The organism is Staphylococcus sp. McC-251-APC-3A2 (assembly GCF_009695665.1).
In the GTDB taxonomy this organism is placed as follows: Bacteria; Bacillota; Bacilli; order Staphylococcales; family Staphylococcaceae; genus Staphylococcus; species Staphylococcus cohnii.
This window is the reverse complement of the sequence record NZ_VUNO01000005.1, coordinates 1-57,671: the sequence shown is the minus strand read 5'-3', so window position 1 is coordinate 57,671 and position 57,671 is coordinate 1. Positions and strand designations below refer to the sequence as shown.

The window sequence follows — 57,671 nt, the reverse complement described above, 5'->3', positions numbered from 1 at the left end:
CAATTAATTGCTTGAGACCCTGGTGAAAATATCCAATAATTCATTGATTCAACATCTTTATCTGCATCTGTTGTTTCAATTTTATTCTTTTTTTGTAAATTAATTTTTTCAGAATAAAGCCAAGCATCGTAACTCAATTCAATAAAGTTATCAATTAAAATTTCTTCATTTGAAAGATAATCTTGTATGTTATCAATTATTTCTATGTATTCTTCACCTGATAATTTGCCATTTATTCTAGGTAACCTATTTATTGTTTCACCAGTAATTTCACCAGATTCATATATATACCATCTAGAACGAGAATCGAGATTGACAAATTTTTCTGGAGCAATCCAGTATAAACCACTTGTCAATTTACTATTATGAATTCCTTTTTTGGACATAACTTTATCAAAATATTCTATGAATTTTTCTTGAGAAGTAGATGTAGGATCCTTAGCAAAATCTAATGCTGCCTTAAATAGCATCCAAAGTTCATCAATATCTTTTGCATTGCGATCACCTTCAAAATAATAAAATGTAGCTCCCATATTATTGATAGTTGGAATACTCTCAAAACTATTTGGTAATTCTGCCTTAATTTCGAAAAGTTCTGCTATTGCTTCCAATATTTTCACCTTATTTGCTAAAGTTAACCTGCTTTTATTAAATAAAGCAAACACTGTAAATGGATCAATATCTGTTAAATCATTATTTCTCTCTAAAGTTGGTAGTTTAATTTCAGTCATTTTATATATTTTTTTTACTTTTTCAATTAAATCCTTACGATTTTCATGATATTCCAATAGTTTTATAGCAAATTCTTTATAAAAATCAACCCATATTATATCTAATGCATTTTTCATTAAATCATCCCCCTATAAATACCATTACGATAACTTTTTATTTATATTTTATTAAATATAACATATGATTAGTATTGAAGTTCTTTAGCTTCTACCACATATTCTAAGCTTCCAACAATTAGTTTAATTCTATCTTCAAAATGAAATTAGAACATTAATCGATTTAATATCTGTTACTTTCATATTCTTTAATTTCATATTAACTTCCATAATTTTATCATGCTAATTACAACTTATTGTTTATTTTTATTTATGATATGCTTTTGCTCATCGGTTAATGATGTGGTTTTCAATTTATACAACGAATCACATACATAAGTTTGACCGTATCTTTAATGTGATCCACCCATTTATCACCTTTTTGTCATTGCAATTATTAAAAATTCAGCTATAAAATCTTTGATTTTCGCGTTCACTTTTGGTTTGAATAAATATATTTCCTCATCACTATTTTCAATCATTTAGTCATATCTTAAGATGCCCTTTAAAAACATTAGATCCAATCGAATTACTAATATAATGTAAAATAGTTCCTCTAACAACTATATACTAGAGGTACTATATATTTTTATGAATTTCTACCATTCCGATACAGATGAAAATAAGCATAATATACAAAGTCACTCACTTAAAAAATTTTGGGACAAATCTTTCATCAATTTTAGAATCTATTTATACTTTCGTTTGCAGTTTCCATAATTTATAATATTCACTTTGTCGATTTAAAAGCTCTTGATGTGTTCCAGATTCTATCACTTCACCATTTTTCAGAGTGTAGATCACATCCGCATTCATTACATTACTTAGTTTGTGTGTAATAACAATTACGGTTTTACCATTTTTCACTAAGTGATCAACATTATTCATAATTCGATTTTCCGTTGCACTATCTAAAGCACTCGTTGCTTCATCAAAAATATATAAATCAGGATCTTTTTTGTTAATTAATTATATAAATGTATGATTGGATGCTGTTAAATTATTTCAAATGACCTATTGTATTATTAAATATCTATCAAATAGCATCACTTGTGACACACTACTGGGTCTTCTTTGATCATGTGATTTTTATTCATTACTTTTTTATTTATCATTGGAATTTATTTTGTCATAAAGGGATATACAACATGTCCATCATCTTCAATGATAGGCATAGCTCCCCATTCTCCTAATTTATGCGATTTTAATTCAATGCCATTATTATTTAAAATAACATGTGTTACATTTTCATTATGTGCCTGTAGCCAATTACTAATAATCAAACGATGACATCTTGAAGGATGACGTTCAGCACATAACAATGCAACCACATTATTATCTTTTTCTTCCATCAATATATTGATACCTTCTTTAAAATCGTCGGTCAAAGTATAATCTGCATAATTGTGAAATGATTGATTTTTCCAACCAGCATTCAAATTTTCTCCAACTACGCCAGAACGTTTTCTTCTTCCGCCTAGTAATGAAATGTGTTTATATTTTATATTGTGCTCTTTTAGCCAATCCATGAAGTCATGTTGGTTATATTGTGGATGTTTTTTACTATTTGGAAATGAGCGAACATCTATAATTTTTGTTATCTTAGCTTTTTCTAGCATTTCAAGAAATGTTTCTAGATTATAATTATAATGACCTATTGTAAATATTGTCACTTCTTACCAATCCCTCCGTCATTTTTAAAGTATAAGTGATGTTATTACAATACCTAATTATCATTATTATTTCGCTTATTAAAGATAAGATAAATTATTACTATTGCTATAGGAATGAAAGCAGAAAAAATAGCTGAATAACTACCATTTTTAATTAAAAGCGGTAAGCAGACTGCCATAATTATTAAGCATATAGTTAACACTATAATGGCATAAACTTTACTTTTATTCATCCTGTAACTCTCCTTCAACTTATTATTTTCATAAATATTACAGATCTTCTTGTGTAAAAGGAGTTCTGTACGCTCCTCTCATTTTCTTAGCTGAAATAAAACATTCTGTATAGACTGGATAAAGTATTTCTAAATTTAACTTTGTATTCGAAATTCTGATACCCAGGTATAATCTAATCCATTCCTTAGAGCCATAAAAAATACTCCAGTTATCAAGGCTGCCCATATATTATTTTCCATCAATTCACTTCATACTATATTATACACAACCCCCTTTTTTTAGTTTTATTTGTGGTACTCTTCTGCTTATCGGTTGGTTATGCGGTATTCTAATTATACAACGGATTAATTATATATGTTTAAGCTTATCATTTATGTGATACTCACCTTTATCATTGCCATTATAATTAATTTACTATTAGTACATATTTATTATTTTAGTTAATTCAGCTTTAACAGCTTTTTTCAAACTAATAGGAGATTCTACTTTGACATTGGCACCACATGTGACTATTAATTTAGCTATAAAATCTATATCTTTCACGTTCACTTTCGATTTAAACAAATATGTCTCTTCGTTAATGTTTTCAATCATATAGTCACTCCACAGATATCCTTTCAAGATATTTAATCCAATGATATTGCTTCTAATTTGTATATTAATGGCATTTTCATTTTTAACCATGAACTGTTGAAAATTCTGCATAGTTATATCATTACAGTCTTGTGTTTCTCCCATTTCATATAATTCTTCTATTTTTGAAATATTTAATAGCTTCACTAATTTGAATGCTATATTAGCAACAACGAAGTACCATTGCTGATTTTTATACAAGATACCAATACCTTTATATTGTCCTTTAAAGTAATTTTGTGAATAACATATTTTAAAAGACTTATTACCAATTATTAATCTAATGATTTCATTAAATAATTTATAATTTTTGAGTTGATACGTGTCTTCATTAAAATATTGAAATACCCCATTATATTGGTTTATCAGTTCTTTTTTATTCGAATTATTATATAACTTTTTTAATATTTCTTGGTATTCTGTTTGAAAAGGTAACTTACTCACATTTGAGATACTTGAAAGCGTAAATACTAAAGCTTTCAATTCTTCGTCTGTGATTGCTATTTTCGTTTGGTTTCGATTACCTATAGTCGTATAGCCACCATTTTTCCCTGTACTACTATATAAAGGCATTCCCAATGCTTCAATTTCCTTTATATCCCTTAGAGCAGTACTACGAGAAATATTAAATTCTGACATTATATCTTTCAACTTGAAATTCCTATTTTCATTACAATATTCAATCATATGATATAACCTAATAGATTTTTTCATTATTATTCCCCTTTTGGTATCAATAGGTGAAACTATTAAAATGTATACTCTATTTATAACAAATCTAAGGAGGAAAAACTATGAAATTTCAAGTAAGTCCCTATTTTTTAATTACACAAAATGCAGATGGTTTAAAAAGGTTGTATGAAGAGCTATTTGGCGCTAAAACACTCTACATCCAACGTGTTGAGGATAGACCTAAAGATAAGCAACTTAATATCGATAAAAATGATTTAAATAAAATTGACCAATGTGTACTTCAATTTGGAGATATAAAAATTATGATTGCGGATGATACAGAAGGTTTACCTATAACCCAAGGTAATAATATATCGCTTTGTATCACTTTTGACCACGTAGAAGAAACTAAACGTGTTTATGACCAGTTAATCGAAAAAGGCAGTGAGGTATTAAAAGCATTTAGTCCAGAGTTCTATACTGAAGGTTATGGTTATGTAAGAGATCCTTATGGTATCTCTTTCCATTTATTTACAAAGAGAAAAGATTAAACTAAGTTTCTAGTGTTCTATTACAGATATTTCTTCAGTTATATAAAAAATCCACTTACGTATTTTATGCGTAAGTGGATTTTTTATACATAACTTATTTTTCTTTATTTATAATACAGTCAAAAATTTACCGGCTCTAATAATTCAATGATTTCACCATTAGGAAAAGAAATTTCACAAATTATAGAAAGTAAATTGGGTCAGCCAATAGAAATTAAAGAACAATAAAGACATAATATTTTTCAAAGACATATTGACTTAAAAAATATGTCTTTTTAATTATTCTAATAATACATATAGAAAAGCGTAACAAAATAGATTAATATAAAAATAGAATAGATACAGAATGGGGATAGTTATATGAAAAAATTATTAATGGTATTAACATCAATCGCTTTAATCGCAGTTATCGGAGCAGCAGGAGTATTTGGATATAGTAGTTTTAAAAGCTTAACAGATAATAAAGAGGATAAAAAAACTGAAGAAGTATCTAAAAAGAAAGAAAATAAAAATCAAGAAAGCGCTAATGAAAAAGTTACACAACAACAAGATCAAACTCAAGAAGTAAATAGTAATGAGCAACAGGAACAAGTTAATACAGAAAATGATAATGTGAACGCTCAACAAAGTCAACAACAAGAAACAGTGACTGAAGAAGAGACTCAAGTAACTGATAACGAAGGTAACAATATAAATGATATGGATTCAGAAGAATTTATTTCTAAATATACAGAAGGAATGGATGAAGAAGAAGCTCAAACAGTAAAAGATATGGCTGAAGAAGATTCAGGATATGAAGATTTCTTACGTGGACAAGTAGAAGCTAGACAAAACGACCAAGGTGGAAATTATTAATATAATAAATAAGAAGAGGAAATTGAAATGAAAAAATTATTAATGACATTAACGTCAATCGCTTTAATCGCAATTATCGGAGCAGCAGGTGTTTTTGGCTATAGTAGTATTAAAGATTTAATGGACAGTAAAGAAAATAATAAAAATGAAGTAAACAAGAAAGATGAGAAGAAAGATCAAAAAGAAGAATCAAATAGTGATGAAGAAGTTCAACAACAACAAGATCAAACTCAAGAAGTAAATAGTAATGAGCAACAAGAACAAGTTAATACAGAAGATCAAGAACTAAATCAAAACGAAGAAATAGCTAAAGCAGACAAAGATGGAGACGGAGTTGCTACGACAGATGAAATGACACCAGAATTAGAAGAATTAGCTAGACAAGGTAAATTCCAACCTACTTCACGTGAAATGTATTATCAAGATGAAGAGTTAGAAGAAGAACAACCTAAAGGTGATGTTGGAATGGATTTAGATGAACAACAAAGAAACATAGATGCAGCTAAAGCGGCCCAAGATAGTGAAGAATAGAGGAAAATAAAATGAAAAAATTATTAATAGCATTATCAATCTTAGCAGTAGTTGTAGTATTATTAGCCGCAGGCGTTTTTGGCTATTCAAAATATAAAGAAGTAGAAATGAAACAACAGAACTTAGAAACTCAGTTAGAAAATAAAAATGAAGAATCCTCAAATACATCAGTTTCTTCCGATGATCAAGCAACAGAAAGTACAGAAGAAACACAAACAAAAGAAGACAATTCAACTGAAACTAGTCAAGAAGAAAATAAAGATGAACAAAAAGTAACTAGGGATAATGTATTTGACTATGCTTTAGCTGCCATAAATGAAAATGGCGATGCTGACTTAATGAAATTCCAAGAACCATCTTATAGTGATGGAGTATGGACAATTGACGCTAATAATAAATCTGGTGTAGGATCTAACATGATAAAAGTTTATGATGATGGTTGGGTACAGATATATAATGGCGTTGGTGATGTGATTCAGGAAACACAAATTGAACTATAATTAAATTGAATAATTGCATAAATATGATTTAATATATAATTATTAAAAAATTGAATCCTGCTATTTTATAACCTTCCTCAAATCAAAAAAGAGATTAAACAACTTAATTTTGTTTAATCTCAAAGTTAAAAAATCGCATCACTTGTGATACGCTTCCCCTTATCAGTGATTTTGCTAAAATTTTTATATCGCTTAAAAAATAGGCAAGTTAGTATTTAAATAACTCGCCTATATGTTTGCAGAAATATCATTTAATTCAAAAATTATGTTATTTAAATTCTAAACTAATATTAAATGATAGGTTTCTGTTTACAATAGATTTATCAGCACCTTGTTTGGTTCCTCTATTTTTATGGGATGCTTTATATTCCTGAGACTCTTGCCAATGTTTGTAAGCTGCTTCGTCTTGCCAAAACGTAATGATAACATGATGTTCATGTGTACTATGTGGCTTTAGAAATAATAGATTTTCAAACCCTTCAGTATTCTCTAGATGTTTATCTCTATTTAAGAACACACGCTCGAAGTCTGCCTCTAAACCAGGATTAGCATATAAATGGTTTAAAACTGCATAACCATATTGTGGCAAATCATTAATTTGTTCTAATATTGTATAGTGATATGTCACATTAAATCTATTAATAGTTACCTCATTATTATTTTTGTCTAAATAAATACGATGTATTTCATTTTTCAACAAATGAATCACTCCTTTTTATTGGATGATATGTCAAAATTGCTTAAATTTATCCATAACATAATCTCTACTATTTTTATGATTCACGATAGTCTGTGGATAATCTTTTCCAATTTCAATATGATAAATTTCTTGTAACTTGTCTTTATATTTAGTTGGATCATGAATGTATTTACTGCTCACATCATTAAATATTTCTAGCTGTGTTTTAATAAAATACCCTTGCGCATCAAAACGCTCACTTTGACGTATAGGATTAAACATTCTGAAATAAGGCACTGCATCTGTTCCAGTTGATGCTGACCACTGCCATCCATGTACATTAGATGCATTATCATAATCTATCAAATACTGTCTAAAGTACTCCTCCCCCCAAGTCCAATCAATAAATAAATTTTTCGTTAAAAATTGTGATACGACCATTCGTAAGCGATTATGCATATATCCTGTACGATTCAGCTTCTTCATTGCAGCATCAACGATTGGGTAGCCAGTTTGACCTTTTTTCCATACTTCAAAATGTGTTTTATTATAAGACCATTGCATGTTTCGATATTTTTCAGAAAAAGATTTAGTTGCCGTTTCTGGATACTGTGTCATTAACACATAATAAAATTCACGGAATAGAACCTCTCTTATAAAAGCTTCATAATTTTTTTCATCGCTCTCATAATCTTCAAGTAAATCATTTATAATTTCACGAATATCGAGTAGTCCATATGCTAAATATTTACCTAATCCACTTACAAAATCCTGCGACACATCGTCAGTCAATTTATCATAATGAGCTATGTCACTATTTAAAAAATCATCCCAAGCTTTACGCGCTAACTTTTCTATATCTTTATTATTTTCAAATTTTAAGTCACTTTGATTTGAACCCTTTTCTGCAATTTGAGACAACTGCTTAAATTGATAACTTTTTTTAGGGGTGTTTACTAAATCCTGACGATTTGCTTTATAAAAACTAGTAAATACTTTATAAGGCTGTTGCTGTTTATTAAAAGTCTTTGTTGGCTCAAAATAATGATTCACGCGCTGTCCAATTACTGTAACTTGGTGATTTTCAAAAGCCTTTTTTACATGAGGATAGTCATATATTTCTTTGTGATAACTCATAATATCTTTTGCTACTAATACGTGAGATAACGCCAATGTTTCGGCTAATTCACCTAGCTTTTCATATGTGACAATATGAGGTTGTATATCATGCTTATCTAAAGCATTTACAAATCCTTTTACAACTTTATAGTAATATTCACGTTTTACTTCTGATGCGTCAGTTAAATCTTCTAAAGGTAAGATAAAATACAATTTATTTATCTCATTTTGATGCTTCACTATATATTGAAAAAGTGGATTATCTTTCGTTCTAAAAACTCTGTTAAGTATGACTCCTAAATGCATTTTATTGCCTCCCAGCTTGTTTCATACAAATTCACTTTATAATTGTCCTTTAACTTAAGATTGTGTTTTCAATCATATACCCGTTTTAACTTTTGTATAATTCACTAAAAAATAAAATAAATTTTAATACCTTACATATTATAGGCAACTTCAGGGTATATTATTATCAGAGGTGATTAAATTATGAATAACGAACAATTACAAAATGAAATTGAAAATATATTAAATACATCAAAAATAGGTGTCCTATCTACTGCACATAACAATACACCTAATAGTAGATACATGGTATTTTATAATGATGGACACACACTTTATACTAAGACAAGCATTGAGTCTAAAAAAATTGCTGAATTTAAAGATAATCCCAAAGCTCATGTACTTATAGGTTACGATGAAACGAATAATCGTAGTTTTCTAGAAATTGATGCTAATGTTGAAATACTGAAAGATCAAGAGACTATTGATTGGATTTGGAACAAACAAGATAAGTCCTTTTTTGACTCTAAGGATGATCCAAACTTGTGTGTAATTAAAGTAATACCAAAATCCATAAAAATTATGAACGATAAAAAATTAGACACACCACAAACCATTACGTTCGATTAGTTAAAAAGGCGAGCCTGGGACATAAATAGATGTCTCAGGCTCGTTTTCAATTTGGCAGTAGGTGACTGAATTGAAAATGCTATTATATCAAGCTTTTTTCAATCCTAGTCACCCTTGCCGGGGTGGGACTACGAAATCTATATTAGAAAATTTGATTTCTGTCCCACTCCCGTTTTTTATATACCATTATTAATATCTTCTAACATAGCATCAACTGTAATTTTAGCACTCGTCAGTACAATTGGCACTCCTGCCCCTGGATGAACACTAGCTCCAGCAAAATACAAATTTTTGTAATCTCTGCTCACATTAGGCGGTCTGTAATAGTTACTTTGCGCTAAAGTAGGCATTAAACCAAAGGCTGCTCCAAATTTAGCATTATAATCTCCTTCAAAATCCTTAGGTGTATAAATAATTTCTGTCACAACTTGCTTTTTCAAATCTTCTAACGCTTTAATCGTAGAAAGCTTATTGTAAATAATATCTTTCACTTGTGTGATTGTTGACTCATCGGACCAATCCGTATCACCTGTTTTCAATTCTGAAACAGGCATCAGCACATAAATACCTGTTTGACCTTCTGGCGCTAACGACTGATCTTCCACACTAGGAGCGTATACATATATTGATGGATCTTGGGATATTTCCCCGGAAAATATTTCATTGATATTATTATCAAAATCCTTTGAAAATATAACATTATGTAACAAGATATCTTCAGATAAATCTTTATCAACCCCTATGTACATTAAAAAGGCTGAGCAAGAATAGTCCATATTATCAATTTTCTGTGTCGTATACTTCTTAGGATGATGTTCATTTTTAATTAAAGATGAAGTAGCATATGGGAAATCAGCAGTACAAATTATTTTGTCATACTTTTCTATATGTCCGTTTACTTTTAGTCCCTCCGCACACTTATACCTACCATCAATGATAATTTCTTCAACGTTTGCGTTGGTATAAATTTGAGTACCTAATTCTTCATTTAGCGTTTGAAGCGCTCTGACAAAGCTATACATACCACCTTTTATAAAGTGAACACCAAACATTAACTCTATCATGGGTATAATTGAATACAATGACGGGCTTCGTTTAGGGTCGATACCTATATATAATGTTTGAAACGCTAAAATCTTTTGGATTTTTTCATTATCAACATATTTTTCAATTAAATTATCTGCTTTATCAAATGTTTTGAGTTTCATACCTTGATATATAATAAAAGGATTATAAAAATCTGTAGGTTTCCTAAACGTACGTTCTAGAAAATATTTTCGTGCTATTTCGTATCTTTCGTATATATCTGTTAAAAAGGACATAAAACCATGTGTAGAGTTAGGTTCAATACTTTCAAGCATATCTCTTAATTGAGCAAGATCTGTAGGAACGCGAATTTGATCTGTTTCACTAAAATAAACATCATATATATGTGATAATTGTTTAATTTCCAAGTAATCATTCATATTTTTTTGAGCGTAATTAAAAACGTCTCGATAAATCTCAGGCATCATTACGATGGTTGGTCCCATATCAAATGTAAATCCATCTTGCTTGATCTGATTCATCCTGCCACCTATTTGTTGGTTCTTTTCATATAAATCTACTTGGTGACCGTTTGCTGCTAATCTTGAAGCTGCAGCTAAACCTGAAACACCGCCGCCTATAACTGCAATCTTCATAATGTTTCACTCCTATTATATTTCGCACTAAGTTCACGATAAATTTTCATTTTTTTCAATTTGCTTACATATACTTTCTTATGCAACGTATAGTTTGCCTTCCTTACTTCCACAAGTATTTCATGATAAGCTATCGCAGCTAATTCGATAATGTAACGTACCTCTTCGTCAAAATAATTAATACCGTTTAATGCAATATCATATAACCTAACTGCCTCTGTAGCGTAACTTTCCCACAGTTCTATATAATTTGGCGTAACTCCTTCATAATATATAGAATGTAGATTAACTCGATATTGAGCTAATTTTTCTACACTTAGATAAATTCTTCCATTTTGAAAATCTTCACCGACATCTCTTAAAATATTAGTTATTTGCATTGCCTTGCCTAAAGCAATCGCAGCTTCTTCAGCTTGTTCGAAATTATTTTCATTTGATGAAGTTAATATAGGAGTTAACAATTCACCGACAGTACCTGCCACACCATAGCAATACTCATATAAATCTGAATCAGTTTGCATTTCTTTTAAAACTAAATCTTCCTTCACATATTGAATTAAAGATTCGAACGGTTTTTTAGGTATTGTATATGTATTCAATGTATTACTTAAAGCATTCATAATAGCTGCGTCACTTTGATACGATTGAATATAATCACAATCGCTATAAATCACATCTAAATCTCTAGCTATGCCGTCTAATTGCTCAAGGTCTTTGTATTTATCAATACTGTCATCTATAATTCTGCAAACTGCATAAATAGACCAAATTGCTTTTTTCCTTTTTAGATCCAAAAAATCAAAGGCATATGAGAACGTTTTTGAATGTTCTTTCATTATATTGTGACAATGGTTATAATCTCTCTCTAATTGATTCATTTATTGGCCTCCTCAGTAAGCCTAGAACTTCTTGACATTTGTATAAAAAACTAAGCTATAAATTTATTCTACGGCCTTTCCAATATATACGTTTGAATACATTGATATCTAACCATGATTTAAAAAATATCACGACAAAGCATATGAAGAGCAGTGGATGACATAAACTCGCAACGATATTAAAATTTCCTGTTCTTCGAATAAATATATGAAACTGTACAGCATATATAAAATATAAAGTAATAGCTAATAATATATATATCGAGCCTAAATTAATTGAAAAAATTATCGCTAAAACTGTTGTAAGTGAACCAAATAGCCATAAAAATACAAACGTAAGCGTAGACTTTTTAGTTATTTGAGAGCCAAGTGCAAAATGTTTACTCCAACCCTCTAATAGCGCTTTATATCCTTGAGAATACATTCTAAAATTCACTACACTTTGGCCTTCATGCAAACTAATTGGCAAACCTTGCTTATTATATGCTTTACTTATTGCAAAGCCTTCAATGATTTGATTTTTAGCTTTCAAATGTCCTTGTGTCAATTTATAATCTTGCTTATTTGTCACAAGGACTGGTCCAAACGCGCCTTGCTCATTATTTGCTGATTTCGTGATTGAAAATTGATTCATACCTACGATTGTCATTAAATTAAAAATCGCCGATATATTTTCATATAGCTTTTTTATCTTGTGATAAGGTTGTATTGACAACAAACCTTTACCACCTTGTAAATCATATTGATTGGCTATACTTTGAATACTATCATCACAAGCAAACTGAACATCAGCATCAACAAACATCAATAAATCATGCATTGCATATTTGCTACCTTGCCAACAAGCATGTGACTTACCTTGCCATATAGTATCATTTTCAACAGTATATACGCTCGCACCATAATATCTAGCGACAACTTGTGTCTCATCAGTTGAACCATCATCCATAACAATTACTTCTATTTCTTGCTCTTTACTTATACTGTTAAGTAATTTAGGTAAGTTCTCCGCTTCATTTCTAGCAGGTACAATAACACTGACGGCTGTCTGACCTCTTCCTTTTCCGGAGTTATTTATAATCGCTCGACGCGCATACATACACATTCCACTTATTAGTGATAGTATCGTCGATACTATTGCTATTATATAAAGTATCATTCAGCCTCAACTACTTTCTCCATTAATAATAGCTTCTGCTACTTGCATACCACTCAAAGTAACCATAGGCATACCAGAGCCAGGATTTACAGAACCACCTACAAAGTACAAATTTTTGAAGTACTGACTTTTTTTAGGAAATTTAAAACCTTTATTTTTCTTCTTATTGGATACTACGCCATATATAGCTCCTTTATTAGAATTGTATGTATTTTCTATATCATGTGGTGTCCATACGTCTTCATATACAATGTGCTTTCTCAAATCTTTCAAGCCCATGGACTCTAATTTATCCAATATACGTTCTTGGAATTGCAGATATTCTGCTTCACTAAATGACTTACTCTGAATGTACGGTATGTGTGGCAATATTTTTATATTCTCGTGTCCCTCTGGCGCCTGTGTCTTATCTGTTTTATTTGTATTCACTACATAAATAGTCGGATCTTCAGGCAAAACATACTGGTGAAAAACTTGATCATAATTAACTTTAGAATTACTTGAAAAGAAAAAGTTATGATGTTGAAGCTCTGGATAACTTTTGTCCACACCAAGATGCATGACATAACCTGAACTAGCTGGCTCAAATTTACGTTCCAATTTGTTTATTTGGTTTGCATCAAAATTCAATAAATACTTATAAACAGGGATTACTTCCATATTAGATATAATGTAATCTGCATATATTTCCTTATTACTTTCTATTGTTATCCCTGTCACCTTATTTTGACTATTATAATTGATACGTTTTACAGGGGTGTTAAAATGTATGCCCACACCTAATTTTCTCGCTAATTGTTCCATCGCTTCCGCTAACTTATGAATGCCACCATCTACGTACCACAAACCTTCCTCATGTTGCATTTGAGGTAATAAACTCAATACAGCCGGAGCATCATAAGATGAGGAGCCGACATATTTTATGAAATAACCTAGCATTTCTCTTAAATATGGGTTATCTACCCTTTTATTAATGGCTTGTTGCATTGTATGAAAATAATCGAATTGCTTTAAAGCTGAAAACGGACCATGATAACGAATAATTGCAAACATCGTATCTAATCCCTTATCAAAGTAGCTTTTTTCAGCAACTTGATGTATCTTTTGTGCGTAACTAAAAAACGAAGAAAGTTGCTCTATATCTTTATTTGTTAACGATTCATTATTTGTTAACATATCTTCCATGGATTCATATAAATCTAAAATTTGGCCATCTGGATAAACGTTTCTAATCTGTAAACTTAACTTACGAATGCTAACATAATCTTCTAGCCTTTCATCACATCGTTGAAATAGGCGTTGAAATACTTTAGGCATGGTTAAAATTGATGGACCGAGATCAAATCCATAGTCATCTATGTCTAACCTATTTACCTTTCCACCGATATGCTTATTTTGTTCATATAAATCCACTTGATAGCCTGCTTGAGCCATACAAATTGCACTGGCAATCCCTCCCAAGCCACCTCCTATGACAACCACTTTCTTATTTCCCATTTAATCACCTTTTCTTTTTTGTAATTTATTATAAATACGTATTAACTTAGGGCGATTATAGCGCTGAACAATCATACAAGGCACATTAGCTATAATGACATATATAAAATTAATTATTTTAACACTTTTTGACGCCTTAAAAAACGCAATAACAGGAAATATGGATAGCAGATGAACCACCTCTGCACGTCTAGTTTCTAATATAAATCGCTGTATATCATTCATATTTTTAGATAAATCGAAAGTCGCTTTACTACTGATATTAGGGTTAAGATTTTGACCGTCTGGCAAATGATCTTTCCAATATTGCACTTTAACTAATTGTTGCCATAATTGACCCTCTTGTTCAAAATTCCAACTTCGAAAATACTGATTATCTTTTTCTAAGAACTTATAACTAATACGAGTACCAAGTTGAGCAATAATCATTTGAACTATAAACCAATATAGCGCAATATATATAATCTTTTTCATCAATTTAATGCTCAGATTTCGCTGTATAGCTTGGGTTATCTTTATTTAAATACCAATTACCAGCTGTTAAATAAGTAGCAAAAGCGCTCCAAAGCATATATGGAACTAGTAAAATGCCAGCAACTTTTTTTACATTGAAAAATTTTACAGTTGTTGTAACTACTGCGCCCAGTAATACAACACTCTCTATCAACGCACTAAAGCGTAATTTATATTTGAAGTATAATATCGACCATAGATAATTCAGGCTTAATTGTGAGTAATAAGCACCTTTCAAAGCCTTACTAGTAGATTTATTAGTCACTAATGCATAAGCTACGCCCATCGTTGTATAAAGTATTGGCCACACAATTGGAAAGACATAGCCGGGTGGTGAAAAAGGTGGTTTAACATTATTTTTATAATCTTTTCTCGCGTTTTTCACTGCAAATTTCCCTATAAATTTACCACCTGTAATTGGTGTTATAACTTTTATAATTGTTTTAATTATCTCGTTTGCTTTCATAGTTGATCCCCTCTTTTTTTGTAAAAGTAACTAGCCTTTATTTTAGCCGTTACAATTCGGCATTGGACATGTTATTTTTTCTAGCTAAATACTTTTTCAATCCATATACTTTCAAAACAATTGCACCTGTAATAACAATTGGCAAAATAAACTTCTTCATATTAAAGTATTCTCCTTTATTAGTTTTTTGGCTATTAATCTTGAATTTAAAAAGATTCATTACACTTTTATGAACTTTTGCTTGGGTATACTTATATACCCACCAAGGTAACGTCGGTTCATATTCTTGTAACGCTATGATACATGCGTCACTATTAGGTAATCTTCTAAACTCTAATCTCGCATTACCACCATGTGAATCTAAAGCGAAATCTCCACCAACAATTCGATATAAAATTCTCTCATTATTAGAAGCTTTAAAATCTTTACTTAATAATAGTAAGTCCTTATTTAAACACGGCACACTAATCGTAAAGTTATCTTCGTTAAAATCACTATTAACGACATTTAATGTAATTCTATTTAAAAAATTTGCATATGATTCTGCCAATTGAATCATATTTACATCTTTAGGTAAGACTACCCTTGATATTGCTCTAACATCTTTAATATCGCCCTTACGTGATGACTTCCCTTTCTTTTGTGTCTTAGTTTCTTCTTCCAAGGCATTACGCACACTTTCCTTATAATCAATCTTGCCTATAGAAATGTCTTTCACAATATTTTCATCATTTCTAATCATATCATGAATTAAGCTATCCATTAACGGATAGACCATTTCTTTTGGAACACCTGAAATAAGTTTCACCCAATATTTACTTAGCCAAATGGGAATAATAGGCAAATCTATCGTAGGTAATCGTTTATCTAGTACCTCTGCAGTTTGCTTGAATAGATCTTTATAAGTCATATGACTAGGTCCACCAATATCTATCGATTCGTTCTCATTTGGATTACGCTCTACAATTTTATATAAACCGTCAATCACGTCGTCTATTGCAACTGGCAATGTTGTATTATAAGCCCATTTTGGTAGTAACAGGCCAGGTAATCTTTCTACTAATTTTTTTAATATAGGGTAAGAACTTCCTTTAGAGCCTATAATCAAACCAGCTCTTAAAGTACTTACTGGTACACCATATGATCCTAAAATCTGTTCGCACTCTAAACGGCTTCTTAAATGTGGTGATAATTCATTTGTATTAGGTATCAAACCACTCATAAATACAATATGCTGAACTTTGTTATAACTTGCGGCTTTAGCAAAATTATCAGCTAATAATGCATCCATATCTTCAAAGCTCGCCTGCGTCAACTTAGCTGAAGGCATCATAGAATGGACAAGATATATAGCGATATCAATATCCTCCATTACCTCAGTGATTTCATTTAAATCAAACAAGTCAGCTGCCTTCCAAGTAACATTGTGTTCATTTGATTTATTTTCTATATTTCTAGAAATAGCTATAATTTCATAGTTATCTTTTAATTTATTCATTAAGTGACTACCGATATATCCCGAAGCGCCTGTTAATAATATTTTTTTCATATATTTAGCCTCCAAATAGAAAAAGATGGGCAGGTAAACTTTACCTCAGCTCATCTTTAACTTAACGAGCTCACTTGCTCATTATCTTAATTGACAAGAGCTCCAAGTCTCTTACTTAATATTGTACCCTTCTTAAATCTTTTCAATCTTTATTTATAATAATTAATCAATAAATTTATCAAACCACAAGAATTTGACTAAAAAAGGAATAATCTTACTTGCTTTAATGATGTCACTAGTATAAAAAATTCTTTATCTTTTCCTGTATAAGCTGGAATTAGTATCATATTTGCTTTGGTACTATATAATCACTTTCGATTTAATATATATCTTGATATTATTGAAAAGTATTTGAGCAATTTAAGTTTATTTTTACAATGTGTCTACTACAACTTTATATTTTAAAAGTCATCATTTTCTATTTTATACATATATTCTTTGGCTCAGGCTGATGTAGATGTATACTTTGCTTCACCGTAATGATTCAATAATTTTTTTTTGCTCACTGACTTACCGTCTAATAAGAAGAAAACACCATTCGTTTTATGATTAGAAACCCCGTAATATGTTGGATCGTGTAAATCTTTATTATTTTTAGCTAATGCATTTTTAGTAATCTTGTGATTATTAATCTTGAAGTTATCAGCTTTTTGAGATGTTTTAAAATTCTTATCTAGAATAAAATTACTTTGATTTGCTGTATAACCACTGTAACTATAATAAGGTTTCACAGATTCTTGCGCATGTGCTTGAGTGATATTAAATAATTCGGGCGTTACGAAAAAGCCCAAAACTAAACTACTAGCTAAAATAAAGTTAGAAACTTTTTTCATAAAAACCCTCCTCATATTTGTCTTACAGGTCACGTTATTACATTAATGTTACAATGTTGCGATAGCATCACATGATAAAATACATTTTTTATTTCTTCTTACACTCATACACGCAAATTAACTTATGCTTTTCTTAATTTAGAAGCTTATCACTATAGAAAAATTGAAAAGTAAATGTCTGATATGAGCTTATTTAAACAAAGAGTACATAAGCGTTGTCAAGAGAATCATTTGATATACGTCGATTTTAAGTGTAAATATTAAAAAATCGCCTGGAACAAAAGTAATGTTCCAGGCGTGGCTATGATAAGTCTTATAATAGTTTCGCAAGTGCGACCATGACAAATTGTAATGGTAAACGAATGACATGCTGCTTAACACTATCTGTTTCATCTCTTTCATCTTTGTAAGAGATGTTCTTACGTGCAGCGTAAATATTTGCAGGAAATACGAGCCAAAGGAATCCTTGTACTACTTTTCTTACGCGTGATCTATTTTTAGCACCGAGTACATAAAAAGCAATTATAAATTCTAATATGCCCGAATACTTAACTATTGCGTGTTTGAAAGGTAAATAGGACGGCACTATTTTTAAAAACATATCTTTATTTTTAAAGTGTGCAACACCACTTTTATAAAACAGTAAACTAAATATGAATCTTACGATGATATTTTTCATAGTCTTCTCCTATTCTTCAGCGACTTTGACAACTTGTTTACCAAAATTCTCTCCTGTGAATAACTTTCTAAATGCAGAAGGTAAATTGTCAAAACCTTCATCTATCGTCACTTCAAATTTAATTTTACCTTCAGACACCCATTGTGCGAGTTGTTCGCTTGCTTCTTTAAAATGATCAGCGAATTGTGCTACTACAAAACCTTGCATCAATGCTTGATTTTTAATCAACGTTCCTTGGATACGTGGTCCAATATCGTCTTTTTCATTATTATATGCTGAAATTGCACCACATACCGGAACGCGTGCAAATCGATTTAAGTGTTTAAACACTTCATCAGAAATTGCGCCGCCTACATTTTCAAAATACACATCAATACCATCTGGTACAGCCGCTTCGAGTTGCTGTGCGAAATCATCTTGTTTATAGTCAATGGCCGCATCAAATCCTAATTCATCTGTTAAATATGTTGTTTTCTGCTTACCACCAGCAATACCGACAACTTTTGCGCCTTTAATCTTAGCAATTTGTCCTACGACAGAGCCTACTGCACCTGATGCAGCTGACACGACAACCGTCTCGCCAGATTGTGGTTGACCAATTTGAAGCAATCCTGTATAGGCCGTCATTCCCGGCATGCCTAAAACACTCAAATATAAATGTAATGGTACATCTTTTGATGGCACAGGGGTCACATCGTCTCCATTCACTGTATTTATCTTTTTCCATGGTAATATGCCTGTGACATAATCGCCGACAGATATACGTTCATCGTTCGATTGTGTAACTTTTCCAACAATATGACCTTGTAATGGCTCATTCACTTGGAAAGGTTGAACATAACTTTTTGTATCATTCATTCTGCCTCTCATGTAAGGATCTACAGATACATAAATGGATTCTACTTGAACCTCACCTGCATGTGGTTCTCGAGTTTCTATTGTTTCAAATCTAAATACATCGTCTTGAGGGATACTTTGTGGTCGTTTTGCAAGTACAATTTGTTGATTATTCATTTATTATTCCTCAAGATATTTAATCGTTGCGTCTGATAATGATAAATCACCATTAATGATTTGGAATTCGTGACCTTTTAATGTTTCATCAGTTAACACAGAAACAAGCACTTCTGCTACATCTTCTCTTGTAATAGACGGATTTTGTACATTTTCAAATTGCGCACTCATATTGAATTGTTGCGTTTCATGATCGTTAGTTAATGCGCCTGGATGCACGATGGTATATTTTAAATTTGCATGTCTTAAGTAGTCATCCGCATAATGTTTAGCAATAGTGTATGGTTTCAAGTCGCCTGACGCATCAAACGCTTCTCGACGTGAGTCGTACGTTGATACCATAATAAAGTGTTGATGACCGACGTGTTCACTTGCTTTAATTGCTTTCACTGCACCGTCTAAATCTACAATGATTGTTTGATCGTCACCTGTGCTCCCACCAGAACCAACGGAAAAAAGGATTTGATCATACGATTTAAATAATTCTATTAATTCATCAATAGATTGTTTTGCGACATCAATGTATGTTGCATCGATACCATCTGCTTTTAAAGATTCAACTTGTTCTTCTTTTCTAACACCGGCAGTAAAATCAACATCTCGTGCTTTCAGTTTACGTATAAGATGTTGACCGACGCCACCATTAGCACCGATAATTATTGATTTCATGTGTATCGCTCCTTTATGAAATTATTGATTAGCTAAGATTTTTAAAGCGTGTTCAGCAACAGCATGTCCTGATTGAGGATTTTGACCAGTCACAATGCGACCATCTACGACTGCGAAATTGCTCCAGTCATCCTCTTTTTTAAAATGTGCACCGTTACTAATAAATTCGTCTTCTAATAAATATGGCATGTATTCAGTTGTACCATTTGCTTGTTCTTCACTATTTGTAAAACCAGTCACGTCTTTATGACGAACGAGGTAATCGCCATTTTCTTTAATGTCGAGTAGACCAGCCGCACCATGACATACAGAAGAGAGAACGCCTTGGTTATTGTAAATACTTAACGCAATGTCGTTAAGTTCTTTGTTATTTCTAAAATCCCAAATCGCACCATGTCCACCTGCAAAGTAAATGGCTTGATAGTCGCTAGAATTAACCTCTTTTGGAGATAACGTTTGTCCAAATTTGTTCATATAATCATGGTCCATATAGTATTCCCAGTCCTCAGCTCGCATCATTTCAGGGCTAAGACTGATAGGATCAAGAGGCACATATCCACCGTTCGGACTTACGAAATCAACATCATAACCTGCGTCATAGAAATCTTTCGCAAAGTGCGTAACCTCTGAGAACCACGCACCCGTAGGTCTGTCTATATTATCGTATTTTGCAATGTTTGTTACAACAATTAAAGCTTTTTTCATTGTATTTCCTCCTCATTCATATTTATATAGAGTACAATATCAGTTAAACCTTGGTTTAAGAGAAAGGATATGCTTACATGAAACAATATTACATTGAATATGTCTCAGATTATTGCAATATACCTAAAAGCAAACTGCGTTATTACGAGAAAAAGAATATCTTGAAATACATCGACCGAGATAGCAATAACAAGCGTTTATACACAGACGACGATATCGAAATGATTAAATTTATCCAGTGCCTAAGCAATTTGAATATGCCATTAAAAGAAATCCGAAAAAACACAGACATGCTTTATCAAAACCAAATAGATGTCCCAAGCGTGTTACGCGCACACCTAGAATTCTTGAATGAACAACGGAATTTGATCAGTACACATATTGACTTAATTGAACAAGAATTACAAACTGCCATGACCGAGTGACGAGGGAAAAGGGGTGTGAATTAGAAGAACGATGAGAAGAGTATGGAGGGATAGTGAATGAATAAGCATAAGGAAATTGTAGATTTTAAAGGTGGAGTGCGTAGATAAAGGGCGATAGGTGGATAGGCAAAGCTGGAATGAGTCAAAAAATTGCGTCGGGTGGATAAGCTAGAATAGAATGAGTGGGCGATGGATGGATAGACTAAAATGGTTATAATATACCTTATACCTAAAATTACAGAGTACTAAAACTATCTTATCTGCCATCTCTTGACGAGTTCTGCTTATCAGTTGATGATGGGGTATTCTATAATACTTATTAATTATTGGTAAAAATAAGATGCAGAGCCATTGTATAATCCAAGCACTTCACATCTATCTCTTGCTTTTCATTTATTCCTAAGAAATGATTCTAAACTTTTAGTTACTTTTTTAGTTCGCAATATATCGGCTTCTTCGAATAAGGTGCTTCTGGTACGTGAATTTCAATGTACGCTTTATTTTCAATATTAAGAATTTTAACATCTTTATCTGATAAAATACTTTGACTAACTTTATTTCTTCCATAATTTACTTATTAAAATTCCAAACGGAAACTATATAGTACCAGTACCTAAAAAATCAAAAATTGTAAGTAATATAACTAATTATTTTAGTCGTAAAGTGACACATTAACTTAATCACTTTCCTTAACCTTTTCTACAAAGAAAGAGGCTAATATAAACTAATTCTTAAAATCATTTAGTAGCCTCTTAAATATATTATTTTTATCTACAGATATATCTTTATTATTAAAGCAATTGAATATAATAATGCATTATATTTTTTCTTGCTTTTTTAAATTCAGCAGTTCTACTTCAACTAGAAATAGGTCTATAAATTATAATACAAATTGAGTTAATGCTTTCTTAAAATATCTCTTAAATACCCATCTATTTCTATGAGTCCATATCTCAATCATATTATCTTGCCTCTGGTTCGTTTTGAAAACCTACTAAATTTTTATTACTCAATCATTATACAAATCTCTAAATGCTTTAGTAAATTTACTTTGAATATCATTCCAACTATTTAACTGCAAATATAATTGATATAAACATCAACTATAATATTTAAGCTATATTGTAAAAACAGTCTAATTTTCTAATAATAACATGAAATAATAGAACTAAACTATAAACATTTATCTGCTACGCTAAAAATATATATAAATATAAAAAGAACTATATAATCTATTATAAGAGTAGTACAATAAATAAGGATACTAAAAATATTGAGTTAAATACAAAAACCCATTATTTACATAATGATAATTAGAACTAATTGAAGTATAAAAAAAATAAATCTTACAAAATGATATAGGAGTAAAAAATGAAAATTATAAAAAATGACAAAAAGAATAATAAAATTAAAGTTAGCGTACTAATAAGTACTTATAACAAAGAAAAGTTTATTAAAAAAACACTAGATAGTATATTAAATCAAACAATGGATAAAAGTGATTTTGAAATAATAGTTGTAGATGATTGTTCCACGGATAGTACATCTGATATTGTATCTAAACAAGTCGAAAGCTTTGTTAATTATCAATTTGTACAATTAGATGAAAATTCAGGAACGCCGGCAGAACCTCGTAACCTATCAATTGATTTAAGTAAAGGGAAATATATAATGTTTGTAGATGGAGATGATTGGTTACCTTCAGATGCAATTGAAAAATTATATACACTTTTAAAATCAAATAAAACAGACTATGCTACAGGTCTTACAAAGTATGTATATACTGATCATATTGCACGTAGTGGTGTTGCTTTATCTAAAATTGCACATAAAAAAGTTGATTTAAAAAATTTCAGAAAGTCATTTTATCATTTAGCACCTGCTGGTAGGATGATTAAGTCTTCGGTAATCAAAAAAAATAATATCCGTTTTCCAGAAATGATTTATGGAGAAGATTTACAATTTTTTGCCGAAGTATTTTTTAACACTAAAAATATCAGTACCACGCAAGATGTGGTCTATTGTGCTAATCGATATGATGAAAATATTTCTTTAGTAAAATCAGAAGAATCTACTGTAGTCAATCGTATGAAGTGGCAAAATGAAGCCTATATTTATTTAATAAATAAATATAAAAACAATAGAATTTTTACTAGTTTGTTATATCGAATCATAAACAAAGATATCTTAGAAGGTAAATTTTATAAGAAACAATTTATTAAAGAAATTGATATGCTACTGCCTGTTTTTCAAGATATTTTAGATATCATAGATAAAAATTTTAATTCACTAGACTACGTCGATGATGAATTAAATCAACAGGCTATAAAACTTATAAAAAATGGAAACAAACAAGAGATTATAGATTTTGTTAACTTTTATTTAAAGAAAGACGATAAACAACTACATGTTTTAAACGATAAATATTATTACTCATATAATGGAAATATCTATAAAAAGAGAATACATGTTACGTTACAAAAAATATTTCAAAAAGATGAAAATATTTTTTTAAAACTAAATTCTAAAAACTCAGAATTAAAATATCTTGAAATAAAAAGCAGAAAGGACCCAACAAACTATACAGTTTTAAAAATCAAAAAAAATCTTTTCAAACCTGGTGAATACACAGTTCAATTTCAAACAAATAAACTGCCAAAAGGAAAATTAGCTCTGACAGTTCTTGATGAAAATTTAAATGGGTCTGTTATTAAATCAGGAATGCAATTCAATTTTTATGAAACTGTTAATGGTAATCTGGGCTATGTAAAAAAAGATTAACTTTTTTGCTAATATTACTAACTATATAACAAGAAGAGAGTTTAGCAACAATTTAAGAAACTATAAATAAGAAGTATTTCGAATCAAATTTTGTATAATTCTTAAAGTTTTGAGGAGTTATTTGAATACAAACAATGTTTACACTGGCCAACCAAGCAGGGAAATTGAAATTTATTCAAATAAAAAATAAGCATACTTATTCATCAAAATACCCACCTAACATTATAGATGGGTATTTTTAAATTTTGCTATATAATTGATTTAAAGCTGTAAGTAATTCATTTTCAAATTCGCTATTTAGCTTCTCAAATTTTGTATATAGCTCTTTATTAGTCGTACTTAAGTCAATAGTAACAGATTCACTTTCATTCTTATACATGCTTTCGTAACTGTAATTTAATTCAATTGAAGAATCATAGTCTGCTGATAAAACAATACAAGTCGCAGATTGATTGGGCATATATGTCTTCTCTTTTTGAGCTTCAAAAAACTTCTTTAGATAATTTGGTATATCTTTTTCTTTTATATTTATTTCATCAATTTTTGCCGGGGAATTACCATAAATTTTAATTACAATTTTTTTGGCAAAATCCCTATATGATATCCTTCATAGTATATACCTATATATCCTTTATTTTGATTATATATGACTTTTTGTATAACTAGCAGTTACAATTGTAGCTATACAAGCAAAAATAGCAATGATTACTGAACATATTGAAACTATTAAACTAGCCACCTCAATTTCAAATCCTCCTTCTACATATAATTATTTTTCATTAAAAGTATACACAACTTATTTTTTAGTTTTATTTGTGATACGCTTCTGCTTATCGATTTATGATGCGGTTTTTGGTTAATAAATAGCCGGTTTCAATATGAAACCGGCTAAACAAATTTTATGATTTTTATATATTGGGATAGTAACTACAATAATCTTTTAGCAATATGAACAGTAATTTTAGGATGAATGAATTAACTGATAGCAATCTACATGTATAATACAAATATGTAGCGGTTGGTTTCTTATAATAAATGACTCAATGTTCTTACTAATATGATTACGATTAATAAACGTTAAATTTTTATTTTTTTAAATATCTAAGTTACAGCGGATACTTTAATTTAGTGAAATTAACTTACTCTAGTAGTACTTTTTTAAAAATGTCTTTTCAAAATTCATGAGCTGATACATAAATTTTTCAAAATCTTCTCTAACAAAACAGCTTAATAAAAGTAATTTTATTTCTTTTGTTAAGTTGTTTTTTATTTCTTTTAATAAGCGTTCTCCATTATGCGTCAAACTCACTAATTTAGTACGTTTATCATTAGAATAAACTCGTTGCACATAACCTTTGTATTCTAACTTCTTAACACGTTTTGATGCAGCTGTCTTATAAGTACGTTGCTTATTTGCTAAGTCGTTAATCGATACTTTTTCATTATGCTGAATAAAATACATTGTTTCTATTTGTTCATAAGATAAGTAACGACCTGGTTCCAATTCTTTAACCATGTTAGTAATTGCTTTATTAATATTCGCTGTAGCATCATAGAATTGGTTAATTAATATTTCTAAGTTTCCCTCTTTATCCTCCATATTAACCTTCCTTACTAAACTATCATTTTTCAACCATCATTTATTTTTTAAAAATTAAATATTACTTATTATAAGCATAATAACTTTATTCCATTACATCACTTTCTTCAGCTTTTTCAGTTGCTTTTCTCATCAGTGGATCAGTAATTGGTTTAAAGATAACACCAATTAATAAAAATCCTATACCAAATAATGAAAGTACCACTAATTTTTTAGTTAAAATTTCAGGTACAGGTCCTCCAACTGCTTCTCTTAAAGCATCTATTGAATAGGAGAAAGGTAAATAAGGGTGAATGACTTGGAAGAACTCTGGTGTAACTTGGATTGGGAAGGTTCCACCACCACCTGCTATTTGTAGTACAAGGAAGATGATTGCAATTGCTTTCCCTGGATTTCCTAACAATGACACTAAAGTATATACAATTGAAATAAATACAAGTGATGAGAATACTGATATAGCAATAAACCATACAACAGATTCAACTTGCGCTTTCAGTATCACTATATCTCCAATTGATACGATGAGTGCTTGGATAATACCCAACGTGTAGAACAACCCACTCTTTCCTAGATAAATTTCTCTTGTCGTTAGATGTGGCTCTAATGTTTTATGTTTATTATCTGTCGTTAATAAACTTACTAGTAATAAAGCTCCTACCCATATTGCTAATGCTGTGTAAAATGGTGTGCTTGCTGAACCGTAGTCTTTCACAGGAAATATATCTTTTTGATCTATATTAATTGGATTTGCGATTACATTAGCTTGTTTTTTCAAATCATTTTTCAATAGGTCTACCATTTTATCCACTGCATCGTCGTCTTCAATCTCATCAAATAGTTTGTTCGCTTTAGCCAGATCTTTTTCAACATCTGGTAATTGATTACGGGCAAAATCTGCCAAATTGTGCAAGCTTTCTTTTGCACGTGGTTGATTTGTATCTAAAATATCTACCAAATTATCATAGCGATTAAACAGTGTTGGTATTGTATTGTTCACAGTTGCTGTTGTATCAGATAACTGTTGTTCTAAACCTGGCAAGTCATTTTCAATAAATGATGCTGCGTTAGAAACACTTTGTTTAAATTGTGGATAATAATTTTGAGCAATAGACATTGCATCCATATATCTTTGCTCAATGACTGGTAGTGCACTTTGAATCGTCTCAATTCTATCCTTACCAGTAGTTAAAATACTTTCTCCTGAATTTATAACTTGATCAATTGTGTTTAATTTCGATTGAACAGTTGATAGTTTTATATCGCCGTCATCTAATAATGACATCACATCATTAGATACATCTAATAATTTTTGGTTTAGTTCTGACTTAATATAGTTTCTTAAATCATCTAAGCTACTATTCACGCGTGGAATTTCTTTAAGTAATTCTACTGCTTCTTCTTTACCAGAACTTCCATTCGAAAGTGCTTCACTAAGTTGATTTTGTGTCTTAATTAAATTATTAATTCTATTATTTGCTGATTCTAATTCCTTAATCTCATCAGAAAGATCTACCTTTTCTCTATCTTCAAGCTCTGATAATATATCTATAAACTTTTGATTGGACTTACTTGTTACTTCAAGTCTAGATTTAATATTATCTAAAGTTTCTTTGAAATCTTTTGGCTTATCTGTAGATATAATACCGTAAGTGACATTTTTTAGCGCATTAATATCTTCTTGACTACTTTCCGCTTGTTTGTCGGTATAATTGGATAAAGATAATAATGATTTTGATAGTGAAGATTCCATTGCGCTTACATCTTCACTACTTATTGCTGTTCCATTTTGATTATTCCCAGCATTGTCGCTATTACCATTACTTATTTGCGAAGTTTTAATATTTGAATAACTATCTGACCCTTTAGAACTTTGCTGCTCAGTTTCAACATTTTCTTGTAATCGATTATTAGCATTTTGATTTGCTTCTTGTGCATTATCAACGACTTCTTGATAGCCTTCGACACGCTGTTGCACTGCAGGTAAATATCCTTGCGCTTCATTCAGGCCTTGTAACCCTGCGTCAACCCCTGCGCTTGCAAGGTCTACACCACGATTAATTTTTGGAAAAGCTTCTGGTACATCATTAGATGCAACATTCAAGGCATTTTCAATATTTGGCATGTAGTCATTTAATGCCAATATCAATTTAGCTCGCTCATTTAATGTCGGAATGGCCGCATTAACTTGGTTTAATTTATCTGCAGCATCTATAACTTCACCTTTATGATTTCCTAACGCTCTAAATTCATCAGCATAATTGTCAATCTCATCCTGATTTTCATCTAAATATATTATTTTATCAGCAAAATCATTAATTTTAGGTATAGAATCATTAGCTTTAGATACTGCATCTTCAATTTTATTTATGGTTGGAATTTCTTCCTCAAGTTTCACGCCAAGTCGATTTGCTTCATCTAATAATGCTTTTGTTACTGTCTCATTAAATTGTTCATTTGCTTTTTGAACAATGGCACTCGTCCCTGCATTTGTCATTTTAGGCGCAATCGCATTAAGTTTTTGATTCACTTTGTATTCTACGTCTGCTTGCTGTGGGTTTTTTCGAAGTGTGCCGGTAATTTGGTGCGTAAACTTCTCTGGTATGTAAATGGCCGCGTAATAATCGCCCATCTTCAAATCATGATCGGCTTTTTTTCGACTTACAAATTGCCAATCAAAGTTATCGTCTTTCTTTAGTTTATTGGTAATTTTATTGCCCACGTTCACACTTTTATCTTTAACTGTATCTCCCTTATCCTCATTTACAACAGCTACTTTAATATTTTTAGTATTACCATATGGATCCCATGTCGCTTCTAAGTTAAACCAAGCATAAAAAGAAGGAAGAAGTGCTAAACCTCCTAAAATCACTAAAACAGCAGGCGTCTTAGCAATCTTTTTCAAATCCATTATAAATAATTTTATTGCGTTCTTCATTTATACACCTCTAAAACTGTATCTATTGATTTTTCTTACATAAATTTAAAATTACTATTTGTTAATTTCATATAAGTTGATATAATGAATGCATTAACGAATTTTTCCATTTTTTAGTTGATACACATCAACTATATCTAAGTCTGTTTACAGTGTACCAAGACAAACCATAGTTTGTACATAGTAAAGTAATATATTTTAGAAAAGAGGTATTTTCATGAAGCAACAAAAATTATTAGTCTGTTTGCTTTCAACTTCTTTACTTATTCCATCATTTTCTATCAACGATGTTAGTGCCGAATCTTTAGAAAAAAGTGCCACAACTTCTGAATCAAATGACGTGTATAAGGAAAAAGATGAGGAGCAAGCTAAGCAATCGCATTTATCAAAAAATGGAAATGATGAAAAGAATAAGTCTAGTGATGAAAAGGAAAATAGTACAAAAGATGAAAGGACTACAGAAGATATTAATAATAAAAGACATAAAACTTCTGATAATGAATCATCCAACGAAAAAATACCGAGTTCATTTGAAAATTCATTTAATGATTCATCGTCTTATGATAGTTTGAATGTTTTCAAGCCAGAACCTTTTAAGAGTGACAATGATGGGCTATCTGAATTATTAAATCAACTGTTCTCTAATAATAAAATGAAACAAACTTCTACTATAGAGAATAACAATGTACAAAACGAGAAGAATGAGAGTAAAAATGATGATACATCTATAGATCAAATAAATCCAAATACGACAAATTCGGATGATAGTGACGAATCAAATACTAACAATTTAGAAAAAAATAGTGATAAGGGTTCACTACAAGGTGACATTGATGATGTACAGTCATCTGAGAAGTCAAAGAATGATGATATAGATAATAAGTCTGAATCAAACAAACTTCCAATTGATAAAAATCAAAAAAAAGATGATGGTGAGTCAAAACGATCTTCCCAACAAGATCGATCTTATGAAGAAGCAAATAATGATGCTGATGATCTAGACAACAAAGATAATGACACACCTGCTACTGAAAACGATAATGCCAACAGTGATAACGAAAATGCTGATAAATCAGATACAAAATCTGACGATAAAGTATTAGATGCAATTTTAGACGAGTATAGTGAAAATGCTAAAAATAATAAAAAACAATATGATGCTAAAAAAGATGATTTATCAAATGGAAATAGTAAAAGTAAGGAAAATAATTCTGAGAAACAGGCATCTAATACAAATGCTAACCCTCAATTACCTTCTGAATCACAATTAGCTAAAAAAGAAAAGCCAGCTCAATCATTTGAAAACGACATAAACCAATCAAACATCAGATCTACTGCAATTTTCCAACAATTGCCAAATTTATCGGATGATAGTAAAAATTCTAACGATATAACAATTACTGAAAATAAAAACACACGAGGTTTTATTAAATCAATTGCACAAGACGCTCACGACATAGGTCAAGATGAAGATATTTATGCATCTGTTATGATTGCACAAGCCATATTAGAATCTGACTCAGGAACTAGCAATCTTGCTAGTTCACCACATTTCAATTTATTTGGAATAAAAGGAGCTTATGAAGGTCAGTCGGCTACATTTAATACACTTGAAGATAATGGCAGCCATACGTTTCAAATTTCAGCAAACTTCCGTAGCTATCCAAGCAAAAAAGAATCATTGGAAGATTATGCCAATTTAATCAAACACGGCATCGATGGTAATCAGGACATTTATAAACCAACATGGAAAAGTGATGCTTATAGTTACCGTTCAGCAACAATGCATTTGGCTACCACATACGCGACTGATTCACAATACGCGGACAAATTAAATAGTATTATCAACCACTATGACTTAACACAATTTGATAATAAAAATATGCCTGATTTAGATAAATACAAAGCGAACAACGATGATTATGATTCAGCTTTCAAACCATTTTCAGAAACAACAAATGACTCTCCTTATCCTCATGGGCAATGTACATGGTATGTTTATAATCGCATGGCACAGTTCGAGAAATATGTGAGTGGTGATTTAGGCGACGCACGAAACTGGAATAATCGAGCAGAAAGAAAAGATTATGCTGTTTCTTCAACACCAAAAGCACACACTGCCGTTGTATTTGAGGCAGGTCAACAAGGGGCAGACCAGATTTACGGTCATGTAGCTTTTGTAGAAAAAGTTAACGATGATGGTTCTATCGTTATATCAGAATCAAACATTAAAGGACTTGGTATCGTTTCTTACAGAACAATTGATGCAGATGCTGCAACTGAATTGAGTTACATTACAGGTAATAACTAGTATGTTTAAATATTCCCTTTATTTTATTTATTAAAGTGTTTAATTTAGCTTTTATTCATTCAAAATACAAATGCTCCATTCAAAGTCCCACTTACTAGTGTTCACTTTGAATGGAGCATTTTAAATATACTATATGAATTAACTCATACTAAAATACAGTATGAGTTAATATTTACAATTTTTCTATTTATTTCGTTTGGTGAACCATATTAATCCACCACCTATAATGAAAAGTAGAATCCCTAATGGAATCGTTGATTTTTTTACTACTGTTCCTGTATCAGGTAAAGAAAAATCACCATTATTGTCAAATAAACCACTTAAAAAGCTACCCGAGGAATCACCTAGAGATAAAGCACGACCAGGCGAAGGATTAGATATATCCTTAATTCCATCTAATATACTGTTTCTATTGAATAAATCGTCAAATAGACTTGGTGTACCAAGTAATTTTGAATTTCCACTTAATTTTCGCATCTGTTCAGCTCTGTCTAACAAACTCCCATCAAATTTATTAGATAAACTTGGCGTATATTTTAATGGTTCAAACAAACCATGCATATCATCTTTAAATTTACTTATGTCTTTATCAGCCTTTAATAGATCATTCAACTCATTATTAATTCCCGATTTCATTAGATTTAATAAGTTATGCTTAGAATCTTCTTTTTTGGCAATAACGTCAGCAAGCGCTTTAGCTTTAGCATCATTTAATTTCGTAGCTAGCATTGTTTCTAAAGCTTTACGTTTATCATGAGATTGGTCCAATATATTTTCTAAAATATCATCACTTGTAACATTGTGCCCAAAATGATGTTTGATTAAAGCTACAATTTGTTCGTTACTAGGATTTTTATGCATTATTTCATCAACGATTTTTGATGTATCTATATGATCAAATTTAGTTAATAGAATTGTTTTAATAAGTTCTTGCTTATCAGTTGTTTTATCAAACATAGATTTTAAAATATCATCACTCGTAGTAGTAGATAAGTTATCTAACTCACTAACAACTTGACTCGCGATTTGTTGATCTGTTTTACCTTTTGTATCTATACGTTCTAAAATAGATTGTGCACTCTTTTCATCAAAAGTACCACTAACAATATCTTTTACAGCTTGTTCTTTATTATTTACAGATTGTAAATGATTTAATACAACGTCATTTTGTTTTTTTAGACTTTGTTGCGTTTTTTCTATTTCCTTTTTCAATTTTTCTTTGTTTTTAGCAGATATTGAGTCTCGTTCAGAAAGCTTTGAATCCAATATCTTTAAATTATTTTCTTTATTTTCGACATAATAATCTAAATTATCTTTTACTTTTGAATGGTTTGTCGTAACTTTATCGATGTCTTTTTTAATTTTGTCTGATTGTTGCATTTGATTACTCTTAGTATTAGATGTATCTTTAAATGCTAAACCGTCTTGGTTGTTTTCTTTAACAGCGCCTTCGTCTTTTTCTGAAGCCGTATTTTTATTTTCTTCACTATCATTCATATCTGCTATATCTTTACTTTCTTCATTTAGTTTACCCATATCAACTAAATTGGAAAAATTAACACTATCATCAAACAAATGAGCTGTATCTTGCTTTGTATCTCTTTGATTTAAATTAGCATCAAACGTATTATCTTGCAGACCTTCTTGATCGAACAATTCATTACTATCTTGTTCTTCAATATGGTTAGACTTTTCTTTGACAGAAGAGGCTATATTTTTTTGACCATCTAACTCACTTTTTACACTTTCCTTATCTTCAGATACTTCCTTTTTGTCATTTTCAATTAAATGACTCTGCACTTTATTCTGTTCAATGATTTTATTATCAACCTTTTTTGCTTTCTTCAATATTGCTTCAACTTCTTCTGTACTTTTAGCTTTTATAATTTCATTAATAGAAGCATCTTTCTGACTATCTTTAATGTTTTTTAGTTTATCAATTTTCTCTTTACCTTCTTGAATGCGTTTTTCTAGCGTATTTTCACTATTCGAATGTGTCTCAATATTTAAATCAGCCTTATCTTTTGCTTCTACTGATGGTGTTGAAGTCACACTATATCCCATTAAAGAAGTGCTAATAATGAGGGCCACACTAGAAAATTTAAATTGATGATTTAATCTAGTTTTATTATTTAAATTATTATACCTTAACTTTTTCATTAAATTCACCTTTCTTCTAATTATTCATCCTCATTATATAGGTTATATAAATTTATTCAAATAGCAATATTGAAATACTATCTCATTTAAAGTAATAAATATTGTACAACTCAACTTTTAGCTTTATTTATTATAGGGTTCTGCTTATCAGGTAGTGATGCGGTTTTTAATTAACGTCTTTTTGTTATAAGTCTTAAAGAATATTAAATAAACAACATCATTTTCCTTAACTGAAACGAAAGAACGACAAGTTCCATACTATTACTTTGGAATTTGTCGTTCATTTATTTATTAGAAGCATATATTTTACAGACTTCTAAATTAATTGTTACAAGAATTGTTATTATCTTCTTGCTCTTTTTCATCTTTTTCTTTTTTTTCGTTCTTTTCCTCAATTTCTACCGAACAACATGACTGTTCTTGAGGTTTTATTTTTTTTAATGCGTCTTTAATACCCATTATTTCACCTCCTTTAAATAATGATATTCACAATCAAACCTGTAACAATAGCCACAACTAAAATTGCAATAATGAATGATATTACAAATTTTTTCTTGAATAGCTTAGATAGCAATACGACCTCTGGAATACTTGCGCCAGCACCACCAATTATTAATGCAACTACTGTTCCTAGCGACATACCTTTTGATACTAATGCTTCGGCTATAGGTAACATTGTTTCTGGTCTGATATACATAGGGATACCGATAACAGAAGCAATAAACACCGATATAAAACCATCACCACTTGCATACTTAGTTATAAATTCTTCAGGTATGAATCCATATATAAAGGCACCAATAAATACACCAATAAATAGATAAGGTAACATTGGGTATAAAAATGCCCACGCATCGTTTAATGCTTGTTTAAAACGAGATCCTGTTTTATTAGCAAAAAAGCCATCACCTTTAACATTGACCCCTTTATAACTTTCAGCTAAATTCATTTTTGAAAATACTAAACCTGTTAAAATACTGAAAATTGCTAGTACTACAAAATAAACAATGGCTACTTTCCATCCTAATAAAGCCCATAACATAAATATCATTAGTGGGTTCATTAACGGTGAAGCAATTAAGAAACTCATTGCTGGACCAAAAGGAACTTTGGAATTTAATAGACCTGCAAGTATTGGAATAGTTGAACAAGAACAAAATGGTGTAACAGCACCAAATATCATACCTAATATATAATTGACGACTTCATTAGGTTTGCTCAAAAGCTTTATAATTTTTTCTTCTGAAACAACTTGTTGAATCAGACTTACTATAAAACTCACTACTATAAATAGTAATAATAATTCAAAAAATAACATCAGAAATGTTTTTATGAATTCCATAATTGAATCTATCATTAGTATAACGCCTCCGAATTCATTTAATCAACTTTTCTTGATGTATTAATCAAAAAAAATTGATTAATTCTATGTTATAAAGAAGATACTTAAGGTATCTTACAGCAAGTATCTTCATTTAAAACCACCTGTATTTGTTGCTCATTAATTTTATAATAATTCCATGTGCCATGCTTTTCAGCAATAAGAATATTTGCATCTACTAATTTTTTTAAATGATAGGAAAGTTTAGATTGTTTTAACGCTAATAATTCTTCTAGATCACAAACACATAAAGATTTTGAATCGCTTTGACGTATTGATTGTAGAATTTTAAGCCTGATTTTATCAGCTAGCGCATTAAACATCTGTTCATAAAAGTCTAATTGTTCTTCCTCACTTCTATTAGGACTGGACTTAATAATTTCCATTAAATAATCACCTCTCTTATATATAGATATTTCTATTTTTGTTTGAGTTCTTGTATTGCTTGATTAAAATGAGTTTCTGTTATTTTACCATACATGTCAGGTTCTCCTTTAAAGAACTCATTTTTCATATATGATATAGCTTCTTTTAAAGAAACTTCTCTTGATATCATAATTAGATTTAAGTAGCTAACAAAATAATCAACAGATAATCTACCTGCATGATTTATTCTCATAAAATCGAACTCCTTTATAAAATACTAAAATGATACATCAATTTTTTTTGATGTATTAAATATAAATTATTATTTCAACTTTTGCAAGATAATAAAACTAGTTATTTAGGACGCATTCTAATCTAATACTAAAATTAGTCAAAAAACTACATAGACACAAAGCTATATAGATGTTAATCTATGTAATGAATAGGAGGTATATTTATGTCTTATAAAGAATTATCAGCAATATTAAAAGTTTTATCAGATCCAAGCAGGATAGAAATATTAGATTTACTTTCTTGTGGTGAACTATGCGCTTGTGACTTATTAGAACACTTTCAATTCTCACAACCTACACTAAGTCATCATATGAAGTCATTAGTAGATAACGAATTAGTTACAACACGAAAAGACGGCAACAAACATTGGTATCAACTTAATCATGCTATTTTAGATGATATTATTCAAAACTTAAACATCATTAATACATCTAATCAAAGATGTGTATGTAAAAATGTGAAATCAGGTGACTGTTGATGACTATTTTAGCAATTATAATCTTCTTGTTAACTTTAATCTTTGTGATATGGCAACCAAAAGGTTTAGATATTGGTATTACAGCTTTAATTGGAGCTGTTGTTGCTATCATTACAGGAGTCGTAAGTTTTTCCGATGTATTAGAAGTAACCGGTATTGTTTGGAATGCAACTTTAACTTTTGTAGCTGTTATTCTTATTTCATTAATATTAGATGAAATTGGTTTTTTTGAATGGTCTGCAATACATATGGTCAAGGCTTCAAACGGTAATGGCTTAAAAATGTTTGTTTTTATTATGTTACTTGGGGCAATTGTAGCAGCATTTTTCGCAAATGATGGTGCAGCTTTAATCTTAACTCCTATTGTATTAGCGATGGTAAGAAATCTAGGGTTTAATAAAAAAGTTATTTTCCCATTCATCATTGCCAGTGGCTTTATCGCTGATACTACATCACTACCCTTAATTGTAAGTAACTTAGTTAATATCGTTTCTGCAGATTACTTCGATATTGGATTTATTGAATATTTTAGTCGAATGATTATTCCTAATATATTCTCTCTGATTGCTAGTATTCTCGTTTTATGGTTATATTTCAGAAAATCTATACCTAAAACGTTCGATACAGAAAATCTTTCACATCCTAAAAATGCAATTAAAGATTCTAAATTATTTAAGATTTCATGGATTGTATTAGCAATACTACTTGTGGGTTATCTTGTTAGTGAGTTTATTCAAATCCCTGTATCAATCATTGCTGGTATTATTGCTATTATCTTTGTACTGTTAGCTCGCAATTCCGAAGCTGTGCATACGAAACAAGTAATTAAAGGTGCACCATGGAATATTGTCCTATTTTCAATTGGTATGTATTTAGTCGTATTCGGCTTGAAAAACGTAGGCATCACCACAATTTTAGCTGATGCATTATCCAATATTTCAAGTTATGGACTATTCAGTAGTGTTATGGGCATGGGCTTTATATCTGCTTTGTTATCATCAATTATGAATAATATGCCTACAGTTTTAATAGATGCAATTGCTATCGGACAATCGAATGTAGTTGGAACAATTAAAGAAGGTATGGTTTATGCGAATGTCATAGGTTCTGATTTAGGACCTAAAATAACACCGATTGGTTCTTTAGCAACATTATTGTGGCTACATGTCTTAACACAAAAAGGTGTGAAGATTTCATGGGGAACATACTTTAAAACTGGAATTATCATTACTATTCCAGTCCTATTTGTAACACTTTTAGGTTTATACCTTACACTAATTATATTTTAAGAAAAGAGGCTTTAATTATGGATAAGAAAACAATTTATTTTATATGCACAGGAAACTCTTGTCGTAGCCAAATGGCTGAAGGTTGGGGAAAGAAAATATTGGGTGAAGATTGGAATGTCTATTCTGCCGGTATTGAAACACATGGTGTTAATCCTAAAGCAATAGAAGCTATGAAAGAAGTGGATATTGATATCTCAAACCACACATCAGATTTGATTGATAGTGATATCTTAGAACAGTCAGATTTGGTCGTAACATTATGTAGTGATGCAGACGATAATTGCCCTATATTACCACCTAATGTTAAAAAAGAACACTGGGGCTTTGATGATCCAGCAGGAAAAGAATGGCCAGAATTTCAACGTGTTAGAGATGAAATTGGAAAAAGAATACAAGAATTCAAAGAAACGCTCGTTTAATGTGAGCGTTTCTTTATATTTAAGTCATACATTTTATTAATAATGATTTCATTTCTATATCTTTGATATAATAGTATGCCATTTTCCCATCCTTGTAAAAATTCAGCACGTCTCTTTTATACAGGGCTCTCAAATGATGTGATGTTGAAGCTATACTCAAACCTAATGTTATAGATAAGTCACAAACACATAATTCTTTCTCTTTAATTAGAGCTAATATAATTTTCAGCTTATTCTCATCACTTATCTTTAATAGTGTATTGATAAGCCGTTGAGTTTTTTCTTCTTTTAAAAATCTTAAAGCATAATTCACTTTTTCCTCATGAACACAAATGACGTCACAAATTTTATTGTTACTCATATTAAGTCACACCTTAATTTATAATATAAATCCTAATATCGTTTGTATGGTTTCATTTTCAATAATAATAAATAAGCCCAATGCTATGTAAATAACAGCCATAATCCAACGACTGAATTTCTCAACAATTTCACCCACACCAGGAATTCTAGCTAGTTTTTGTGCTGTGAATACTAAAAAGAAAATTAAAACTAAAAATACAATTAAGGTAGTCAGTAATTCAATAATATCCAATGCTACAAAATAAGGGACAAATAAACCAATATTATCTGCACCACAACTTGCAATTGTCACTAAAGAAACAGTCCCTACTAATTTGGACAAACCTTTTTCGTTTAATTCTTTTTTTGCTCTTTTTTCACCTTCACAATCATCATAAATAGCAACTTTTATACCTAAGTAGATGGGGATCAAACCTAATAAACCTAATATCCATTTCTCTGGAACATAATTTAACACAAAAGCTAAAAATAAACTGACTAATATGAGGATAATCGATCCTAAATATTGACCTATATAAATATCCCTATATTCTTTTCTAGTCTTTGCTCTAGCAAAAAATATTAATAAAATCACTAATAAATCTACCGCAGTTGCAATATAAAGTATTGCCGCAGCTATAATAGTCTGAACCATAGAGCACCTCATTCAAATATACATTTGAATGAATTGTATCATATATTGCATATCTTATGAATAATAAAAATTAGAACCGAAAAGTGACACTTTAACTGATAGTAAGGAGCTGTGTATATACCAGTGATTTATAGATTCTTTGAGAATACGACTTAAAGCGATTTTAATTTGTCAGTTCATTGCATTTTGTTTTTTAACAATTTCACTAATAAGAAGAACCTTATAAAAAAAGAAACCAATTGAGCATTGGTTTCTTTCCTCACTCTTCATTACTCTTCATTATTCCTTTAACGAATAATATTGAGTAGGATCTTGCTTGCTACTCCTGTTCCAAATTAATAATCCTTTTTTAACTAGACCACCTAATATTTTTCTAAAATATGCATCTTTTTTCCCCATTACACTATTTGCTTTCTTTATATTAATTTTATTTGAGGGATATAAATATTGAATGATTTTAATTTCATCATCAGATAAACTATCCATCACTTCTTCAGTGATATAGTCACTAATTTTATCGTTTTTTCTAGTTCGTCTAGTACCTATATTATTTTCCAATTTAAGCTTTACAGACTTATTAGCAGGCTCTGAATACTCTGGTTCTTTTAAAAAATAGTCTTGCATTTCATCATAAATTCTCTTAACACCTTCATTTAATTCTTTTACATAACCAAAATCAGCCATCAAGCGAGCAATCCTAGGGTTTCTAGAAAAACGAGTATATTTTAAATTTTCAAGATTAACCATACTAGGTAATTTACCTGGACTCAAAATCTCTAAGCGATCATCAAACATCAAAATTTTTACACAGTCCCCTGTTATTGAATAGTCTCTATGAACTACTGCATTTACTATTCCTTCAAGCCAAGCGAATTCCGGATACTCAGGCACTGAAATAAATTTCCCATTTTTGTCTAAACTGTTAAAATCCCTTAATTGACTTTGAACTAGTTTTCTAACTTCATCTATTAGAATTGGTAAAGGATACTCAAAATTTTGTTCTTTAACAATATTCAATCTTGAACCCGTTTCTTGTGTAGTACCCTCATACCTAATAAAACGCACTCTAGAATTAGGTATATATTTTTCTGGATTTTTTGCAAACATTAATATTGCTGAATTAGTATAACCTTTTTTATTGGATCCAGTTCTAATATTTAAAATGTCTTCATTTGAAATATCTGAATTCATTACTTCTCTGTACTTATCAAACAAGTCAGTATTAAAGTCATCAGTATCAAACCTTTGATTAATTTCATCCTCATATGACCTTTGACCTTTATCGTATTGTAAAGCGAGAATTCTATCATGTTTAAGTTTGTCGGTTTTGTCAGATTGTCTTAAATACACCTCTCCACTATCTCTAATGGACACTACAGAATCATTTTTAGGCTGTACATCAATTTCTATTATATAATCATCTTCAATGTCTATTTCATGAACTTCAAAATCAATTGTTGGAGTAATACTATTATTAATAAGTCTTTTGATTTATTCAGTTCTTTTCCCCTCATACGCTTTACATCCAGTAATATTACCACTATCACTAATTCCTAAAACTAATTTTCCACCCTCTGCATTAGCAAATCCATTAACATGTGCTATAATTTTTTTATTTTCAATACGTGCTTCCTTTCTATCAAAATGCGTATTTTCCTTATCATATCTATACTTCTCTACTTTATTTATCAAATCACTCCTTCATTAATATCAATCATGTAACTGCTAGAAATACAATTTATATTCATTTTTTATAGATGATTTATTTAAAACCTTCTACAGCTTCAAAAAACAAACTCACATTATATTCAATATTACTACATTTAGTTTTTTGTCTGGGACAATAATATTTTTTATAATTATTAATTTTAGTTCTCATCATATTTTTTTCAATAGATATTGGTGTTTTTACTAATGCTTTCATGGCACTTTGAAATCTAACTACTTGACCCTTCACATATTTATACCTTTGGACAGCTTGCTCTATCAACTTTCTTTTTTTATTATAATCCGTTTCGTCCTCACACTCATCTACTATACTCCTAATCAAACAAATCCTAACAGTTGGTAATTGTATATCTATAAGTAAAATCATCAAATAATCTTGAATAAATTTAATTATTCTCGCCTTATATTTTGCAATAGATTTCTTTTGGGCAATTAGAGATTTCAGATATAAATCAATCAAATAAAATAGTTCATTAAAAAAAGCCCAGGCATACTCCATTTCTAATGCTACATAACTTATCAATTGATTAGGATAATTATAGTAATTAATTTCACTATGTAAATATTTCCAGTGCTGTTGTAAATTTATATAGGATAATTTTGGTCCCAATCGCACATATTCTTTGTCTTTTTTTGAAATAGTATAGATACTACCTAGCTTTGTACTTAATTTTTTTTGCGTCTTATTTAATTTAGATAATTCATCTGAAGTAATAGATGAATTATAGCTCCAAGCTGCATCTTCTTTCTTAATGGCTAATATTGATTTTAGCTGTTCCTCATTTAAAAACGGTTTAAGGCTAAAGTTGTTATTTACACTGTTAATAAATGTAAATAAATTTAAATTGTTATAATTTTTGTTTATATATCTAAATTCTGCATCATCCAACAAGTAATCAAAATCACCTTTACAATATTTTTGCATGAATAATACCCTATCCACCATTTGATACTTATTTAAATCGTTTAAGCTTTTTATCAGCAACACATCTTCATATACTAGATATGACGTATCGTAGTTAATTATATCGATAAAATCATCGCTATAAATAATTACGTCTTCCAAAGTAGGTATCACTCACATACCCCTCCCCCCTATTTTTTGTTCCGCGGCAAATCTATTTCTTTCAATTAAGCTTATTATAGCAATCGATTGAATAGGTGTTAACTTGTTTAATCAGATTGACTCTTTAAAAGTTATTGGAGGAATTTAAAATGAAAAGTAATGCACAAAACTTTTTATACAGAGCATCTATTGCAGTTGCTTATCAATTTCCTGAGAATAAGTGTTTTCATTATAGTGATTTGCGTAAAAGCGTGAATCATATGTGCAATACGGCTGATCAGCAAGAAGCTGCAAGACGTTTTGCATACTGGGTTAAAAATGCTGATGTACCATTTGTTATAGTCGATCACACTTATCCTATCACATATAAAAAAGTGAAAGGTGGTAACAACTAATGGCTAACAATATCTTCGAGCAATATCCATACTGGTTAGATTCAACTGCATGGTATGAACTTATTCGAGCAAAAAACAAAAATGACGAAGATAAGATAATTCGTTTATCTAGTCCAATCATCATAGAAAACAAATTTCTCGACCCTACTACAGGGGTTGAGAAATTGACTATCACGGATGGCAAAAATATTGAACGTATTGAAACATCAGATATTCTAACGACACAAAAGTTACCTAGACTGGTTATGTTTGGGTTCAGCATCAATGAAAAGTACATTAAATCGCTAGGTAATGCACTACAATTAATGCGTCAATCACTGCCCATTTCTACATTGTATACAGGTGTAGGTGTCTTAAGTACTGATGAAGGTACTGTCATTTCATTAGATGAACCATATCTTTCAAAAGACATCGAGCAGTCTCAGGCTCATGAAATCATTTGTGAAACAAAGTATGACTTACAACCTAAAGGTACATTTGAAGGCTGGTGGCAAATGTATCTTGATGAAGTAAAAGGAAACTTGTTACTGGAGCTTGCTGTGATATTTGGTGTTTCTTCATTAGTGACTGCGTTCTTAAAAACAAAGCATGAAGTCGAATATTTTGGCACGATATTTTCATTTATGGGGAACTCTAGTACGGGTAAATCGACTGCAGCGGCATTAGCAGTTTCAATAGCAGGTAATCCATCTAAAGGTGACCAAACATTATTCAGAGGTTGGAACGGCACCCGTAATGCAATTGAAGGATACTTAAGTAATAACTTTGGTGTTCCTATTGCCTTAGATGAATTATCAGCAGCTACCTTTAAAGATACAAATGGTCTACTTTATTCCCTAGCAGAGGGGCAAGGTCGTCTACGTGCTAATCGAGAAGGAAATGTAAAAAATCCTCACCACTTTGGATCTAGTGTGATTAGTACAGCAGAACACACAATATTCAAAGATGCTAGTGCAAATGATGGTCTCAGAGCAAGATGCATCGAAATTTCTGATGTCTTTACAACAAGTGCTGACAATGCAGACGCCATTAAAAAAGGAACATCCAAAAACTATGGACACGTAATGCCATTAGTAGCTGAATATCTTCTAAATCGTGAATCTGAAGTAATCAAGTGGTTTCATTATGAACACGATTGGTTCAAAACGCAGCTTAACAATGAAACAAACAATGTAGGCATACGTATGTTTAAGCGCTACGCCATTATTACGACATCAGCAAGAATATTAGCACGTGTAATTGCGACACCCATAGATTTGGATGCAGTAAGAGAGTACCTAATTAATTATCACGCTGATTCCGTAAGTGAAAGGTCCTTGGGGGCTAAGGCCATCGATGTAATTGTGCAGTTCGTCATGAGAAATCGTGGGAAATTTGCTGAAAATAGAAAACTCTCAACAATGATTGAAAATTATGGCCTTATTGAGCTGAAAGACGACCACATTCAAGTCAAAATGCTTAAAGATGTTTTTAAACATATGTTGGAAGAGTATCAGTTCCAAGATGTGCAAAATGTCGTCAATGCGCTAAGAGATAAAGGACATATTCAATCCGACCGAGGTCGTCAGACAACAAAGCGAAGTGTAAAAAATGCCCAAGGAAAATCCAAGACGATAGTATTCTATGTTCTTCAATTAAGTACTGAGCTTGCCCCTATTTTCGGCTTAAGCTCTAATACTGAAACTTTTACACCACCGCAATTTGATGGTAATACAAATCCAGATTTGCTTAATAACTTTATGAAACAAGCGAAAGAAAAAGAAGCAAATGATGATTTAGACCTATAAATTTGAATATTATACCGCTACAACGCGCTATGCGTTGTAGCTCATTAAATTAATCGGAGGCATAAAAATGAAAACAAACGTCAACTTATTAAATTACACAATTACTTCAGTAGAAGTCGATGATCATCAAAAACCTATTGTCGTTAATTATATCGACAGATACTACCATATTCAACAATATGTGTTAAATGAAACAGAACAGAAGCTACTAAAATTTTATCACTTGTACCCTGAATTCATGAATGAAAAAGAGATAACTGAACATTTTATCCCAAGTACACGGCTAGAACGAATAACAATGCAACAAGTTATCAATTCAATATAATTTGATATTTGGAGGTTGAACCATATGGACGAATTAATCACATTACTCGCTGATTTAGTGATTGAAGAAATTAATCATGCTGATGACTAATAATAACGCCCAACACCAGGCAGGTGTTGGGCTCATCTATAAATTCGTTCATAAATATATATTATCACTTCGAAAGGAGGAAACACGATGAAACAAGCAATTGGTTACTTACGACAGAGCACTACAAAGCAACAATCCTTAGCAGCACAAAAACAAACCATCAAGACATTAGCCGAAAAACATAATATTCAACACATTACCTTTTATAGCGATAAACAATCAGGACGTACTGATAAGCGGAATGGTTATCAACAAATTACTGAACTGATTCAACAGGGACAATGTGACGTATTATGTTGCTATCGTCTGAATCGACTTCATCGTAATCTAAAAAATGCATTAAAACTCATGAAATTATGTCAAAAATACCATGTCCATATCTTAAGCGTTCATGATGGCTATTTTGATATGGATAAAGCATTCGATCGGCTCAAACTCAATATTTTCATCAGCTTGGCCGAACTAGAATCTGATAATATAGGCGAACAAGTAAAAAATGGAATCAAAGAAAAAGCGAAACAAGGTAAAATGATTACAACACATGCACCCTTTGGGTATCACTATCATAATGGTACTTTCACAATAGACACAGTAAAAGCACCAACAATAAAAGCTGTGTTCAATTATTACCTTCAAGGTTATGGTTATAAAAAAATTGCGCAATACTTAGAAGCTGATGATAAATTCATTAATCGTAAGCCCTATCAAGTGCGTAATATTATCCTTAACCCTAATTACTGTGGCCGTGTTATCAATCAATACGGACAATATGAAAACATGTGTCCTTCTATTGTTTCGACAAGTATATATGAACAAGCTCAAGCGATACGATCACAAAAGCAACTCAAACGGACATCATCAGCTAATCAACTCAAACAAAAAATCAAATGTCCTTATTGTGGTTCAACGTTGACTAATATAACCATTAGAAAAAAGCGCCGTACATTACGTTATTATGTCTGTCCACAAAATATGAATGCATCTCGTTTTGTCTGTGAATTCAAAGGAATCAACGCACAATCATTAGAAGCGAGTGTCTTAGCTACATGTCAAGACTTCTTTCAAAATCAACAGTTGTATTCAAAAATCAACCATACAATTCAACAACGACTCAAAAAACAAAAAGACATAGAAGCTAAAACTACACTTACGCAAGAACAACTGATAGAAAAATTAGCCCAATGTAAAATTGATGCAGAAACATTCAGAGAACAAACGCAATCATTATGTCAACAATCCAAACCTATATCATCAATCCATACGCATCAAATTCGAAAAGCTTTCCAAAATGTCATTCAACAACGTCTCACGCTAAACATGTTGTACCCCTATATTGATGAAATTAATATTTCTAAAAACAAAACCCTTGCGGGGATCTATTTCAAAAATGAACCTCTAAACATTGTCAATCAAACTACGCAATCATCGATTGCTTAATCAGAAAGGATGAAAAAATCATGCAGCAACTCAAACAAAAACGTGTCGGTATCTATGTCCGGGTATCAACAGAAATGCAAAGTACTGAAGGATATAGTATCGATGGACAAATCAATCAAATTCGAGAATATTGTGATTTCAATAACTTTGTTGTTGTAGATGTATACGCGGATAGAGGTATTTCTGGAAAATCTATGAACCGACCAGAACTACAACGTTTGTTAAAAGATGCGAACGAAGGTAAGATCGATTCTGTTATGGTCTACAAAACAAACCGACTAGCACGTAACACTTCTGACTTACTCAAAATTGTTGAAGACCTTCATCGTCAAAATGTCGAATTCTTCAGCTTATCTGAACGTATGGAAGTTAATACAAGCAGTGGTAAACTGATGCTACAAATACTCGCAAGCTTCTCTGAATTTGAACGCAATAACATTGTCGAGAACGTATTCATGGGCCAAACTAGACGTGCACAAGAAGGCTACTATCAAGGGAATTTGCCTCTAGGATATGACAAAATACCTGATAATAAACACGAACTGATGATTAATCAACATGAAGCGAATATCGTGAAATATATATTCGAATCTTATGCCAAAGGACATGGTTATCGTAAAATTACCAATGCCCTCAATCACAAAGGATATATTACTAAAAAAGGTAATCCTTTTAGCATCAATTCAATAACCTATATCTTAGTCAATCCATTCTACATTGGTAAAATTCAATTTGCGAAGTACAAAGATTGGAATGAAAAGCGTCGTAAAGGACTGAATGATAAACCTATTATAGCTGATGGTAAACACCCTCCTATTATTAGTCAAGAATTATGGGATAAAGTCCAATCACGCAAAAAACAGGTCAGTCAAAAACCTCAAGTTCATGGGAAAGGAACCAATCTATTAACAGGTATTATTCACTGCCCACAATGTGGTGCACCAATGGCAGCTAGTAACACAACGAACACATTGAAAGATGGTACTAAGAAGCGAATACGTTATTATTCTTGTAGTAACTTCCGAAACAAAGGCTCAAAAGTATGTTCTGCGAATAGCGTTAGAGCCGATGTCATTGAGAAATACGTTATGGATCAAATAATTGAAATTGTCAAAAGCGATAAAGTTCTCACACAAGTTGTCGAACGTGTTAATCAAGATAGTCAAATTGGTATGGATGCACTTAACCATGATATCGCATATAAGCAACAACAATTTGATGAAATAAACACTAAACTAAAAAATCTAATTCAAACCATCGAAGATAATCCAGACTTAACATCTGCACTCAAACCAACCATTCATCAATATGAAACACAACTCAATGACATTACAAATCAAATGAATCAACTCAAGCACCAACAAAATCAAGAGAAACCATCTTACGATACGAAACAAATCGCTGTCCTATTACAACGAATCTTTCAAAATATAGAATCCATGGATAAATCACAGCTCAAAGCTTTGTACCTAACGGTTATTGACCGTATTGACATTCGTAAAGATGAGAATCATAAAAAGCAATTCTACGTTACACTAAAACTTAATAATGAAATTATTAAACAACTTTTCAATAATAATAATCTAGACGAAGTGCTCCTCAGCACTTCGTCTTTATTTTTGCCTCAAACACTCTACTTTCAAATCTAATATCTATGTATTGTCCTTTCGTCATTCAATAACACCTATCTAATAAACATCTTCAGCAACCTAAGCAGTCATAACTCAATGTGAAGCTTATATTGATATGACGAAAGAACATCCCAAAACAAAATACAAGTGGGATAGTAACGGTATTGGATAACTTCATGTATAAGAAGGATTACGCAAGCGTAATCCCAAAATCCCATTATTATTTATAAATAAATAATATAAAAGAAAGAAGTAAGTTGTCATTACACCTACTAATCCAAATGATATATAAATATATAGCTATATTTCCCGAGAAATGAGCGGGATAACGGGATTTCCTTGTCATATCAACAATTGTCATGACTTTCGATTGGGATATTTTCTGTTTTACAGTGGGATTTCTAGGCGAAACAAACGTTATTTCAAACTTATATTATCAAAATGATGTATCACATGACTACATCAACCAAATACATTAGGAGGTCATAACCATGACATTAGAACAACAACTCAAGCATTATATAACCAACTTATTCAATCTGCCAAAGGAAGAAAAATGGGAATGTGAATCCATCGAGGAAGTCGCTGATAATATCCTACCTGACCAATATGTAAGGCTTGGTCCACTTAGTAATAAAATACTTCAAACCTATACCTACTACTCTGACACACTTCACGAAAGCAATCTCTATCCTTTCATTCTCTACTATCAGAAACAGCTCATAGCCATAGGCTATATCGACGAAAATCACGATATGGATTTCTTATACCTACACAACACCATCATGCCCCTTTTGGATGAACGATACTTACTAACAGGAGGACAATAAAATGCATAAATATATCAAACTAACACAATTAGTCATAACTATCCTAAGCGAAATCATTACATGGATGAAAGAATCAGAACGAAAGGAAAACGCTTATGAATAAATATATAACACGGGGGATTGCCAATAGCTTACCTATCTCCTTACAAAAACAATTATGGCAACTCGTCTCTGAACGTGAAAACGGACAGTCCAAGGAACTAGAAGCAATAGATTACTTTCATATCTTCCAGTTCAACATGCACAATAACCAATTATATATCAAACACCAACAAGAACGACCAGCGTACGTAAAAACGCATAAGGCAAATGTCAAACAGTCTATCGATATCAATAAGGTCTACATTATAAAAGAAGATGACGTAGACCTTTCTTATTACATTATGTTATTACCAAATGAATATTAAGGAGATAAAATCAATGGAAAATATCACAAATAATTATCAGTACCCACTCGACAGCTTTTATAAATGAAACTGATATAAATAATATTCTTCTAATCGAAAGAGATGTTTTACAAGGAACATATATCGATTACAATAAAAAAGATAAAGTCAAACTATTGGAAATAAATCAAATCATGGGTATAAATTTATTAGATACTTTAAGAATAAACATTAATTCGACTGTAGTGATGGTAGAAGGTAAAACCGATAAAATTGTTCATCAATACATCTACCACAGGTTATTTCCTAAAAAGAGCTTAACATTCATTGAAACAGAAGGAGCTGATAAAATTTCAGATTTTATTACTGTGTATAAAGAGGTATTTCCTAATCCACCACTAGGAGTTCTAGACTATGATAAAAAAGGATTGGAAATGGCAAAAAAAATTCAAAATAATTTTAATAGTGATTATAATAATAGGATAATTTTAAATAATAATAAATCTATCAAAGAGTCAAATTTGGATGAAAAAATCGAAGATGAATACTCAATACAACTTGAAGATTTATTTGAGAAAGAATTTATTATTGAGTGTATCTCTGAATTGCTAATTGAAGATGAAATTTCAGATACCTTAAAAGAAGATTTGGAAAGTTACCAGAATTTCAAGTCTTTCGAAAATGTAATTAAGAAGAAAAATATTATGAAAAAAGACTCTAAATATCATATTAATAAATATTCATTAAATCTTTTGATTATTAGAAAATTAAAAGAACTAGATGAACCCAATTTTCAAAAAACAACGTCTAAGTTCCAAGAAATATATATTACTTTAAACAAAAAAAAATAACACTTAGGTTAATGTTATTATATTTAAAAATACAGGCATATAATTATTTAAATTTTGATATATTTAAATTAAAAATATTTAAGAGGTGTTATTAATGGCAACTATAGGTTTTGAAGAAAAATTATGGCAAGCAGCAGATAAATTGAGAGGAAGCATGGATGCTGCTGAGTATAAAAATGTAGCGTTAGGTATTATATTCTTGAAATATGTATCTGATTCGTTTGAGGAAAAATATGAAGAATTATTGAATGATGAATATGCTGATGAAGAAGATAAAGATGAATACTTAGCAGAGAATATATTCTGGGTTCCTAAAGAAGCACACTGGACATATATCAATGAAAACTCTAAGAAACCTGAAATCGTTCAACTGATTTCTAACGGTGTGAAAAAACACAATAAAGCAGCAATCATGGTGACACACGATGAACGTATGCTTGAATACTGTGACCGCGTGTTCCAAATGAACGACGGTAAGCTTGAACCAGTGATAGATTATTAAAATATTAACTCTGCTACAGACAAAATGCAGCAGAATTTTTCTTTGTAAATCTATATACATATACGGGGTATATTCATTGAATAAAACGCTATATATGATATAATATGTAAGAAGATTTTTATTTTTCAGACAGCCTTAAAAAAATCAAAACGGAAGGATTTTTATCTTGTTCAACTACTTATTTACAAACAGGCAGGGGCAGTTTCTCGTTGCAGGGATTATCTTTATAATCCTCGGATTTGCATTGATGCCGGTAGAGGGTATCTACAGTTCCATTGCGTTTTACATCGCAATTTTCTTTCTCGGTTTCTATGCATCCAAGAATGCGGTCATCGAGACGATTAGAGAACGTTCACCAAACGTTGACTTACTGATGATTCTTGCTGCTATTGGTGCGGTCATCATCAATTATGAGTCAGAGGGTGCACTGTTACTTCTAATCTTTGCGGGTGCTGAAGTGCTTGAGAACTACGCGACTAGTAAATCCACAAAAGCCATTTCTGAACTGATGTCCCACCTTCCTTCAACAGCAAGTAGAATCGGGGCTGATGGAGAAATTACGGAAATTCCTACAGAAGAACTGATCCAAGGCGATATCGTCCTTGTTGCTAAAGGGGAACAAATCCCAATCGATGGACAGGCAGACCGTCAAGTATCGGTTAACGAAGCAGCGCTGACAGGGGAATCTGTTCCGGTTGTAAAAGAAAAGGATGAAGAAGTTTTTGCCGGTACGGTAAACGATGGCAACTCGTTTAGATTAACTGTAACGAAAACGAGTGATGATACGATCTTCTCGAATATCGTGCGTATGGTTGAAGAAGCACAGCAAAGACCATCGAAACTATCGAAAACCATCGATCGAATTGAATCGAAATATGTAATCTCTGTTTTAATCGGGGTACCGGTGTTTATCGCTATCCTTTACTTCTTTAATAATTTAGGATTTGAAGAATCATTCTACCGTGGAATGGTCATGCTGACAGTAGCAAGCCCGTGTGCGCTCGTTGCATCGGCAACACCAGCGACACTGAGTGCGATTAGTAACGGTGCGAAAAACGGTATTCTGTTTAAAGGCGGTGCCGCGATGGAGGCACTGAGCACGATGGACATTCTATATAGTGATAAGACAGGAACACTCACATACGGTGACTTCGTCGTTGAAGAATACGCAGCGGATGAAGATACATTAAAAGAAGTGGTAACGATTGAACAACACTCGAGTCACCCGATCGCAGAAGCGATTGTGAAGAAGTTTAAAACTTTAGATTTAGATAGTGTCGATGACAGTGAACCGGTAGAAGAAATCGTCGGCAGCGGAATGAAGAAAGGCGATATCATCGTCGGTAAACCCGATGCATTTAAAGACTACACAGACCCATCGAACTACAGAGATCAAATCATTGCTGGAAATACGAATATCTTTGTCGGAGAGAGTGGACAAATTACTGGATACTTCTCGCTGGCAGACCAAGTCCGTGATGAAGCAGTACATGCCGTTGAAAACTTCCAGAACTCTGACATTGAAGTCGTACTCTTAACAGGAGATAATGAAACTGTTGCAGAAAAAGTTGCTGGAGAAGTGGGCATCACAGACTACACCGCATCATGTCTCCCTGAGGACAAAGTACGCTTTGTAAATGAAAGTCAGAAGAAGAGTAAGATTGTCGGGATGATTGGAGATGGAATCAACGACGCACCCGCACTGGCAAACGCTGATATCGGTATTGCAATGGGAAGCGGATCATCCGTTGCGATGGAATCATCAGACGTCGTAATCGTTAAAAACAACTTACAAAAACTATTCTATAGTTTCATGTTAAGTAATCGACTCAATCGCATTATTTTAGCAAATATTATCTTCTCTATTAGTGTGATTGTTATACTTGTATTATTAAATATATTCGGACTCCTAAATCTACCAACAGCAGTGCTCTTCCACGAAGGATCAACGATACTCGTTATCCTAAACGGATTAAGACTATTAAGAGCGAAATAATAGTATATTTATCTACTGTAAAGAGGAATACACCTTGTATAAATCAATATTGCTCGCTGCAGACGGTTCGGAAAACAGCCTGAGAGCAGCAGAAGAATCAGTTTTCCTAGGCTCAGACGAATCGAGTTTCGTTAATGGACAGGTCTTGCAGTAGACGACGGAGGGACTGCATACTAAGGAAATTAAATGAGACATAAAATAAAGGAAGCCATTTCTGGCTTCCTTTTAATTTTAATTAAACTTCGCATCACTTATGATAACTCTCTGATTATCACACCCAAATTTAACTAAAAACCGCATCATCTACCGATAAGCAGAAGCATATCATAAATGATGCGGTTTCTTATAAAATTAAACAAGGAAGAAATTCAAGATTTATAATGAATTTCTTCCTTGTTGATTCAAATTTTTAATCGCTTATTTTAAAATATTCGAAGACATTATATCAGTGTAGAATAAAATATTAATCAAAATACAATTGTTGGACTAATCTGTTTATTTTTGTTTTGTCATCGCTGACCGATAAAAGAAGATTAATATCTGTTTTTGATAAGTTTGGCAATTTGACTCTGCTGAGGTATTTCTTTTGATAACTAATATATCCTCCACCAATATAATAGCTAGTTAATCTCATAAAATCACTGATTATATCACTATTTAATATCAGGCAGAGTGGATCTATGTCAAGAATACGGACACAGTAAAAAGAGAATTCTACCGCGCTTCGCTTGCTTGCCTCGCGATTCATATTCTTTTAAAGGACCAAAAGTATATGAATCGCGAGGATGTTTTTATGCATATTTTTTCTCAAATTCAATTGGACTCATATAATTTAGTGTCGAATGAATTCTTTTTGAGTTGTAAAAAGTAAGAATGTATTCCATAACACTGAACATTGCTTCATCCCTTGTTTTGTAGTCACAATGGTGAATTAATTCTTTTTTGATAATACTATGAAATGATTCTATACACGCATTGTCATAACAGTTTCCTTTTCTACTCATGCTTGTTTGAATTCCTTTTTCTTTAAGTAATGTCTGATATTCTCTGATATTCTATAGAAGCATATTGACTTCCACGGTCTGAATGATGAATCAGTCCTTTTCTTGGTTCTTGTATTGTACATGCTTTTCTAAAGGCTGATAACACAAGATCTTTAGTCATTCTTGAAGACATTGACCATCCAATAATTCTTCGTGAAAATAAATCCATGACTGTTGCTAAGTATAGCCAACCTTCTCTCGTGTATATGTACGTTATATCTGCGACCCAAACACTTCCTAATCCGGATACTTTAAATGATTGGTTTAATATATTGGGATATACAGGAAGTTGATGTTTGGAATTTGTTGTAGCCTTATATTTCTTTTTTGTTATTGATTTAATACCTAATTCATTCATTATCTTACTGACTGTTCTTTGTGTGACCGTACATCCTTTGCTTCTTAGTACTTGTGTAATTTTAGGACTACCATAACGTTTTTGACTTTGAATATAAATTTGATAAATATGTTTTTTCAATACATCATGTCTAATTGTACGTTTACTTGGTTTACGATTCTTCCAACCATAATAGCCACTTTTTGAAACACCTAACACTTCACACATCTTTATAACACGAAATTCATGTCGGTGTTCTTCAATAAACCTGTATATTACTTCTGGTCTTTGGCAAAGATGTGCATAGAGCCTTTTTTAATATCTTATTTTCTTCTTCTAGCTCTTTTAATCTTTTTTGTAGATCAACTTCAGACTGTTTCTTAGGGGTACGTCTACCACTACCAACAAATCCTTTTTCACCTTCTTTACGATAAACACTTAGCCATTTGGTTAATGTTTGAATAGGGATGTCTAAATCTCTTGAAACTTCTGTTGCTTTTCTACCAGATTCTACTAACTGAATTGCTTCCATTTTAAAGCTATGATCATATTTTCTTTTAGACATAACGAACACTCCTGTAAATTGATTACTTTCATTATAGCTTAATTTATTATCAATTTACTGTGTCCGTTATTCAGTCTAGCATCATTGATATTAAGCCAATCCTACCGTTCCCTAAAAAACAGGACACTCAAAACCAAGACATCTTTATTGTATGTTCGATAATATATAAGAGTTATTCAGTAAAACAGTTAGATTTGTTTTGCTGTTCTTTTATAATTTTTCACTTTTACAATAGAACTTGATACTAATCAATTTTTATTTTATAGAAACATCCTATACTAGAGTCATCAACAAGGAATACAAATGAAATTGGAGGGAATCAACATGCAAAGATATATATTAAGTAAAAAGAATTCCATTACACTGGTCAGTGCAATTTTGATTGCACTTGCATTCTTCGGACGATTTTCCTTAGACAACATGGCCATTTTCAATTGGTCGCTCATCATTGCATCCATTCTTGGTGTGGCGCCGATTGCAATCCAAGCCTATCAGGCATTAAAAGTAAAAGTTGTCAGTATTGATGTTTTAGTTACCATTGCAGTTATTGGGGCAGTATTGATTCAAAATTATGAGGAATCAGCCATCGTTACTTTCTTATTCTTATTTGGTTCATACTTGGAGCAACGTACCTTGAACAAAACACGTTCTGCCATTAAAGAATTAACAGAGCTGGCACCAGAAAGTGCTTTAAAGCAAATGGAAAACGGAGAATTTGAAGAAGTAGATGTCAATGATGTAGACGAAGGTGATATTTTATTAGTTAAAACGGGTGCAAAAGTTCCGGTAGATGGAACAGTGTTAACTGGTGAAGGTCACATTAATGAAGCAAGTATTACTGGAGAATCTTTACCTGTAAGTAAAAAGGTTGATTCTGAAGTATTTGCAGGATCTATCTTAGAAAATGGAACGATCCAAATTCGAGCTGATCGCGTTGGAGAAGATACAACATTTGGTAGAATTATCGAATTAGTGGAAGAGGCACAGGATTCCAAATCAGAAGCAGAACGTTTCATTGACCGATTCTCTAAATATTATACACCAGCTGTGTTAGTCCTTGGTTTTATTGTTTGGTTTTTCTCAAAAGATATTGAACTAGCTATCACGATTCTTGTTTTAGGATGTCCAGGTGCATTAGTTATCGGGGTTCCTGTATCCAACGTTGCCGGTATCGGAAACGGTGCACGTAATGGTGTCCTCTTAAAAGGTAGTGAAGTTATCAATGACTTTAGCAGAGTAGATACTATCGTTTTTGATAAAACAGGAACATTGACAGTAGGAAACCCTGAAGTTGCCGAAAAAGAATTTTACGGAAAAAATACTGAAGAGGTTCTAGGATATTTAGCAAGTGTGGAGCGTGAATCGGACCACCCACTAGCGAAAGCTGTCCTACAGGATATTGGCGAGACAACTTTCTCTACTGTTGAAGAAACCGAAGTCGTTAAAGGTGGCGGAATTGTAGCAAAAATAGGTGTTCATCGTATAGCCGTTGGTAACGTAGCATTAATGGAAAAGGAAAATGTGAAATTAAGCGAAAAAGCTAAAAAAGACGTCGAACGCTTTGAGAAAAATGGGAATTCTCTTGTGTTAACTGCGGTCGACGGAGAATTAAACGTTCTGATGGGTATTCGGGATCAAATCCGTCCAGGTGTTAAAAAAGATCTTCAAAAACTGAAAAAACTAGGGGTCAAAAACCTTGTCGTTCTTTCTGGGGACAACCAAGGAACCGTAGATTTAGTTGCTCGAGAACTTGGGTTAACAGAAGCACACGGTCATATGCTTCCAGAAGGAAAATCTGCTTATATCGAAAAAATGCAAGCAGAAGGCGGGATCATTGCCTTTGTCGGTGACGGAGTGAATGATAGTCCTTCATTAGCCTTAGCAGATATCGGAATCGCCATGGGAAGTGGAACAGATGTTGCAATTGAAACATCAGATGTTGTTTTAATGAATTCTGACTTTAGTCGTTTACCACACGCATTAGGCTTAACAAAATCAACTTCAAGAAACATGAAACAGAACATCGCCATAGCAGTTGGTGTGGTATTAATCTTACTTGCTAGCCTACTATTTAGTGAATGGATGAATATGTCAATCGGGATGTTGGTTCACGAAGCAAGTATCTTAGTAGTCATCTTGAATGGTATGAGATTGCTTCGATACCGTTTGAGAGGATAAATTTAATAGAAAGCGGTCTTGACGAATGATAAAGGGGAAGTATTCAGGTAGGAAGAACAAAATACTCCCCTACTTTTTCTTGAAACTTGATTTGCGTCAATTTCATTTCGTTGAACCTCAGCTATACTTAAATTGTAAAGAAGAAGAGGGAAAACAAAAAAGTCAAAGATAAGATGAAAGGAGAAATAATTCATGCAAAAAGCAGTTATTCAATTAGAAACATTATCTTGTCCATCTTGTATGCAAAAGATTGAAAATGCGGTGAAAGGATTAAATGGGATTAATCAAGATAGCTTAAAAGTATTATTCAATGCCAGTAAAGTAAAAGTAGATTTTGATTCAGAAACGATCACCGTTAACGATATCAAAAAGGCAATTGAAGACTTAGGATATCCCGTTGTTAAATCAAAAGTAAAATCTGCCTAAGACAAACACACATAACAAAAATTATATATAGAAAGAGGGAAATAATAATGTCTGAACAAACATTTAACGAAGTAATAACAAACCATTTTGAAAAACTGGATTTATACACCACTGCAATTACACGGGCCCATGGTAAGAATCACCCAGAAGCCTTTGAAGTACGTGAATTGTTTGAAACAATTAGTGGAAAAGTAAAAGACGCAGGTACGAACAAACCTGACTTAGATGCTGAATTTGCTCAATTACGAAAAATCACAGACAACTACACCATTCCTGGAGATGTATGTGAAACGTATGCAGGCACATTCGAGATGTTATCAGAAGTAGATAAAGCATATCAGGCTTAAAGTAACTCAAAAACAAAAGAATAGATTGGTTTACGGTCGTTAAAAAATGAAGGGGGAAATGATTTATGCAAAAAGCAACGATTCAATTAGAAACCTTATCTTGCCCATCTTGTATGCAAAAGATTGAAAATGCGGTGAAAGGAATAAACGGTGTGAATCAAGATAGCTTGAAAGTAATGTTCAATGCAAGTAAAGTAAAAGTAGATTTTGATTCAGAAGCAGTCGCTATTAACGATATCGAAAAGGCAATTGAAGACTTAGGATATCCTGTTGTCAAATCAAAGGTAAAACCTGCTTAATCGAGTGAATAGAAAGGAAGCCTAAGATGCCCTCTTAGGCTTTTTATAAAAAGGAGAGGTTATTTTGGAACAAAACCAATGTTGTCATCACCAACATGGACATGCAGAATGTATTCGTATTGTTCCTATTTTTAACCATTTGAAAGACTCACAAATGGATTTGATTGCGGAATCTGCCAAGACACTTCATCTACAAAAAGGGGAAATGTTATTCCGTGCAGATGAGGAAGATGATACCTTATATATTATCAATTCGGGTAAGGCTCGGATTTATCGCTTATCGGATTCTGGAAAAGAACAACTTGTTCGCATTTTAAATCCCGGTGATTTTACAGGTGAAGTCGCTATTTTCCAACCTGGAAGTATTCATGAGAACTATGCGGAAGCACTACAAAATACATCCATTTGTTTAATTAAACGAGAGGATTTACAAGAGTATTTGGTGAAATATCCGCAGATCTCATTAAAAATACTGTCAGAAGTAACGATGCGTTTGAAGGATTCTGAAAAACAAACCACACAAGTAGCGATTGAAAATGTAGAAACCCGCATTATATCCTTTTTAGCTGAGAATGTTGAAAAGGGAAGTGGCAATAGTCCAACGATTATCTTACCAATGTCCAAAAAGGATTTAGCCTCGTATCTTGGTACCACACCAGAAACAATCAGCCGTAAATTTACTAATCTAGAAGAACTTGGATTGATCAAACGGTTACCGAAAAAGAAAATTAAAATAATGGATTTAGATCAATTGTTACTTCATACTGAATGAATATAAGAGGGTAGCGTGCCATTATCTAACGGGTTAAGTTTAATAGTACAAAACATAAAATAACAAACCTTTTAGCAATCCAATTAGCATATAAAATGGATTGCTAATTTTTGTTGGTTTAACAATGTCTATCTACAAAAAAGAAAGAAAAATGGCTCCTTATTTGACACTTATTTTACCAAGATGACATAATTTTGTGTCAACTTCATTATTTATTGCATTATCTAATCTTTTCACTCCTTGAATTTTTACAATAGACATTATTCATCACTTTCTTTTCTATATTGGTTCTTCATCTTTTGTGGTGGGATGGCATGAAATGCTATCCCGCCTTTTATGTTTTTAATCATTTTAGATACAAAAAAAGCGCTCATGCCTCTATAATTTTAAGTGACCAAACAAAAAATCGAG

54 protein-coding genes and 5 pseudogenes (1 of these 59 running past the window's edge) are annotated in these 57,671 nt (G+C 31.6%); 26 read left to right on the top strand and 33 right to left on the bottom strand.

The genetic code is table 11. The features are described 5' to 3' along the window. The 4 genes from FYJ81_RS10540 to FYJ81_RS10520 all read right to left on the bottom strand — a co-directional run. Positions 1 to 848 carry the 5' end (the start) of an AAA family ATPase gene (locus tag FYJ81_RS10540; RefSeq protein WP_119517938.1) on the bottom strand. 1,291 nt of this gene lie to the left of the window's left edge, so only the first 848 of its 2,139 coding nucleotides appear in the window; it begins with the start codon at positions 846 to 848; its stop codon lies off the left edge, out of view. Between the two features lie 672 nt (positions 849 to 1,520). Beyond that, complete coding sequence (locus FYJ81_RS10535; RefSeq protein WP_107523768.1) at positions 1,521 to 1,715, bottom strand: hypothetical protein; 195 nt, start codon at positions 1,713 to 1,715, stop codon at positions 1,521 to 1,523. Between the two features lie 233 nt (positions 1,716 to 1,948). Beyond that, positions 1,949 to 2,500, bottom strand: a complete 552-nt coding sequence (locus tag FYJ81_RS10530) for a DUF488 domain-containing protein (protein ID WP_019469203.1) — start codon at positions 2,498 to 2,500, stop codon at positions 1,949 to 1,951. Positions 2,501 to 3,151: 651 nt separating this feature from the next. Then, positions 3,152 to 4,081, bottom strand: a complete 930-nt coding sequence (locus tag FYJ81_RS10520) for a helix-turn-helix transcriptional regulator (protein WP_107523704.1) — start codon at positions 4,079 to 4,081, stop codon at positions 3,152 to 3,154. Positions 4,082 to 4,161: 80 nt separating this feature from the next. On the opposite strand from FYJ81_RS10520, the gene FYJ81_RS10515 reads away from it, so the two are divergent. From FYJ81_RS10515 to FYJ81_RS13050, 4 genes are all read left to right on the top strand, one after another. Continuing rightward, entirely contained in the window at positions 4,162 to 4,590 is a 429-nt protein-coding gene (locus FYJ81_RS10515) for a VOC family protein (RefSeq protein ID WP_107523703.1), read from the top strand. 360 nt (positions 4,591 to 4,950) lie between these two features. Continuing rightward, entirely contained in the window at positions 4,951 to 5,445 is a 495-nt protein-coding gene (locus tag FYJ81_RS10510) for a hypothetical protein (RefSeq protein WP_107523702.1), read from the top strand. A gap of 27 nt (positions 5,446 to 5,472) precedes the next feature. Beyond that, complete coding sequence (locus tag FYJ81_RS10505) at positions 5,473 to 5,976, top strand: hypothetical protein (protein ID WP_107523701.1); 504 nt, start codon at positions 5,473 to 5,475, stop codon at positions 5,974 to 5,976. A gap of 11 nt (positions 5,977 to 5,987) precedes the next feature. Next, positions 5,988 to 6,476: a hypothetical protein gene (locus FYJ81_RS13050; RefSeq protein WP_195837327.1), complete on the top strand. Its 489-nt coding sequence runs from the start codon at positions 5,988 to 5,990 to the stop codon at positions 6,474 to 6,476. A gap of 268 nt (positions 6,477 to 6,744) precedes the next feature. On the opposite strand, the gene FYJ81_RS10495 is transcribed toward FYJ81_RS13050, so the two are convergent. Further along, a complete protein-coding gene (locus FYJ81_RS10495) occupies positions 6,745 to 7,185 on the bottom strand; it encodes an antibiotic biosynthesis monooxygenase family protein (RefSeq protein ID WP_230623014.1) in 441 nt (146 codons plus the stop codon). Positions 7,186 to 7,206: 21 nt separating this feature from the next. Continuing rightward, positions 7,207 to 8,580: a cryptochrome/photolyase family protein gene (locus FYJ81_RS10490; RefSeq protein WP_107523729.1), complete on the bottom strand. Its 1,374-nt coding sequence runs from the start codon at positions 8,578 to 8,580 to the stop codon at positions 7,207 to 7,209. A 183-nt stretch (positions 8,581 to 8,763) separates the two neighbouring features. On the opposite strand from FYJ81_RS10490, the gene FYJ81_RS10485 reads away from it, so the two are divergent. Beyond that, the gene (locus tag FYJ81_RS10485) at positions 8,764 to 9,189 is read left to right on the top strand and encodes a pyridoxamine 5'-phosphate oxidase family protein (RefSeq protein ID WP_016911010.1); all 426 of its coding nucleotides are present in this window, start codon (positions 8,764 to 8,766) and stop codon (positions 9,187 to 9,189) included. A gap of 176 nt (positions 9,190 to 9,365) precedes the next feature. Here FYJ81_RS10485 and FYJ81_RS10480 read toward each other — a convergent pair whose 3' ends face one another. From FYJ81_RS10480 to FYJ81_RS10425, 13 genes and pseudogenes are all read right to left on the bottom strand, one after another. Then, entirely contained in the window at positions 9,366 to 10,871 is a 1,506-nt protein-coding gene (locus FYJ81_RS10480; protein WP_154409632.1) for a phytoene desaturase family protein, read from the bottom strand. Further along, on the bottom strand, positions 10,868 to 11,749 hold the full coding sequence (locus FYJ81_RS10475; protein WP_154409631.1) for a phytoene/squalene synthase family protein: 882 nt from the start codon (positions 11,747 to 11,749) through the stop codon (positions 10,868 to 10,870). The genes FYJ81_RS10480 and FYJ81_RS10475 overlap by 4 nt, the downstream gene beginning before the upstream one ends. 55 nt (positions 11,750 to 11,804) lie before the next feature. Continuing rightward, positions 11,805 to 12,848, bottom strand: coding sequence for a glycosyltransferase (locus FYJ81_RS10470; RefSeq protein ID WP_107523488.1), 1,044 nt, complete (start codon positions 12,846 to 12,848; stop codon positions 11,805 to 11,807). A gap of 66 nt (positions 12,849 to 12,914) precedes the next feature. Continuing rightward, the gene (locus FYJ81_RS10465) at positions 12,915 to 14,405 is read right to left on the bottom strand and encodes a phytoene desaturase family protein (protein ID WP_056936130.1); all 1,491 of its coding nucleotides are present in this window, start codon (positions 14,403 to 14,405) and stop codon (positions 12,915 to 12,917) included. Further along, on the bottom strand, positions 14,406 to 14,879 hold the full coding sequence (locus FYJ81_RS10460) for a glycosyl-4,4'-diaponeurosporenoate acyltransferase (RefSeq protein ID WP_107523489.1): 474 nt from the start codon (positions 14,877 to 14,879) through the stop codon (positions 14,406 to 14,408). It lies immediately after the preceding gene. Between the two features lie 4 nt (positions 14,880 to 14,883). Then, on the bottom strand, positions 14,884 to 15,384 hold the full coding sequence (locus tag FYJ81_RS10455; protein ID WP_002467556.1) for a TspO/MBR family protein: 501 nt from the start codon (positions 15,382 to 15,384) through the stop codon (positions 14,884 to 14,886). 49 nt (positions 15,385 to 15,433) lie between these two features. Then, positions 15,434 to 16,933, bottom strand: coding sequence for an NAD-dependent epimerase/dehydratase family protein (locus FYJ81_RS10450; protein WP_107523490.1), 1,500 nt, complete (start codon positions 16,931 to 16,933; stop codon positions 15,434 to 15,436). Positions 16,934 to 17,095: 162 nt separating this feature from the next. Beyond that, positions 17,096 to 17,241: pseudogene (locus FYJ81_RS13175) on the bottom strand (hypothetical protein); the annotation flags it as partial. A gap of 138 nt (positions 17,242 to 17,379) precedes the next feature. After that, a pseudogene (gene isaB / locus FYJ81_RS10445) lies at positions 17,380 to 17,766 on the bottom strand (immunodominant staphylococcal antigen IsaB family protein); the annotation flags it as partial. 313 nt (positions 17,767 to 18,079) lie between these two features. Continuing rightward, on the bottom strand, positions 18,080 to 18,445 hold the full coding sequence (locus FYJ81_RS10440) for a DoxX family protein (protein ID WP_069821800.1): 366 nt from the start codon (positions 18,443 to 18,445) through the stop codon (positions 18,080 to 18,082). 9 nt (positions 18,446 to 18,454) lie between these two features. Continuing rightward, on the bottom strand, positions 18,455 to 19,459 hold the full coding sequence (locus FYJ81_RS10435; RefSeq protein WP_107523492.1) for an NADP-dependent oxidoreductase: 1,005 nt from the start codon (positions 19,457 to 19,459) through the stop codon (positions 18,455 to 18,457). A gap of 3 nt (positions 19,460 to 19,462) precedes the next feature. Continuing rightward, entirely contained in the window at positions 19,463 to 20,128 is a 666-nt protein-coding gene (locus FYJ81_RS10430) for an NAD(P)-binding oxidoreductase (protein WP_002506276.1), read from the bottom strand. Positions 20,129 to 20,149: 21 nt separating this feature from the next. Next, positions 20,150 to 20,833, bottom strand: coding sequence for a type 1 glutamine amidotransferase domain-containing protein (locus FYJ81_RS10425; protein WP_002506275.1), 684 nt, complete (start codon positions 20,831 to 20,833; stop codon positions 20,150 to 20,152). Between the two features lie 77 nt (positions 20,834 to 20,910). On the opposite strand from FYJ81_RS10425, the gene FYJ81_RS10420 reads away from it, so the two are divergent. Together FYJ81_RS10420 and FYJ81_RS10415 are read left to right on the top strand one after the other, a co-directional pair. Then, the gene (locus FYJ81_RS10420) at positions 20,911 to 21,258 is read left to right on the top strand and encodes a MerR family transcriptional regulator (protein WP_107523493.1); all 348 of its coding nucleotides are present in this window, start codon (positions 20,911 to 20,913) and stop codon (positions 21,256 to 21,258) included. 1,371 nt (positions 21,259 to 22,629) lie between these two features. Then, positions 22,630 to 24,039: a glycosyltransferase family 2 protein gene (locus tag FYJ81_RS10415; protein WP_154409630.1), complete on the top strand. Its 1,410-nt coding sequence runs from the start codon at positions 22,630 to 22,632 to the stop codon at positions 24,037 to 24,039. Between the two features lie 238 nt (positions 24,040 to 24,277). On the opposite strand, the gene FYJ81_RS10410 is transcribed toward FYJ81_RS10415, so the two are convergent. From FYJ81_RS10410 to FYJ81_RS10400, 3 genes are all read right to left on the bottom strand, one after another. Continuing rightward, positions 24,278 to 24,499, bottom strand: a complete 222-nt coding sequence (locus tag FYJ81_RS10410) for a hypothetical protein (RefSeq protein WP_107523783.1) — start codon at positions 24,497 to 24,499, stop codon at positions 24,278 to 24,280. Between the two features lie 684 nt (positions 24,500 to 25,183). Beyond that, entirely contained in the window at positions 25,184 to 25,639 is a 456-nt protein-coding gene (locus FYJ81_RS10405) for a MarR family winged helix-turn-helix transcriptional regulator (RefSeq protein WP_107383505.1), read from the bottom strand. An 85-nt stretch (positions 25,640 to 25,724) separates the two neighbouring features. Then, positions 25,725 to 28,574 (bottom strand): YhgE/Pip domain-containing protein, encoded by a 2,850-nt coding sequence (locus tag FYJ81_RS10400; protein WP_107386111.1) that lies wholly within the window; start codon positions 28,572 to 28,574, stop codon positions 25,725 to 25,727. Positions 28,575 to 28,791: 217 nt separating this feature from the next. On the opposite strand from FYJ81_RS10400, the gene FYJ81_RS10395 reads away from it, so the two are divergent. Continuing rightward, entirely contained in the window at positions 28,792 to 30,885 is a 2,094-nt protein-coding gene (locus FYJ81_RS10395; RefSeq protein WP_107523508.1) for an amidase domain-containing protein, read from the top strand. Between the two features lie 183 nt (positions 30,886 to 31,068). On the opposite strand, the gene FYJ81_RS10390 is transcribed toward FYJ81_RS10395, so the two are convergent. The 5 genes from FYJ81_RS10390 to FYJ81_RS10370 all read right to left on the bottom strand — a co-directional run bounded on the left by FYJ81_RS10390 (position 31,069) and on the right by FYJ81_RS10370 (position 35,045). Further along, entirely contained in the window at positions 31,069 to 33,045 is a 1,977-nt protein-coding gene (locus FYJ81_RS10390) for a GA module-containing protein (protein WP_107386113.1), read from the bottom strand. A gap of 321 nt (positions 33,046 to 33,366) precedes the next feature. Beyond that, positions 33,367 to 33,504 carry a hypothetical protein gene (locus FYJ81_RS10385; protein WP_107523509.1) on the bottom strand — a complete coding sequence of 46 codons (138 nt, stop codon included), beginning with the start codon at positions 33,502 to 33,504 and terminating at the stop codon, positions 33,367 to 33,369. 13 nt (positions 33,505 to 33,517) lie between these two features. Beyond that, complete coding sequence (locus FYJ81_RS10380) at positions 33,518 to 34,402, bottom strand: permease (RefSeq protein WP_070704792.1); 885 nt, start codon at positions 34,400 to 34,402, stop codon at positions 33,518 to 33,520. An 89-nt stretch (positions 34,403 to 34,491) separates the two neighbouring features. Beyond that, complete coding sequence (locus tag FYJ81_RS10375; protein ID WP_070704789.1) at positions 34,492 to 34,812, bottom strand: ArsR/SmtB family transcription factor; 321 nt, start codon at positions 34,810 to 34,812, stop codon at positions 34,492 to 34,494. A 32-nt stretch (positions 34,813 to 34,844) separates the two neighbouring features. Then, on the bottom strand, positions 34,845 to 35,045 hold the full coding sequence (locus FYJ81_RS10370) for a hypothetical protein (RefSeq protein WP_070704786.1): 201 nt from the start codon (positions 35,043 to 35,045) through the stop codon (positions 34,845 to 34,847). 204 nt (positions 35,046 to 35,249) lie between these two features. Between FYJ81_RS10370 and arsR the strand changes: the two genes are divergently transcribed. Genes arsR through arsC form a run of 3 tightly spaced genes read left to right on the top strand, consistent with a single transcriptional unit; the run spans position 35,250 to position 37,272 of the window. Beyond that, positions 35,250 to 35,564 carry an As(III)-sensing metalloregulatory transcriptional repressor ArsR gene (arsR, locus tag FYJ81_RS10365; RefSeq protein ID WP_070704783.1) on the top strand — a complete coding sequence of 105 codons (315 nt, stop codon included), beginning with the start codon at positions 35,250 to 35,252 and terminating at the stop codon, positions 35,562 to 35,564. Next, complete coding sequence (gene arsB / locus FYJ81_RS10360; protein WP_192945511.1) at positions 35,561 to 36,853, top strand: arsenite efflux transporter membrane subunit ArsB; 1,293 nt, start codon at positions 35,561 to 35,563, stop codon at positions 36,851 to 36,853. The genes arsR and arsB overlap by 4 nt, the downstream gene beginning before the upstream one ends. Before the next feature lie 17 nt (positions 36,854 to 36,870). Further along, positions 36,871 to 37,272: an arsenate reductase (thioredoxin) gene (gene arsC / locus FYJ81_RS10355; RefSeq protein WP_107523511.1), complete on the top strand. Its 402-nt coding sequence runs from the start codon at positions 36,871 to 36,873 to the stop codon at positions 37,270 to 37,272. A 19-nt stretch (positions 37,273 to 37,291) separates the two neighbouring features. Here the strand turns inward: arsC and FYJ81_RS10350 are convergent, their stop codons facing one another. The 5 genes and pseudogenes from FYJ81_RS10350 to FYJ81_RS10330 form a co-directional block, all read right to left on the bottom strand. After that, the gene (locus FYJ81_RS10350) at positions 37,292 to 37,633 is read right to left on the bottom strand and encodes an ArsR/SmtB family transcription factor (protein ID WP_025907459.1); all 342 of its coding nucleotides are present in this window, start codon (positions 37,631 to 37,633) and stop codon (positions 37,292 to 37,294) included. An 18-nt stretch (positions 37,634 to 37,651) separates the two neighbouring features. Next, a complete protein-coding gene (locus FYJ81_RS10345; RefSeq protein ID WP_071331183.1) occupies positions 37,652 to 38,269 on the bottom strand; it encodes a CadD family cadmium resistance transporter in 618 nt (205 codons plus the stop codon). 279 nt (positions 38,270 to 38,548) lie between these two features. After that, positions 38,549 to 39,376 carry an ATP-binding protein gene (locus tag FYJ81_RS13245; protein ID WP_226956782.1) on the bottom strand — a complete coding sequence of 276 codons (828 nt, stop codon included), beginning with the start codon at positions 39,374 to 39,376 and terminating at the stop codon, positions 38,549 to 38,551. A 219-nt stretch (positions 39,377 to 39,595) separates the two neighbouring features. Next, positions 39,596 to 39,961: pseudogene (locus FYJ81_RS13285) on the bottom strand (AlbA family DNA-binding domain-containing protein); the annotation flags it as partial. Between the two features lie 70 nt (positions 39,962 to 40,031). Then, complete coding sequence (locus FYJ81_RS10330; protein WP_071331184.1) at positions 40,032 to 41,075, bottom strand: ACP synthase; 1,044 nt, start codon at positions 41,073 to 41,075, stop codon at positions 40,032 to 40,034. Positions 41,076 to 41,212: 137 nt separating this feature from the next. Here FYJ81_RS10330 and ssb point away from each other — a divergent pair, with 137 nt between their 5' ends. From ssb to FYJ81_RS10280, 10 genes and pseudogenes are all read left to right on the top strand, one after another. Beyond that, on the top strand, positions 41,213 to 41,458 hold the full coding sequence (ssb, locus tag FYJ81_RS10325; protein WP_071331185.1) for a cassette chromosome ssDNA-binding protein: 246 nt from the start codon (positions 41,213 to 41,215) through the stop codon (positions 41,456 to 41,458). Further along, positions 41,458 to 43,245 carry a cassette chromosome replicative helicase gene (gene cch1, locus FYJ81_RS10320; protein ID WP_154409628.1) on the top strand — a complete coding sequence of 596 codons (1,788 nt, stop codon included), beginning with the start codon at positions 41,458 to 41,460 and terminating at the stop codon, positions 43,243 to 43,245. The genes ssb and cch1 overlap by 1 nt, the downstream gene beginning before the upstream one ends. A gap of 67 nt (positions 43,246 to 43,312) precedes the next feature. Further along, on the top strand, positions 43,313 to 43,570 hold the full coding sequence (locus FYJ81_RS10315; RefSeq protein WP_107523551.1) for a hypothetical protein: 258 nt from the start codon (positions 43,313 to 43,315) through the stop codon (positions 43,568 to 43,570). Positions 43,571 to 43,747: 177 nt separating this feature from the next. Next, positions 43,748 to 45,097: a cassette chromosome recombinase CcrA gene (gene ccrA / locus FYJ81_RS10310; protein WP_154409627.1), complete on the top strand. Its 1,350-nt coding sequence runs from the start codon at positions 43,748 to 43,750 to the stop codon at positions 45,095 to 45,097. Positions 45,098 to 45,117: 20 nt separating this feature from the next. Then, complete coding sequence (ccrB, locus tag FYJ81_RS10305) at positions 45,118 to 46,746, top strand: cassette chromosome recombinase CcrB (RefSeq protein WP_107523549.1); 1,629 nt, start codon at positions 45,118 to 45,120, stop codon at positions 46,744 to 46,746. Between the two features lie 473 nt (positions 46,747 to 47,219). Further along, positions 47,220 to 47,558, top strand: a complete 339-nt coding sequence (locus FYJ81_RS10300) for an SAUGI family uracil-DNA glycosylase inhibitor (protein WP_103388705.1) — start codon at positions 47,220 to 47,222, stop codon at positions 47,556 to 47,558. Positions 47,559 to 47,653: 95 nt separating this feature from the next. Beyond that, positions 47,654 to 47,965, top strand: a complete 312-nt coding sequence (locus FYJ81_RS10295) for a DUF960 family protein (RefSeq protein ID WP_107398351.1) — start codon at positions 47,654 to 47,656, stop codon at positions 47,963 to 47,965. Between the two features lie 155 nt (positions 47,966 to 48,120). Then, on the top strand, positions 48,121 to 48,795 hold the full coding sequence (locus tag FYJ81_RS10290) for a TOPRIM nucleotidyl transferase/hydrolase domain-containing protein (protein ID WP_154409626.1): 675 nt from the start codon (positions 48,121 to 48,123) through the stop codon (positions 48,793 to 48,795). A gap of 94 nt (positions 48,796 to 48,889) precedes the next feature. Beyond that, positions 48,890 to 49,171 (top strand): annotated as a pseudogene (locus tag FYJ81_RS10285) (type I restriction-modification system subunit M N-terminal domain-containing protein); the annotation flags it as partial. A gap of 373 nt (positions 49,172 to 49,544) precedes the next feature. Next, complete coding sequence (locus FYJ81_RS10280; protein ID WP_078099302.1) at positions 49,545 to 51,293, top strand: heavy metal translocating P-type ATPase; 1,749 nt, start codon at positions 49,545 to 49,547, stop codon at positions 51,291 to 51,293. A 791-nt stretch (positions 51,294 to 52,084) separates the two neighbouring features. On the opposite strand, the pseudogene FYJ81_RS13335 reads toward FYJ81_RS10280, so the two are convergent. After that, positions 52,085 to 53,238 (bottom strand): annotated as a pseudogene (locus FYJ81_RS13335) (IS3 family transposase). Between the two features lie 324 nt (positions 53,239 to 53,562). Here FYJ81_RS13335 and FYJ81_RS10260 point away from each other — a divergent pair. The 5 genes from FYJ81_RS10260 to FYJ81_RS10240 all read left to right on the top strand — a co-directional run bounded on the left by FYJ81_RS10260 (position 53,563) and on the right by FYJ81_RS10240 (position 57,260). Continuing rightward, the gene (locus tag FYJ81_RS10260; protein WP_031797731.1) at positions 53,563 to 55,416 is read left to right on the top strand and encodes a heavy metal translocating P-type ATPase; all 1,854 of its coding nucleotides are present in this window, start codon (positions 53,563 to 53,565) and stop codon (positions 55,414 to 55,416) included. A 192-nt stretch (positions 55,417 to 55,608) separates the two neighbouring features. Next, complete coding sequence (locus tag FYJ81_RS10255) at positions 55,609 to 55,842, top strand: heavy-metal-associated domain-containing protein (protein ID WP_031797730.1); 234 nt, start codon at positions 55,609 to 55,611, stop codon at positions 55,840 to 55,842. A 47-nt stretch (positions 55,843 to 55,889) separates the two neighbouring features. Further along, complete coding sequence (locus FYJ81_RS10250; RefSeq protein WP_026907429.1) at positions 55,890 to 56,189, top strand: hypothetical protein; 300 nt, start codon at positions 55,890 to 55,892, stop codon at positions 56,187 to 56,189. 65 nt (positions 56,190 to 56,254) lie between these two features. After that, positions 56,255 to 56,488 carry a heavy-metal-associated domain-containing protein gene (locus FYJ81_RS10245; RefSeq protein WP_031797729.1) on the top strand — a complete coding sequence of 78 codons (234 nt, stop codon included), beginning with the start codon at positions 56,255 to 56,257 and terminating at the stop codon, positions 56,486 to 56,488. 64 nt (positions 56,489 to 56,552) lie between these two features. After that, the gene (locus FYJ81_RS10240; RefSeq protein ID WP_031797728.1) at positions 56,553 to 57,260 is read left to right on the top strand and encodes a Crp/Fnr family transcriptional regulator; all 708 of its coding nucleotides are present in this window, start codon (positions 56,553 to 56,555) and stop codon (positions 57,258 to 57,260) included. The last annotated feature ends 411 nt before the right edge of the window (positions 57,261 to 57,671 follow it).

Excerpts from the sequence above, each read along its gene's own strand:
- FYJ81_RS10510 (WP_107523702.1), top strand. The coding sequence starts at position 4,951 with ATGAAAAAATTATTAATGGTATTAACATCAATCGCTTTAATCGCAGTT.
- FYJ81_RS10390 (WP_107386113.1), bottom strand. The coding sequence starts at position 33,045 with ATGAAAAAGTTAAGGTATAATAATTTAAATAATAAAACTAGATTAAAT.
- FYJ81_RS10535 (WP_107523768.1), bottom strand. The coding sequence starts at position 1,715 with ATGAATAATGTTGATCACTTAGTGAAAAATGGTAAAACCGTAATTGTT.
- FYJ81_RS10315 (WP_107523551.1), top strand. The coding sequence starts at position 43,313 with ATGAAAACAAACGTCAACTTATTAAATTACACAATTACTTCAGTAGAA.
- FYJ81_RS10450 (WP_107523490.1), bottom strand. The coding sequence starts at position 16,933 with ATGAAAAAAATATTATTAACAGGCGCTTCGGGATATATCGGTAGTCAC.
- FYJ81_RS10505 (WP_107523701.1), top strand. The coding sequence starts at position 5,473 with ATGAAAAAATTATTAATGACATTAACGTCAATCGCTTTAATCGCAATT.
- FYJ81_RS10470 (WP_107523488.1), bottom strand. The coding sequence starts at position 12,848 with ATGTATGCGCGTCGAGCGATTATAAATAACTCCGGAAAAGGAAGAGGT.
- cch1 (WP_154409628.1), top strand. The coding sequence starts at position 41,458 with ATGGCTAACAATATCTTCGAGCAATATCCATACTGGTTAGATTCAACT.
- FYJ81_RS10430 (WP_002506276.1), bottom strand. The coding sequence starts at position 20,128 with ATGAAATCAATAATTATCGGTGCTAATGGTGGCGTCGGTCAACATCTT.
- FYJ81_RS13245 (WP_226956782.1), bottom strand. The coding sequence starts at position 39,376 with ATGTTTGCAAAAAATCCAGAAAAATATATACCTAATTCTAGAGTGCGT.
- FYJ81_RS10440 (WP_069821800.1), bottom strand. The coding sequence starts at position 18,445 with ATGAAAAATATCATCGTAAGATTCATATTTAGTTTACTGTTTTATAAA.
- FYJ81_RS10350 (WP_025907459.1), bottom strand. The coding sequence starts at position 37,633 with ATGAGTAACAATAAAATTTGTGACGTCATTTGTGTTCATGAGGAAAAA.
- FYJ81_RS10250 (WP_026907429.1), top strand. The coding sequence starts at position 55,890 with ATGTCTGAACAAACATTTAACGAAGTAATAACAAACCATTTTGAAAAA.
- FYJ81_RS10295 (WP_107398351.1), top strand. The coding sequence starts at position 47,654 with ATGAATAAATATATAACACGGGGGATTGCCAATAGCTTACCTATCTCC.
- FYJ81_RS13050 (WP_195837327.1), top strand. The coding sequence starts at position 5,988 with ATGAAAAAATTATTAATAGCATTATCAATCTTAGCAGTAGTTGTAGTA.
- FYJ81_RS10300 (WP_103388705.1), top strand. The coding sequence starts at position 47,220 with ATGACATTAGAACAACAACTCAAGCATTATATAACCAACTTATTCAAT.
- FYJ81_RS10395 (WP_107523508.1), top strand. The coding sequence starts at position 28,792 with ATGAAGCAACAAAAATTATTAGTCTGTTTGCTTTCAACTTCTTTACTT.
- FYJ81_RS10475 (WP_154409631.1), bottom strand. The coding sequence starts at position 11,749 with ATGAATCAATTAGAGAGAGATTATAACCATTGTCACAATATAATGAAA.
- FYJ81_RS10460 (WP_107523489.1), bottom strand. The coding sequence starts at position 14,879 with ATGAAAAAGATTATATATATTGCGCTATATTGGTTTATAGTTCAAATG.
- arsR (WP_070704783.1), top strand. The coding sequence starts at position 35,250 with ATGTCTTATAAAGAATTATCAGCAATATTAAAAGTTTTATCAGATCCA.
- FYJ81_RS10245 (WP_031797729.1), top strand. The coding sequence starts at position 56,255 with ATGCAAAAAGCAACGATTCAATTAGAAACCTTATCTTGCCCATCTTGT.
- FYJ81_RS10260 (WP_031797731.1), top strand. The coding sequence starts at position 53,563 with ATGCAAAGATATATATTAAGTAAAAAGAATTCCATTACACTGGTCAGT.
- FYJ81_RS10405 (WP_107383505.1), bottom strand. The coding sequence starts at position 25,639 with ATGGAGGATAAAGAGGGAAACTTAGAAATATTAATTAACCAATTCTAT.
- FYJ81_RS10490 (WP_107523729.1), bottom strand. The coding sequence starts at position 8,580 with ATGCATTTAGGAGTCATACTTAACAGAGTTTTTAGAACGAAAGATAAT.
- FYJ81_RS10380 (WP_070704792.1), bottom strand. The coding sequence starts at position 34,402 with ATGATAGATTCAATTATGGAATTCATAAAAACATTTCTGATGTTATTT.
- FYJ81_RS10400 (WP_107386111.1), bottom strand. The coding sequence starts at position 28,574 with ATGAAGAACGCAATAAAATTATTTATAATGGATTTGAAAAAGATTGCT.
- ccrA (WP_154409627.1), top strand. The coding sequence starts at position 43,748 with ATGAAACAAGCAATTGGTTACTTACGACAGAGCACTACAAAGCAACAA.
- FYJ81_RS10370 (WP_070704786.1), bottom strand. The coding sequence starts at position 35,045 with ATGAGAATAAATCATGCAGGTAGATTATCTGTTGATTATTTTGTTAGC.
- FYJ81_RS10415 (WP_154409630.1), top strand. The coding sequence starts at position 22,630 with ATGAAAATTATAAAAAATGACAAAAAGAATAATAAAATTAAAGTTAGC.
- FYJ81_RS10480 (WP_154409632.1), bottom strand. The coding sequence starts at position 10,871 with ATGAAGATTGCAGTTATAGGCGGCGGTGTTTCAGGTTTAGCTGCAGCT.
- FYJ81_RS10385 (WP_107523509.1), bottom strand. The coding sequence starts at position 33,504 with ATGGGTATTAAAGACGCATTAAAAAAAATAAAACCTCAAGAACAGTCA.
- arsC (WP_107523511.1), top strand. The coding sequence starts at position 36,871 with ATGGATAAGAAAACAATTTATTTTATATGCACAGGAAACTCTTGTCGT.
- FYJ81_RS10410 (WP_107523783.1), bottom strand. The coding sequence starts at position 24,499 with ATGCCCAATCAATCTGCGACTTGTATTGTTTTATCAGCAGACTATGAT.
- FYJ81_RS10515 (WP_107523703.1), top strand. The coding sequence starts at position 4,162 with ATGAAATTTCAAGTAAGTCCCTATTTTTTAATTACACAAAATGCAGAT.
- ccrB (WP_107523549.1), top strand. The coding sequence starts at position 45,118 with ATGCAGCAACTCAAACAAAAACGTGTCGGTATCTATGTCCGGGTATCA.
- FYJ81_RS10255 (WP_031797730.1), top strand. The coding sequence starts at position 55,609 with ATGCAAAAAGCAGTTATTCAATTAGAAACATTATCTTGTCCATCTTGT.
- FYJ81_RS10435 (WP_107523492.1), bottom strand. The coding sequence starts at position 19,459 with ATGAATAATCAACAAATTGTACTTGCAAAACGACCACAAAGTATCCCT.
- FYJ81_RS10425 (WP_002506275.1), bottom strand. The coding sequence starts at position 20,833 with ATGAAAAAAGCTTTAATTGTTGTAACAAACATTGCAAAATACGATAAT.
- FYJ81_RS10280 (WP_078099302.1), top strand. The coding sequence starts at position 49,545 with ATGCCGGTAGAGGGTATCTACAGTTCCATTGCGTTTTACATCGCAATT.
- FYJ81_RS10375 (WP_070704789.1), bottom strand. The coding sequence starts at position 34,812 with ATGGAAATTATTAAGTCCAGTCCTAATAGAAGTGAGGAAGAACAATTA.
- FYJ81_RS10465 (WP_056936130.1), bottom strand. The coding sequence starts at position 14,405 with ATGGGAAATAAGAAAGTGGTTGTCATAGGAGGTGGCTTGGGAGGGATT.
- FYJ81_RS10345 (WP_071331183.1), bottom strand. The coding sequence starts at position 38,269 with ATGGTTCAGACTATTATAGCTGCGGCAATACTTTATATTGCAACTGCG.
- FYJ81_RS10485 (WP_016911010.1), top strand. The coding sequence starts at position 8,764 with ATGAATAACGAACAATTACAAAATGAAATTGAAAATATATTAAATACA.
- FYJ81_RS10420 (WP_107523493.1), top strand. The coding sequence starts at position 20,911 with ATGAAACAATATTACATTGAATATGTCTCAGATTATTGCAATATACCT.
- FYJ81_RS10455 (WP_002467556.1), bottom strand. The coding sequence starts at position 15,384 with ATGAAAGCAAACGAGATAATTAAAACAATTATAAAAGTTATAACACCA.
- ssb (WP_071331185.1), top strand. The coding sequence starts at position 41,213 with ATGAAAAGTAATGCACAAAACTTTTTATACAGAGCATCTATTGCAGTT.
- FYJ81_RS10520 (WP_107523704.1), bottom strand. The coding sequence starts at position 4,081 with ATGAAAAAATCTATTAGGTTATATCATATGATTGAATATTGTAATGAA.